Below are 56,862 nucleotides of genomic sequence, written 5' to 3' on the forward strand. Positions count from 1 at the left end.
GAAATGGTTTGGTGCTGCACCTCCTGACCTGTCCGTGATCGCACGTGCCAAGTCCACCAACCTGGGTCCTAGCGGCGCAGACTACATCTACACCTACCTGCGTACGTTCTACCGTGACGCCTCCCGCCCAACCGGCTGGGATAACCTGGTTTTCCCAAGCGTGGGTATGCCTCACGCCATGTGGGAACGCCAAGGCGGCGTGACCTTGCACCGCACCACCGTGGCTGAAACCGCCAAGGATGACGGCAGCAAAGAATGGACCAAAACAGTAGCCAGCTACGATCCGGCCGGTTTCTCCTCCGTCAAGACAGAAGTGCTGGCTAACTACACTGGCCACGCCACTGACACAGTCAAGCTGGAGCCAGCCAACGCCAAGTTGGCAGCCAAGTACGACAGCGATGTCGCTGACCTGGCCAACTTCATGGACTGGATGGCTGAACCTGTTCAGTTGGAACGCAAGAAAATCGGCGTGGGCGTGATCCTGTTCCTGCTGCTGTTCTTTGTCGTTGCATGGCGACTCAATAGCGTTTTCTGGAAAGACATCAAGTAAAACGCTATGCTAGACGGGCAGGCTAAACTAGCCTGCCCGGCTTTTTATTGTTAAAACCCCTTGCAGGGTTTTAAATTCTGAGCCGTGAGGCTCTTGTTTTTATTTCTACGACTGGAATCTCCTACCATGATGGTGCTCTACTCTGGAACAACTTGCCCATTCTCACAACGCTGCCGTTTCGTGTTGTTTGAAAAAGGCATGGATTTCGAGATCCGCGACATCGACTTGTATAACAAGCCTGAAGATATCGCCGTCATGAACCCCTACGGACAGGTGCCTATCCTGGTAGAACGTGACCTGATCTTGTACGAATCGAACATCATCAATGAATACATTGATGAGCGCTTCCCTCATCCTCAGCTAATGCCTGCGGACCCCACCATGCGCGCCCGCACACGCTTGTTCCTGTACAACTTTGAAAAGGAACTGTTTGTGCACGTGGCTGCCCTGGAAGACCGCCGCAACGCCGACGCTAAAGCGCAAGAACTGGCCCGCCAGCAAATCCGCAACCACTTGTCGCAGTTGGCTCCGATCCTGCTCAAGAACAAGTACATGCTGGGCGAAGAGTTCTCCATGCTGGACGTGGCGATCGCTCCCCTGCTCTGGCGCCTGGACCACTACGGTATCGAACTGCCCAAGAGCGCTGCTCCTGTGCAAAAGTACGCCGAACGCGTGTTCTCGCGTCCTGCCTACATTGAGGCACTGACTCCTTCCGAAAAAGTCATGCGTCGCTAATCCATTATGCAAGAGACTTCGACCAAGCCTTACCTGCTACGCGCCCTGCACGAGTGGTGTTCCGATCACGGCTACACCCCTCATATTGTGGTGACGGTAGACGCCAACACGGTTGTTCCACGTGGCCATATTCAGGATGGTCAAATCACCCTGAATATCGGGCATCTGGCTACCAATGGCCTGATCCTGGGCAACGACTACATTGAATTCCAGGCCCGCTTTGGCGGCGTCACGGAAGACATTTTCGTGCCTGTAGCAGCGGTGTCCGCTATCTATGCGCGCGAAACAGGTGCTGGCATGGGTTTTGAAGTCGTGGAATCCGCGCCTTACGCAGAAGAGGACGCATCGGAAACAGCTCCTGAAGCCGTTCCAGAAACTCCTGCTACAAAGAAAGACGCTGACAAGATCTCGCACCTGAAGATCGTCAAGTAAGGCGCGTTCGACGCAGACAAAAATAGAGCCCCACATGGGGCTCTATTTTTTTTTAAGGATCAAACCCGGCCATACGCCCGAGCTTTAACTTCGGCTTCGGCTTCGGCTTCGGCTTCGGCTTCGGCTTCGGCTTCGGCTTCGGCTTCGGCTTCGGCTTCGGCTTCGGCAAATCAGTATCAGCGACCTAAGCTAGACCAGGGAATACTTAATCAGATAAACCCACTGAAAATATTTCCCAGCCCAGTCCCACCTAAGCCTGCACAGCATCTGCCTGATTACGGCGACGCCCTGCCGCTACACGCCACTCCAGCAAGCTCTTGAGCATCACAGAGACCATAGCGAATACCGCCAGCAGTGCAGCCGCTGTAAAGGCCGCAGCAGCCTTGTTGTCGTTGTTTAGTTGGTCAACCAGCAAAGACAAGGTCAAGGTCTGATTCATGATGGTGCCTGACACCACAGAAACCGCACCAAACTCACCAATCGCACGGGCATTGGTCAGCACCACGCCATATAGCAAGGCCCATTTGATATCTGGCAGCGTCACATGCCAAAAGATCTGCCAACCATTCGCACCCAGGCTCAAGGCAGCCGCCTGCGCGTCCGAGCCCTGTGCCTGCATGATCGGGATCAGAATCCGGGCCACATAAGGCGTCGTCACAAAGATGGTCACCATCAAAATGCCGGGCCAAGCAAACATGAGCTGGATATCACGCGCGCTTAACCACTGCCCCAGCGACGATTCCACGCCGTAGACCACCAGGTAACACAGGCCCGCCACCACCGGTGAGACTGCGTAAGGCAAGTCCACCAGGGTACTCAGCAGCCGACGACCACGGAACTGGTAATGCGTCAGGCACCAGGCCAGCAAAATGCCAAAGACCATGTTCAGAGGCACAGTCAGCACTGCCACGAACAGAGTCAGCCCGATGGCATGCAACATATAGTCTTCTTGCAGATTGCTCCACAAGGCAGGCAAACCATCGCCCAAGGCTTTGGAAAAAATCAGCAGCAAAGGCACGACCAGCAGGCCCAGCACCAGAACAATCCCCAGAGCCAGAATCAAACGGTCAGCCGTACTTTTAGGTGTTTTTCTCATGGTGCTCTCCGCTGCCAACCCAACAAGCGATTCTGCACCAACTGCAAGGTGAACAAGAGCAGCAAGGAGGCGATCAGAATCACCGAAGCAATCGCTGCCGCCGCCGGGTAGTTGAACTCTTGCAGACGCACAAAGATCATCAGAGACGACACTTCAGTTTTAAAGGGGATGTTGCCCGCAATCATGATGACCGCACCAAACTCGCCCAGGCTGCGGATAAAGGCCTGAGAGGCCCCCGTCACCAGAGCAGGTATCAAGGGCGGGAACACGACCTTGCTAAAGGTCTGCCAGCCACTGGCACCCAGTGTATGGGCGACTTCCTCGTATTCGGCACCCAGCTCTTCAATCACCGGCTGCACAATCCGCACAACAAAAGGCAGGCTGGTGAAGGTCATCGCCAGGACAATACCGGGGTACTGATAAGCCACTTTCCAGCCCTCCGGCAGAAACTGACCAAACCAACCACCGGGCACAAACAAGGTAGCCAAGGTCAAACCCGCCACAGAGGTCGGCAAGGCAAACGGCAAATCAACCAAAGCATCAATCAGACGACGCCCTGGAAACTCAAACCGCGTAATGATCCAGGCAATGATGAAACCCACCACACTGGCAATCACAGTGGAGTAGAAGGCAGCACTAATCGTGACCTGATAACTGCTGACTACACGCCGGTCTGTCACTGCGCGCCAATAATCGGCCAGGCTCATGTCACTGACGTACATGAACAGGGCCGACAAAGGCAGCAGCACAATGATGGACAGGTACAGGACGCTAAAGCCGAAGCTCAGCCCAAAACCTGGCATGACGGGGCGGCGAAGAAAGAAGATGGGCTTTAGCGCAGTCTTCGCCCCGGAATCCTGCGCCTCGCCCACAAGAGTACGACTCATGAATTACTTGGCCAGCAACTGGTCCAACACTCCATTAGCAGCAAAGTGACGGCTTTGAATGTCAGTCCAGGAACCCAGAACGTCGGTAGGATTGATCAGCTTGACCGGTGCGTATTTGGACTCAAATTCCTTGGCAACGGCAGGATCAGTCACACGGTAGTTGAAACCGGCCAGCAGACGCTGAATCTCGGGGGTGTATTGGAACTTCAGATATTCGGTCGCTTCCTTGCGAGTGCCTTTCTGATCGACTACGCGATCCACAACGGCCACAGGGAACTCTGCCAACACGCTAACAGGTGGCACCACCACTTGCAGCTCGCTACCCTTGAACTCTTCGCTGGCCGCAATATTGATCACTTCGGATTCAAAGGTCAGCAACACATCGCCCTGACCGTTCTGGGCAAATGCTACGGTTGCGCCACGACCACCCGTAGGGAAGCTCTCGACATTACCCAGCACCTTACCTACGAATTCTTTGATCTTGACCTCATCACCGCCGAAGGCTTCATTGGCATATAACCAGGAAGCCAGATAGGTGTAGCGGGCATTACCCGAGGTCTTGGGATTCGGGAACACCAGTTTCACATCGTCGCGCACCAGATCATCCCAGGATTTGATGTTCTTGGGGTTGCCCTTGCGCACCAGGAAAGCAATGGTGCTGTAGTAAGGTGAGCTGTTGTTCGGGAATTTGCTGGCCCAATCCTTGGCAACTGCACCGCGCTCAGCCAGGAATTCAATATCGGTGACCTGGTTGAAGGTGACGGTATCTACTTTCTTGCCCTGAATAATGTCCTGAGCCTGACGGGAGGTGCCAGCAAAAGACTGGTCAATCTTGATGTCTTCGCCCGTAGTGGCTTTCCAGTGTTCAACAAACTTGGGGTTGATCGCCGCAAAGGTCTCGCGCGCCACGTCAAACGAAGCATTCAGCAAAGAAACCTGGGCACTGGCAGTGCCACCCAGCAAAGACGCCAACAACAAGGCAGAGCCAACAACAGACTTCAATTTCATGGTGTTCCCCAGAGTTCCCGGACGCGGCCGTCGGAGCCCGTCACTGATGTTCAATCGCGTGCTATCTATATAAGCACAGCTTGGATAGATCAGATTATGGGTAGGGGAAAAGGCATTTAAAACGACATTTTCATCATGCTCTTATAACCAGAACCTATCTATTGGCTAGGCTGGCGTGGCGTGGGCCACAGCAATATTTTTCTGGTGATTGCTTCTTTGCAAAAAACCCGGCTATAATCGTCAATTCGCCGGCTTAGCTCAGTTGGTAGAGCAGCGCACTTGTAATGCGAAGGTCGAGGGTTCAACTCCTTTAGCCGGCACCACGAATAAAATAGAACGCCAAGCTTTCAAAAGCTTGGCGTTTTGTTTTTCTGCTGTCTGAAGCTTGCCTTTACTCCGGCGGGAACGCCTCATACTGAGGCAGCCCATCCCTAATGTCATGCCAGGGTGCTTTCGAGCCTACAAATACATGGCACGTCGGGCGCGCACCCGGATCATCATCCAATACACCTAAAGCCAAACCTAACTCCCCCGGCTTCTGATCAAATCTAGTCAAAATATTTGATCCACACTGAGAGCAAAACCCCCGATGCTCTCCTGGCGAGGATTCATAAAATCGCACCAGCTCCTGACCGCGACGCCAATGAAATTCCTTGGTCTTTACCTTGCCCCGCGCCCTGAACGCCGAACCATGAGACTTGCGACACATGCGGCAATGGCAATACAGCAGCTCCGTAATAGCGCCTTCAATCTCAAAGACTACTCCCTGGCAAAGACAGCTTCCTCTCATAAGCCACATCCCCAATCGACAAGATCATTTTTTCGGCGCTGATTTCAGCTTATGCCTGAGGTCCTACTCAGCAGAGGATACAAGACATTGGCGCAACTCAGCCGGACACGATGCCCCCAACAAAACCATCGTGCGCTCCAATTCCTGAGCCACCAGGCCAAGCACTTGTGCAACGCCCTGCTCTCCTGCCTGCGCCAATCCGTATGCCACAGCACGTCCTAGAAACGCCCCAGTCGCACCGTAGGCAATCGCTTTGGCTACATCCGACCCGCGCCGAAAGCCGCTGTCGATAAATACGGGCATCTGCGTTTTGACGACATCCATAATCTGCGGCAGCACGCTGATGGTGGACGGCGCACAATCCAGTTGTCGGCCACCGTGGTTGGAAACAATCAGCCCGTCCACGCCGTAGCGCAGAGCCTGACGCGCGTCTTCGGGATGAAGTATTCCTTTAATCAGCACAGGACCATCCCACTTGGAGCGCAGCCAGGAGACATCGTCCCACACCAGACTACGGTCCATGCTTCGCGCCAGCAGTGCCGCTTGTGCCTGGGCAGAGCTAGCGCCCTCTGTGGGCATCAGGTTGACGAACTGGGGCTGCCCGGCCAGCGCCTGTCGCCATAGCCAACGCGGTTGGGAAGCCATATCCATCAACAAGCGGGGACCGGGACGAAACGGCAATTTGAAGCCGTGGCGTATGTCTTTTTCTCTATACCCCCCCACGGGCACGTCTACAGTCAGGACCAAAGCCTCGAAACCGGCTTGGCGAGCGCGGTCCAGAATGGAATTGGCCATCCCCCTGTCCTGCATGACGTACAACTGCATCCAGCAAGGGCCTGCGCAGGCTTCGCGCACTTGCTCCAAAGGGCTATTGGAGGCTGTAGACAAGATGTACGGCAAGCCAGCCTTGCCTGCAGCGCGTGCAGCATGCAAATCCCCGCGAGGACGCACGACGTCGATCAGGCCAACGGGGGCTACGCCAAAAGGTGCTGACCATCGCCGCCCATAGACTTCTATCTCTGTGGAAAGCGCCGAGGTATCACGCAGACTGCGTGGCGCTAAAGTCAGTGCCTGCAAATCCGCTTGATTACGGGCCAGGCAAAGTTCGTCTTCCGCCCCGCCCGCAACATAGTCATAGACAAAGCGCGGCAGGCTGTTTTGGGCCGCTAACTGAAAATCCTGAATGCTGAGCCGCATGATGCAAGCTATCTCCACCTGATGCCGGGCGTTCAAGGCCCGATTCAATTTAATTGTTTAGGCATCAAGTATATGATTGAAATCGTTGCTCCATACAAAGAAAATGCGCCTATGCCAGGTACGCCCGAAGTGACGCTTGTACCAAAACCAGGGGATTTGAGAGATACACCAGACCTAGCTTGCTTACACCCGATCGTCACGGACTGATCATGCATACCACCAGACTTCAGATACCGTACGTAGCCACGATGAAAAAGCAGCGGTTCAAGCCGGAAGCTTGAGCCGCTGCCTGTTTCCTCACTCCGCTTTTACAGCTTCACCGGCGTCACCAGACTCCCCTCCGTCACGAAGCGTTCGACATTCCTCAGCACCAGCTCGCACATGGCGGCTCGGGTTTCGCGGGTTGCGCTACCTACATGGGGCAACACCACGACCCGCTCGTTGCTCAACAATTCGGCAGGTACTTCAGGTTCGTTCTCGAATACATCGAGCCCAGCACCGCCCAATTGTCCGTTTTCAAGCGCAGCAAGCAATGCTTTTTCATCCACGACGGAGCCGCGGGCGACGTTGACCAGGAAGCCGTTAGGCCCCAGGGCTTTCAGCACCTCTGCAGAAACCAGATGGAAGGTTTCCGGACTACCGGGACAAGCCACGATCAGGAAATCGCACCATTCTGCCAAAGCGCTCAGCGAAGGCTCATGCTTCCAGGGCAGCTCGGGTTTTGCACTACGTGTGTGATAGCGGATCTCCATATCAAAGCCAATCGCGCGCCGTGCAATAACCTGACCGACTCGGCCCATGCCCAGCATGCCCAGGCGCTTGCCGCTGACCCGGGTACTTGGCATGGTGGGGCCAACACGCGGCCAGTCTCCACGTCGAACATGACGGTCGGAAGCAGAAATGCCCCGCACGGCATCAATCAGCAAGCCCATAGCCAAATCAGCCACGCAGTCGTTCAGAACGTCGGGGGTATTGCTAAGCATCACCCCACGCGCACGGACTGCATCCAGGTCGATGGCATCGTAGCCAACGCCCAGGCTACAAATGGCTTTCAGGTTCGGCAATGCATCAATCAACGCCTTGTCTGCGCCCTGCGTGCCTGTAGTGATCAGCACGGTGAATTCGCCACCACGTTCGCGCAAGAAAGCCGCTTGGTCCGACGCATCGCTCAGAGTTTCGACCGGGCACAAGGCAGGCAGTTTGCCTGCCAGAGGAGGCGGTAAGGGGCAGGCTTGAAGAATTTTCTGGGTCATGGTCATGCCTTGCTGGTAAAGACGTCGAAATCCACTTGTTTCAGCAGCGCATTACTCTGGCGCACGACATGGCCTGCGGCGGAGGCTTTGCGGCGATAAGCCAACCAGCGAGGGTCTGCTTCCAGCGCATTACGGCGAGCCTCTCGGTCGGCCATGTCTTCGTACGCCCACAAATGCACCACTTGATTCAGCTCGCCCACTTCGGTGGTGTAGTAACCGTGGCAAGCGCCCAGATGCTCGATCTGGACTGCTCGCCCTTCTGTTGCGTACAAGGCCAGGAAGTCGCGTAGCAAGCCGGTCGGGATGGTATAGGTTCTTTGGTCGATAATCATATTGCGAATCCGTTTTTATCCAAGATATTTGGGCAAGAGCAGCGAGATAACCGGGAAGGCCAGAAGCACGGCCAGGCGGAATACGTCGGCCACCACAAAGGGGATAACACCGCGATACAGCGTGCTCATCTTCACATCAGGCAGCAGGCTTTTCAGGACCATCACGTTCATGCCCACGGGCGGTGTGATAAAGCTGATTTCCGTGACCACCACCACGATGATCCCGAACCAGATCAGGTCAAAACCCAGGTGCTGCACCAGCGGGTAGAAGATAGGCACAGTCAGCAAGACCATGGACATGCTCTCCAGCACACTGCCCAGCACGATGTAGATCGCGCAGATCAGCAGAATCACCACGATGGGACTCATGTCGAACTGCTGCACCCAGTCCTGCAAGTCGCCGGGCATGGAGGTGAAGTTGATGAAGCTGGAAAACAGCAAAGCCCCGATCAGCACCATGAACAGCATGCCCGTGGTACGAGCCGACTCCACTAGAACATTGGAGAGGATCTGCCAGGTCAGTCGGCCACGTAGCAGCGCAAACAGGAAGGCACCGCAAGCGCCGATCCCGGCTGCCTCGGTAGAGCTGAAGATCCCGCCATAGATACCGCCCATGACGATGATGAACAGCACCAGCACACCCCAGACATCCCGCAAGGCACGCAGACGCTCTTTCCAGCTCATGCGTTCACCAGGAGGCCCCGCATTAGGGTCACGCCAGATCGTCCAGCGCACCGCCAGCAGATAAAAAATGATGGCCAGCAGGCCCGGCAAAATACCGGCGGCAAACATCTTGCCTATGCTTTGTTCGGTCAGGATGGCATAGACCACCATGACGATAGAAGGCGGAATCAGAATGCCCAGCGTGCCACCCGCCGCAATCGAGCCGGAGGCCAGCGCACGGCTATAGCCCAGCCTGCGCATTTCCGGGTAAGCCACTTTGGACATGGTGGCTGCCGTCGCCAGACTGGAACCGCACACTGCACCAAAGCCGCCACAGGCCACCACGGTGGACATGGCCAGCCCACCTTTTCGGTGCCCCAGGAACGCATAGGCCGCGGCATACAGTTCTTTGGACAACTTGGCTTGAGTAATGAAATTACCCATCAAGATAAACAGCGGCAGTACCGACAACAGATACTGAAAACCGCTTTCACGCACGACCGCACCGGTCATGGCATAGGCAGAGGGCCAGTTACGCATGATGCCCACGCCAATGAACCCCACTAAAGCCATGGAAAATGCCACCGGCACGCGCAGGAAGATCAGGAGGAGCATGGCTGCAAAGCCAATGAGCGCTTCAGTCATTCTTTGCCTCTTCTTCCAGATGTGCCGTGTCTGTGCACAGGTCACGTCGAAGCTGACCCAACTCCACGATTGTGTTGACGAACAGCATGATGCTCATGAAATAAACAACCGGAGCCAGTGGCAGCCCCAGCAAGGTAGTCTGGTCGGCGTACTCGGCAGCCGACTCGGCTTGCGTCCAGCTAACCATTGCCAACAGGGCGCTGATCCCTGCCGCCAGCAAGTGGCTGGAGACATGAACGACACGGGCGCCCTTCTCTCCACCGGGGATAGGCACCAGATCAACCACCACGTGTTCGCGCTCCATCGTGGCAAACACAATGCCGCAGAAGATGACACCGACCATCAGTATTTCAGTCAGCTCCACGGCCCCCATGACCGATACGTTGAAAATGTAGCGCCCTAATACGTCAAGCAAAGTCAGCAAGGCCAAGGAGACCATGCATAACTCCGTCAGACGCCGAAGACCTGCTCTTAATAAAGAGAGAAGGGAGTTCATGATTTGTAGCTCCGGGACTGCTGGCGCACAGGGCGCACAGCAGGTTCAAGACAGTCTGGATGCGCTAATCAGTTACCGCTTTCCCGCGCTTTAAGGTCGGCACGGAACTCTGCCAATACAGCAGGCCCGTCTATGCCCTTGGCCTTGGCCGCATCCAGCCACGCCTGTTCAAATGACGCAGTACGCTCTTTGACGGCAGCGATCAGTTCTTCACTGGCGGGATGAAACTGCACATTGTGTTCCTCCAGAACTTTCATGGCCGCCACATCGGCGTCGCCCCAAGCCTTGCCACCCAAGCGTGCAATGTGCTCACCCGAAAGACTCATCAGAATCTCCCGGTCTTTTTCAGACAGGCGATCGAAGGCTGCCGGGTTCATGATGATGCCGTGCAGATCGGCATAAAGACCGCCGGGGAAAACCGTCGCGTGCTTGACCACCGTGTCCAGGCGGAACGAGGCAACAGACTCGGGCGGGAACAGGACTCCATCCACCACACCGGTACTCAAGAGTTCGTACGACTCCGAAGCTGGTTTCACAACCGCGTTGACCTTGAGCGCCTTGGACAAGTCAGCCTGCATGCCACCACCAATGCGCAGCTTCAGGCCATCAAAATCGGCAATGGTCTGCACCTCTTTCTGTGTCGTGTAGACACTGCCAGGGCCGTGACCATACAGGCCCAGCAACTTGATACCACGATGCTCTTTGGCATCTTGCAGGTACTTGCTGTAAATATCCCAGGCCGCCAGCGACGTGGACTCGGCGCTATTGCCGGAAAAAGGCAACATGGCGAACTTCATCAGATCGAAGTTGCCGGGGTAATAGGAGTAAGAAATAAAGGCCAGATCCACAATGCCATTGCGGACCGCATCCAGATGCCCGACCGGGTTGGTCACCGCTTTGGTCAGGAAGTTGATCTTGACGCGCCCTTCTGTGGCCTGCTCCACCTCTTTGGCCCAGGGCTTCATGAAGTTGGCCACCAGAATATGCGTTTGCGGAATCCAGGCAGAGAAAGTCAGCTCTACAGGCTTGTCCGCTTTTGCGGGGCCAGCCGCCACAGCCAGGCTGGTCAAGGCCATACCCAACAGGCGAGAAATCCATCGGTTCTTCATGGGGAAATCCTTTTTTGGTGGTAGATCGTTATAGGTATAGTTAAGTGGGCCACTCAGGAGACAAGGGCCTGTTCAATCAAGGTCGTCACATCGCCGTCATGATGCATACCCAATTGCGTGGCGATTGCCGTTGTCAAAGGCGGCCACTGGGCAAACTGCTGGTCAAACTGTGGGTTGGACTGGAAGCGCAAGCCCGCATCGGCCCCCAAGCCATAGCGGGATTTCGCTGCCTGAACCAGGTCTGCGACCTGGAGGCGCTGGGCGGGAAGGTTCCACACCCGCCCGGCAGGAAGCCGGGTTGTTTCAAGCCTTGCAGCCATCTGAAGATGCTGGATGCAAGCGGGTAAAGAAAGCAGCCAGATCCAGCCCTGAGGTCCGATGGGGCAATCGTAGGGACTGCCTGCGGCCAGGGCGTGAATCAAGGAACTGGCAAAGGAAGACAAGGCCGTTTCGGCTGTCATGGGTCTGGCGACCACGGTAGGAAGGCGAACCGAGCGACTGTCCAGAAACCCCCGGCGGCTGTAATCGGCCAGCAGCAGCTCCACCATCCGTTTCTGTGTGCCATAACTTAAGGTAGGTGCGACAGCGGTGTCGTCGTCCACTTGCTTGGGCAGCGGCGTACCAAAGACGCCGATACTGCTTGCATACACCACGACGGGGCACTGCCCTTGTTCGCGCAAGTGCTCCAACAAGCCTATCGTGCCGTCTATATTGACGCGCAGACCCAATGCGAAGTTTTCTTCGGCCAAGCGACTGGTCACCGAGGCCAGGTGAAAAACCGTATCTGGCGCAGGCGTCAGAACCTGCTCCAGGACGGCCTTGTCAGACAAGTCTCCACTGATGCAGCGCAGGCCGGGCGTGTGGTGATAGGGTTGATCTTCAAAGGCCAGATCAGTCAGCGTCAGGCTTTGAATTTCATTGGCGGCAAGACGTTTGGCCATCGCACAGGCTAATGCCTGGCCGATATAACCGTTGGCGCCGGTAATCAAGACATGGTTCATGGCTTACCTCCCGGCAGTCTGAAAGCAAGCCGCAGCATCAGGACGACGTGCCGTATTCAGCACCCCTCGATCCTGCAAAGGCTGGCACCAGGACAAGCCCTCTGCCGGTACGCCGCGAGGCTGATACTCGCAGCCCAACCAGCCGTCGTAACCCAAGGTGGGCAAGGCCGCTACGCCTTCCAGCAAACCATCCTGGCTCAGATCAGGCTCATAACGCCCATCCGCACCAGCAATCTGCACATACCCAATCCAGGGAGCGCAAGCTGCAACACTGGCAGGCACATCCAGGCTTTCCTTGACGCAGTGGTAGTAATCAAATTGCAGCCGCAGACGCGGGTTATTGAAATGCTTAAGCACCGCTATCGCCTGCTCGGGCAGGTGATAAAAATACCCCGCCATGTCGCTACGGTTCAGCGCTTCCAGCGTCAGCACCAGATCATCGGCTTCGGCCAAGGCCAGGGCATGTTCCAGATTATTGAGCAGTGTGGCCAGGCAATCCTCCTGCTCCAAACCGCTCACATACCCGGCCATCACATGGATGCGACGGCACCCTGCTGCCTGCGCCACCGCGCGAGCACGATCAAAGGCTTCCCGGAACTGCGGCTGTGCCTCAGGAATCGCCGCCCAGCCCAGCCTGCCCGTCCCCTCGCCGATAGGCGTATTGATCAGAGTCAGATCCAGCTTGGCAGCCTGAAGCTGTTTGGCATACCAAGCGGGAGGATAGTCATAGGGCAGCAAAATCTCGACGCCCTGAAAACCATCGGCCGCCGCTGCCTCAAAGCGTTCGCTCCAGTCCAGATGCCGATACAACCAACTGAGATTAGCGGATAGTTGCATGGGGCCGCCTGTCTTACGCGTCTATCTGGCTAAGGAAGGCGTCGCGCTGCTCAGGCAGAACCACGCTAACCACGGCAGAGACTTCGGCCTGCCCCAGACCCATGGCGCTGGCGACACGCAGCATTTGCTGCACGCTGGCCGCAACCGGCATAGGCGCGCCGCTCTGTTGAGCATTGGCGATCAGGGTGTCGACATCCTTGAGCATGGTGGACAGCGCACCGATGCTTTTTGCCTGCGCTTCTATCATGCGTGGGGCGAAGATCTGCAAAGGCTTGGAATCTGCCCAGCCGCCCGCCAGCGCGGGTGCCAGCTTGTCTACATTGATGTTATTGCGTTGGGCAAAACCAATCGCTTCAGCCAGCGCCGCAATCGAAGTGGCAACGATGGCCTGATTGCATAACTTGGTCGCCTGCCCGGCACCGGAGGGCCCCATATGCGTGATGTTGCCTGCATAGGCACGCATCGCCGCCTCGGCTTCTGGCATATGAGTTTCACTACCGCCTGCCATGATGGCCAGCGTACCGGCCTCCACACCAGGAATACCGCCGGAGACTGGGGCATCGATCCAGTCAGCCCCGCCGTTTTGCGCCAGACGAGCGGCCAGGCGACGCGTTGCTTCGGGATCGATGCTGGAATGATCCACCACCCATTTAAGCCCCACTGCCTGAGCAACCCCGTCATCACCAAAGACCACGGCCTCTGCCGCCTTGGCATCGAAAAGGCATAACAGAACGCCATCCGCGCCTTCAGCGGCCTCGCGTGGAGTACCCACAACCTGAGCACCCAAGGCCGCCAGCGGCTCCGCCTTTTCTCTGGAACGATTCCAGACCTTAACCTCGTGGCCCGCCTTGAGCAGACGCTGTACCATCGCAGCGCCCATCAGTCCTAAACCGCAAAAACCGAGTTTCATCTTATACGTCCTCAAGCTGTTCTTGCGGCCACTCGGCAGCGCCGGAATGGGTCACCGCCCCTTCATTGGTTGGTCCAACCAGGCGTGCGTATTTTTCCAAAGCACCGGCCAGACGGTCTCGCAGATAAGGCTTCCATTGCGCCCGGCGTACAGCCAGCTCTTCATCCGACACATGCAATTGCATGCTGCTTTGTGTGGCGTCGATGGTGATGCGATCACCGTCGCGCACCAGACCGATATTCCCGCCTGCCGCCGCTTCGGGGCTGGCATAGCCGATACACATGCCGCGTGTCGCACCCGAAAAACGGCCGTCAGTCAGCAGCGCTACTTTCTCGCCATTGCCATGACCATAGATCGCTGCGGTGACGCTTAACATTTCGCGCATGCCGGGGCCGCCTTTGGGGCCTTCGTTACGGATAATCAGTACGTCGCCAGCCTCATAGGCCTGCTTGGACACCACCGCCATACAGTCTTCTTCGGTTTCAAAAACGCGGGCGCGCCCGTCAAACACAAGAGACTTCAAGCCAGCAATCTTCAGCAAGGCGCCGTCAGGGCACAGATTGCCCTTCAACACGACCAGACCACCCGAAGCATGAATAGGCTGATCACTGCTGCGCACGATGCGGCCATCCACATCGGGGAAACTCTCCAGAGCCTCTGCCAGGGTTTCGCCCGTAATGGTCAGTGCATCGCCGTGCAAGTGGCCGCTTTTCAGCAGCGCCTTAAATACCACGGGCACCCCGCCGATCACATCCAGATCCCGTGCCAGATAGCGGCCACCGGGCTGCAAATCGGCAATCAATGGCGTGCGGTTGAACACCTCAGCCATATCGTCCGTAGTGAAACGAATGCCCACTTCGTGCGCAATGGCGGGAATATGCAGGGCCACGTTGGTCGATCCGCCGGTGGCGGCGACAGCCGCAGTGGCGTTTTCCAGACTCTTGCGTGTGATGAGATCGCGCGGCAGTGGACCACCGTTAGCCAGAATTTCCATTACACGTCGACCCGCACGGCGAGCCAGCGCATGACGTTGGCTGTATACCGCCGGGGTGGTCGAAGAACCCAGAAAGGACAGGCCCAAGGCCTCTGCCACCATACCCATGGTATTGGCCGTGAACTGACCCGGACAGGAGCCGACAGTCATGGCACAGGTACGTTCGATGCCGTGCAACTGTTCCAGTGAAATCGCGCCAGTCTGGTAGCGACCCACGCCTTCAATGGCGGTAAGCACCGTGTTCTCAGTACCGTCGGGCGAGTAGCCCGGCAACATGGAACCACCGTAAATGAAGACCGAGGGGACGTTGAGTCGCGCCATGGCCATCAGGGTGCCAGGCAGCGTCTTGTCGCAGCCGCCCAAACCGACCAAAGCGTCATAGGCATGGCCACGCACGGCTATTTCCATACTGTCGGCAATCATCTCGCGCGAGACCAGGCTCATGCGCATGCCAGCGTGGTTCATGGAGGTGCCGTCGGACACGGAAATCGTGTTCATCATGACGGGGACGCCGCCACCTTGAGCAACGCCCAGGCGCACGCTATCGGCTTGAGGACCCAGGGATTTGGAGCAGGGAGTGTTGTCTCCAGCGGTGCCAATGATGGCGACCATCGACTTGTCGAGATCGTCGTCGTCCAAGCCGGTAGCACGCAAAAAGGCTCGGTGTGGGGTGCGGGTCACGCCCTCGGTCACTGCTTTTGATCTATGTTTTTTTAGCATGGTCTTTGGTGGTGAGGAGTAGTTGAAAGGTCGATTTAATCGGCAAGATCCAGGCGGTCAAATACCCAGGAAACATCTTCCTGAATGTATTGACGTGCCTGGGTGAAATTCCCGGCGCGCAGTGCTTTTACGGTGGACTCATGCAACTGATCAGCGGAGTCCTTGTTATGCAGCAGCTCGCGGGTTTCACGCAGATAAGCGCCAGACTGCAGCCACAGGCTCTCGATCATGGCGAGCATGACGGGCGACTGGGCTGCCCCGTAAATCGTGAAATGAAAGATGCGGTTTTTCTCAAGGCTGCTGGCAACGCCTTTGGGCGTGCGGCGCTCTTGTGTGATTTCTCGTGCCAGCCCTTCAAGCTGATCCAGCAAGGCCGGGGTGAGATGAGGACCAGCCCACTCTGTGACGGTGCCTTCGATCAAAACGCGGGCGCGGCGAATATCGCTCAGGCAAGCTTTGGTGATCAGGGGAACTCGGGTGGTGCCGTTGGGCAAGGGCTCCAGGCCCTGCTGCGCCACCAGACGGCGGAGCGCTTCACGCACAGGCATCGTGCTGGTGCCCAGCGCATCCGCCAGGTACTGGATGCCAAGAACTTGGCCCGCACGGTACTCGCCATGCATCAACTTATTGCGTAAGGCTTGGTAGACCGCTTCGTTCACCGATTGCCGAACGATGGGTTGAAAAGCCTCAAGCGGAGCGCTTGTGCTGACAGCGTCTGAATGTTTCATTAAGTTCCGTCACAAAGTGAATTCGACCAAAGATTTGTGATTTTTGATCAATTCTAAGGACGGACTTCGCCAACAACAAATCAGAGCAAACCCTTAGCGCCTGCACTGGGGATACGCGGCTTGGCAGGCATTTTTGCCTATCCGCGCACCCCGATTAGTACGGCACCAAATCAAGCAATCGCGCCGCTTGCCGCCGGAATAGGCAGCTCATTCAGACCTTTGAATTCTTGCAAAGAAAAGCTGGTTTGAGCCTGCCGAACACCCGGCAAGCGATGCAATTTGCGCTGCAGCAGCTCGGAATAGCTATCAAGATCTTTGGCAACGACCATCAGCAAGAAATCGGCTGGACCGGCAATGCCATGGCACATCACCACCTCGGGAATATCGCGTACAGCCTCAACAAATTCCACCGAGCGCGCTTCGTTTTGAAAGTCCACACTGATGCTGACAAAGGCCACCACCCCATACCCCAAGCCGCGACGATCCAGCCTGGCCTGGTAGCCTGCAATCAGCCCGGATTCTTCCATGCGCCGAATTCGACGCCAGCAAGGCGACTGCGAAATGCCCACTTTTTGAGCCAGCTCGCTTGTTGTGAGCCGGGCATTTCGCTGCAGTTCAGCCAACAAGCTGCGGTCTACCTCATCCAGTTCTATTTGCATAAAAAAATCCATTTTTGGAAATTTAAAGAAAAAATTATGCGTCCATGAAAAACAGCTTGGCACAACTCCCTTAAATACATAAGATCAACGCATAAATTTAAGTGGGATTTGCTTAAGAAACCACAGACAAATCCCATCTTTGCCCTGGCAGCATCTACCCGGTTGACCCCACCCTGCCTGCCCATCATGGGCGGCAAACACAGCGCCCAGCGGCTATCCCCTGAAGCGCAAAAAATACTGGTGACATCAGGCAATATACGCATGCCAGGCTCTAACACACGATAATGTTCGGCATATCACAAACGCCATTATTAACGTACGGGAGACAGAATAAATGAATGCTTCCAAAGCATCGGCTGACCAAGGCGTCGGCGAGACAGAGCGCATTGTTTCGGAAGAAAAGGCGCAGTTAGATTTCAGCCAATCCATGAGCTATGGCGATTACCTGCACCTGGACGAGGTGCTGGGCGCCCAGCATCCACTATCGCCTGCCCATGACGAGATGTTGTTCATCATCCAGCACCAGACCAGCGAGCTCTGGATGAAGCTGATGCTGCACGAGCTGAACGCCGCTACCGCCTCCGTCGCCGCTGACCGCTACGCCGACAGCTTCAAAATGCTGGCGCGTGTCTCGCGCATCATGGAACAACTGGTCAGCGCCTGGACCGTCCTGTCCACAATGACCCCGCCGGAATACACCGCGATGCGGCCGTATCTGGCTAGCTCCAGTGGTTTCCAAAGCGCGCAGTATCGATGTATTGAGTTTGCCCTGGGCAACAAGAACGCCGCCATGCTCAAGCCCCATGCACACCGGCCCGACCTGCTGAGCCAAGTTGAGGCAGCCTACCGCGCCCCTTCGCTTTATGACGAGTCGCTACGTTTGCTGGCACGCCAAGGCTTTGATATTCCTGCAAATTACCTGGATCGTGACTGGACGCAGCCCTACGTCGCCAGCCCCGAAGTCGAAGCCGCATGGCTGCAGGTTTATCGTGACCCCTATGCTCACTGGGATCTGTACCAGCTTGGCGAGAAACTGACCGATATTGAGGACGCATTCCGTCTGTGGCGTTTCCGCCATGTCACTACGGTCGAACGCGTTATTGGCTTCAAACGTGGCACTGGCGGCACCGGTGGCGTCAGCTATCTGCGCAAGATGCTGGACGTTGTGCTGTTCCCCGAGATCTGGACAGTTCGGACCGCGCTGTGATGCACGCTCCCAAGGACTCACTGTCGGCCCAAGAACGAGAGCGTGAATACTCGCCAAGCTCCTGTATAGGCGGAAACTATGCGCCTTACATTGAGCAATACGCCACGCTCAGCGCAGCCGCTTTAAAAAGCGCCTCTCGGCATGTCGAGCTTGCCTATGGCAGCGCGGCAGCGCATAAGCTCGACCTCTTTTTACCGGAACGTGGTGACTCGGAATCCCTCCCGCCGCTGCTCCTGTTTATTCATGGCGGCTACTGGCAGGAGCTGTCCAAGGCCTCCTCTTTGTTCTCGGCCCCGGACTGCAACGAGGCGGGCATCGCCTTTGCCGCCATCGATTACACCCTGGCACCGCAAGCCTCTGTCCACGACATGGTGCTGGAATGCCGCAAGGCTCTACGCTGGCTGCATCAACACGGTGAAGAACTGGGCTTTGACCCGCAGCGCATCGTCGTTTCCGGCAGCTCTGCCGGGGCGCATCTGGCGGCCATGTGCTGCTTGCGTGGGTGGAAGGATGATGCGGACTTACCGGTAGGCGCGCCCGCCGCGGCAGTGCTGGTTTCAGGCATTTACGAGCTGCAAGCCCTGATTGGCACCAGCATCAATGAGGCACTGTCCCTGGACGTGGGGAGTGCACAGGCGATCAGCCCTCAACTGCTTGATCTGACGGGTTTTCCGCCCACCATCATCAGTTGGGGAGAAATCGAAACCTCGGAGTTCAAGCGCCAGAGCCAGGCTTTTGCCGATGCGCTGAACACACTCGGTGCCCAGTATCTGCCCCCCATCGAAATGCCAGCACGCAACCACTTCGATGTCATTCTTGACCAGGCTCGTCCCAACACCCGCTTGGGCGATGCCACGCACGCGCTCTTTGCGTCCTTGCCGGTCACCTCTACTCGGAGCAAGTGATGAAACAAGTTGTCGACGTCGGGCTGCCGCCCCTGAAGCAAGCGTTTTCCTGGGCAGTCAAAGCCAAAGGGGAAATGCTGTTCATGGTGAACGGGCCTGTGCGCCCGGACGGCAGCATCGATACGGGAAGCATCGAGCAGCAAGCTCGCCTGACTTTTGCCAATATGCAGCGGGCCACGCAAGCGGCGGGTGGCAGTCTGGAAAATGTCACCCAAGTGCTGATCTACATGACCGATGTTGCCGACATGGACATCATCGACAAGGTGTACAGGGAGTTTTTCTCCGCCCCCTTCCCCAACCGCGCCAGTGTTGGCGTTGCGGCCTTGGTGGAGCCGGGCATGAAACTGGAAGTTGTGGCCTACGCCATGATTCCTTGATGCTGCAAAAGGCGGGCACGCTGCAGGCAAAACCTGACATCACCCGCCTGATTACAGCGAGTCGAACGGGTCCTGCGTGCTTGGCAAGCCCGTGTCATCCCCCAGCACAAAGCGCGGGATGAATTGCAGCACATATTGCCGCATGGCTTCGACCAGACGCTGCGCATCGGGACGCAGTTCGCGAGATCGCAAGGACACCACGCCGACCATATACGGCACGTGAATATCAATCGGGCGCAGCACCACATTGGGCAGTGGCAGACCGTGGGCGGTGAAGGGGTCGATCAGCGACACACCCACACCCTGGCTGGCCAGCACCAAACCCTCCAACGAGGAGGCAACCTCGATATGACGAATCTCTTCCGGTGATTCCGGGCTGGCACGCAACAAGGCTGTAGCCAGGGTATGACGCAGGCGGTGGCGGTTCTGCACCGAGATCAAGGGTGTGCCTTGAATATCGCTCAGGCGCACCAGTTCCTGTTTCGCCAAAGGATGGTTGACGGACATGCCCAGCAGGCAGGGACTTTGCCCGGACCAGTGCAAGGTGCAGCCATCAATGTCCAGCGGCAGACTGGTCACCGCCAGATCTGCCCGCCCTTCGTCGATGGCTTGCACGACTTCTTCCGGTTTCACCGTATCAATAATCAGCTTTTGCTTGAAGGCTGGATCGTGCTGTTCCATGATGCCCAGGGCTTGCGGCAACAAGCCTATGGCCAGAGCATGGGTCGCCACGATACGCAGGGGCCGCAGGCCCCCACGGGCGATTTCCAGAGCACGGCTTTGCAGCACCTCCAGATTCATCAGCACAGGCCGGGCTTCCAGATAGAACTCGCGCCCTTGCTCGGTCAAGGTGACCTGCGGCCGAGTACGGGTAAACAATCTGAAACCCAGTTCCTGTTCCAACTCCTGGATCTGGCGGCTAACCACGGGCTGAGAGCGGTCCAGCAGTCGACCGGCAGCGGTAACGCTACCTGCGGACATCACCGCTGCAAAAGCTTCTAATTGGCGAATTTCCATGTCGTTCTATGTGAATGCCGCATTTATCAACATGGAATATTCTAATGCGGAATAGTTAGCCGGACTAGCGTTTGACACCGAAACATTGATCCAGCGTGGGGAAAGAGCCATCACGCACTTCAGACGCATATTGCGCGGCTGCTTGCGAGATCAGGGCACCCACATCGGCGTAGGGTTTGGCGAATTTGGGGATCTTGCCGTTGGTCAGGCCCAGAATGTCTTCTGTCACCAGTACTTGGCCATCACATGCGGGCGAAGCCCCAATGCCAATGGTAGGAATCGCAATGGTTTCGGTAATGCGACGGCCCAGCGACTCTGCCACCCCTTCCAGTACCACACCCCAGGCACCGGCCTGAGCATGTGCCACGGCATCATCCAACACGCGCTGTGCAGCGGCATCAGTCATGCCCTGGGCTTTGTAACCGCCCATGGTGTTGACGTACTGGGGCATCAAGCCCACGTGGGCCAGCACAGGCACGCCGCGTTCCACCAGGAAGCGGGTGGTTTCTGCCATGACCTGGCCACCTTCCAGCTTGACCGCTTGCGCGCCGCTGGCAGCCAACATGCGCGATGCATTGGCAAAGGCTTGCTGGGGTGATTCCTGATAGCTACCAAACGGCATATCCACGACAATACAAGCATGTTGAGTCGCACGCACCACGGCGGCAGCATGGGCAGCCATCATATCGACCGTAATGCTTAGGGTATCGGGCATTGCATAGCCCACCATAGCGGTCGAGTCGCCCACCAGAATCATGTCCAGGTGCTCGTCCAGCATACGTGCGATAGGCGCGATGTAGGCTGTTAACGAAGCAATTTTTTGTTTGCCCTTGCAGGCGATCAGGGCGGGAACGCTGACGCGAACCTGCGTGGTATGTACGCTCATACTTACTCCATCTGGAATCCCATAGAGCTAACGCTTATATGGGATTATGAATGATGCAGATTGCATCATCTTGAGAAAATATCCAGTCGGCGCCTCTATAATCGCCGCAGGACAAAAAACAATAAGCTAATTTCCTGCCTACGTACAAGCTTCACGTGTCCATCCCATGCGGATTCAGGTCCTTTTAAGGACATTTTCTTTGACACTGCCTGTACGCTAGAGCCCGATCGTTCCCAATGCACGGTGGTTTCAGCAGCCATGTCCTGGCTGTTTTGCCGTGCACTCAACCGAGGAGAGACCTATGTCGACTACCCCCCCAACAATCACCTTCCATGACGATAACCGTGCGCCACAACTGGGCATGGGCGTCTGGCAGGTACCTGCCGAGCAAACGGCCGATGTGGTGTGCAGTGGCATCGAAGCGGGCTACCGCCTGATCGATACCGCCGCCATCTATGGCAATGAAGCCGAGGTCGGCCAAGGGATTCGTCAGTCCAAGGTGCCACGCGAAGAGCTGTTTGTGACCACCAAGCTGTGGAACGACATGCATGGCCATGACAACGCCCGTGCAGGCTTTGAAGAAAGCATGGACAAGCTGCAACTGGATTATGTGGATCTGTACCTGATTCACTGGCCTGTGCCCAAGAACCGCCAGTACATCCAGACCTGGGAAACGCTGATCAATCTGCGCAATGAAGGCCGCGTGAAATCCATTGGTGTGTGCAACTTCCTGCCGCAGCATTTGCAAACCTTGCTGGATAAAACCGGCGTGCTGCCTGTGCTGAACCAGATTGAGCTGCACCCCGGCTTTCAGCAGGCAGAATCGCGCCACTACCATGAAGACCACGCTATCCAGACGCAAGCCTGGAGCCCATTGGGATTAGGCACGCTGTGGGACAACCCGGTACTGAACCAGATTGCCAAAGAGCATGGCCGTTCTGTGGCACAAATCATGCTGCGCTGGCAGATTCAACTGGGCAATATGGTGATTACCAAGTCCAACTCCGCCCAGCGTCAACGCGACAATCTGGACATTTTCAGCTTCGAGCTGAGCGAGCAGGATATGGCAGCCATTGCCCGCCTGGACCAGGCCGAAGGCCGTCTTGGCCCTGATCCAGAACTGTTCCGCCTGCCTAAAAGCACCGTCTAAGGCTAAGCCTTAGGGCGTACCCGACGCGCTGGCCCGGACAAAAAGGCAGCAAGAAGGGGCGCCAGGGCAAACAGCCACAGCAGAGCCTGCGCCGACTGGCGTGCGCCCTGCACCCCACCGGGGTCCACAAAGCCCGAGGCTGTCGTGATGATCCCCGCCAAGGCCGCGCCCAATGCCATCGTGAACAACTGCAAGGTGGTAATGGCGGCCGAGGCAATATTCTCCTGCCCCTTGGGCGCAGAATGAAACACCCGCGTCAGCAGATGCGGCCAGGCCAGACCAATCCCCACCCCGACGCCCAGCAAGGACAGATACAAGGCCCAGGAGTAATCCGTGCCTTCACTCAAGCCAACCCAGGGGATAAACACGCCCAAGGCCGCCAGCGACAAACCCGAGACCACTGGCCCAGCAATAATCAGCCTGTCACCGGTCTTCAAACTACGGCTGGAGCTGGTAATCGAACCCAAGGTCCAGCCACCGGACATCAAGGCAGTCAGATAGCCTGCTTTAAGAGGGCTCATGTGGTGGATGATCTGCAGGAAATAGGGAATGAAGATTTCCGTCGCGACCGCCACGCTGACCAGACCAATACCGGCATACAGGCTGCCCAATGCGGTGCTGATGGAGTACGTGCCTTGCGGAAACAGGCGGCTAGTGGACTTGCTGTCAGCACGCGCCATCAAATACACCAGCACAGCGCCCCCCACGACCCCGGCCAGATTAATCATCCAGGAGGTAGACAGGCTACCTGCCGACATGACCAGCACAGAGGCCGTCAACAACAAAACCTTGCCCAAGGTAGAACCGGATTTACGGGTTTCAGGGGCACGCGCATCGCGCAGTTGAGTCCAGACCAGAATAGCCAGCAAAGCCGCACACGGCAGGACACTCCAGAAAGCCAGACGCCACTGCCCCATCTGGGCGAAGATGCCGCCAATGGCCGGGCCGGACAAGGTCGCCACACCCCACATGCTGGAAACCAGGGCCATGACGCGCGGCCAGAGCCGCTCTTCAAATACCAGCCGGATAGAGGAATAGCTCAGACCCAGCAGCAAACCGCCCCCCAAACCTTGAATCGTGCGGGCAAACAGCAGGAAAGGCATGGATGGCGCGACCGCACACAAGGTCGTGCCTATGGCAAAAAACAGCAAGGAGATCAGAAAACTGTGTCGCAGGCCCAGTTTTTCCAGAACCTGGGGTGACAGGGCCGAACCCAGAATCGAGGCCACCACAAACAGCGTGGTGTTCCAGGCGTAGTACTCCAGCCCGCCGATGTCCTCCACCACAGAAGGCAGAATCGTGGTCGCCACGTACACGTTGATCGCATGGACCGCCACGCCCCCGGCTAATGCCAGTGAGCGCAAGCCATTACGGCCAGACAGTAATTCAGACCAAGACGCTTCTTGGGTAGTTTGCATTTTTTTCTTTTTCCAAGCAAAAAACCGGCAAGAATGCCGGCCCTTAAACACACAAGTGCGCCAGTCGCACAATGCCACTGGCGCACCTGCTGGCGTGTCACAGCATGCCTTAGCCCAAGCCGGGCTTAAGCCTTCAACAAGCCCCGCAAAACGTACTGCATGATACCGCCATGGCGGTAGTAATGCGCTTCACTAGGCGTATCGATTCGGACCAGGGCCTCGAATTCAATATCACCCGCACGCACTTTGACCTTCTCGGGGATTTTGTCCTGATTCAAGGCGGTAATGCCTTCAATATCAAAGACCTCATCCCCGGTCAGACCCAGGGTTTCAGCATTTTGACCGGCTGGGAACTGCAAAGGCATCACGCCCATGCCCAGCAAGTTGCTGCGGTGAATACGCTCGTAAGACTCGGCAATGACGGCACGTACACCCAGCAGCACCGTACCTTTGGCCGCCCAGTCACGCGAGGAACCCGAACCGTATTCCTTGCCCGCCAGAATCACCAGAGGAACACCGGCAGCCACGTAATTGCGCGAGGCGTCGTAAATGGTTGCCACCGGTGCGCCATCCTGCGTGAAGTCGCGTGTATAGCCGCCTTCCGTGCCCGGAGCCAGTTGGTTACGCAAACGCACGTTAGCAAACGTGCCGCGAATCATGACTTCATGGTTACCGCGACGCGAGCCATAGGAATTGAAATCCAGAGGCTTCACATCATGATCCATCAAGTAGGTGGCGGCAGGCGAGGTACGAGCGATAGAACCAGCAGGGCTGATGTGGTCAGTTGTGACCGAATCGCCCAGCTTGGCCAGTACACGCGCAGAGCGAATGTCCGTCACCGGGCTAGGATCACGCTTCAAATCGATGAAGTAAGGCGGCTTGCGCACGTAGGTGGAATCATCCTGCCACTCGAAACGATCCCCTTTGGGGGTGGGCAGGGAGCGCCAGCGCTCATCACCGGCAAACACGTCGGCGTAGCCATCGCGGTACATATCCGAGGCAATGGCCTTGCTGATCACATCCTGCACTTCCGCGGCAGACGGCCAGATGTCTTTCAGGTACACATCCTTGCCATCGCTACCCTGGCCCAAGGGCTCCTGGTACAGGTCGATATCCATCGTGCCTGCCAAGGCGTAGGCCACGACCAGCGGTGGCGACATCAGGTAGTTCATTTTCACTTCGGGGTGAATACGGCCCTCGAAGTTACGGTTACCGGACAAGGTGGAGACGACCGCCAGATCATTCTGGTTAATCGCCTGGCTGACTTCCGGAATCAGCGGGCCGGAGTTACCGATACATGTGGTGCAACCGTAGCCGACCAGATCAAAACCCAGCTTGTCCAGGAAAGGCGTCAGGCCAGCACGCTGGTAGTAGTCGGTGACCACGCGCGATCCGGGGGCCAGACTGGTTTTCACCCAAGGCTTGCGGCCCAGGCCCTTTTCTACCGCTTTTTTGGCCAGCAAACCCGCTGCCATCATGACGCTGGGGTTAGAGGTGTTGGTACACGAGGTAATGGCGGCAATCACCACCGAGCCGTGATCCAGTTCGCACTGGCTACCATCGGCCAAGGTGAATTTCACACCGGCCTTACGCGGTGCAGGTGGCTTGTGCGACGGTACATCTGAGGCGGGGAAGCTCTCTTCCAGGGCTTCGTCGTAGGTTGCCACATCGTCGCCCAACAAATCACGCACGGCAGTACGGAAAGCCGATTTGGACGAAGACAGCGCAATCCGGTCCTGAGGTCGCTTGGGGCCTGCAATGGAAGGTACAACGGTGGACAGATCCAGTTCCAGACGCTCGGAGTAGCGAGGCTCGTGCTGCGGATCGTGCCACAGGCCCTGGGCCTGGGCGTAGGCGCGCACCAGCTCGATCTGCTCTTTGCTACGACCGGTCAGTTCCATATATCGCAGAGTTTCCTCATCGATAGGGAACATGGAGATCGTGGAGCCATATTCGGGGCTCATATTGCCGATGGTGGCGCGATTGGCCAGAGGTACAGCACTGACGCCAGGGCCGTAGAACTCCACAAACTTACCGACCACGCCATGTTTGCGCAGCATATCGGTAATCGTCAGTACCAAGTCGGTCGCCGTCGTGCCCTCAGGCATCTGGCCCGTCAGCTTGAAACCCACCACACGGGGAATCAGCATGGAAATGGGTTGGCCCAGCATGGCCGCTTCGGCCTCGATCCCGCCTACGCCCCAGGCGACCACGCCCAGACCATTCACCATAGGCGTGTGCGAGTCCGTGCCCACACAGGTATCGGGGTAAGCTAACTGGCGGCCTTGCTCGTCGCGAGTAAAGACCACGCGGGCCAAGTGCTCCAGGTTCACCTGGTGAACAATACCCGTGCCCGGTGGCACGACCTTGAAGTTATCGAAGGCACTTTGGCCCCAGCGCAGAAACTGGTAGCGCTCCATATTGCGCTCGTATTCGATCTCCACGTTGCGTTCGAAGGAGCTGGGCTTGCCAAAATCGTCCACGATGACCGAGTGGTCGATAACCAGTTCGACCGGTGCCAAAGGATTGATTTTTTGAGGGTCGCCACCCAAAGCCTGCATGGCTTCGCGCATTGCGGCCAAGTCCACCACGGCTGGCACGCCGGTAAAGTCCTGCAAAACAACGCGTGCGGGGGTGAAGGCAATTTCGCGGTCTGGTTCGGCGGCTGGATTCCAGGCCGCCAGGGCACGGATATCGTCCGCCGTCACATCGCCGCCGTCTTCCGTGCGCAGCAAGTTTTCCAGCAGGATCTTCAAGCCATAGGGCAGGCTGGCAACATCCAGGCCATCTCCACGAACCGCATCCAACCGATAGTAGTCGTAGGACTGCCCGCCGACATCCAACTGGTGCAAAGCCTTAAAACTATCTACGCTTTTCATATCGGGATCTCCATGGAAAGGTGCTGGCCGATACCGTCCAATTTACCCAGCCAGCGAAACACATGTGGTAATTGTCTATTGGTCTAGACCATTTCACATCTTACACTCTGGGCTTGTCCCCTGCCCTGTGTAGCGTCCCTCCTGTGGCCTTACGTCACACCTACACAAACCCGGAAACATTCTTTACGTATAATGGTTTAGGTGCCTTCCACCCGTCTTTTTGCCTCATCGCCTCCTTTTCTTCGAGCACTCGCCCACCTCATGTTTTTTGTTGATCTGCGCCGGCTGATTCTCTTGTTGGCTACTGCCAGCAGTCTGCTGACCATGGGCTACACCTTGTATGGGGCCTATTCGGCGGAGCGTACCTTGCTAATTGAGCAGGCTCTGGAAAAGAACCGTGCCTACGCTCTGAAGCTGGCCAGCAGCACCGATGCCTTCATCGGAAACTTGCAGCAACAGCTCCGCTATAGCGCCAACGTGCTCTCCCGCTCGCTGTATCAGGGCGAACTTCTGTTAGGTGACGAAGTTCGACGCCTGAACGAACAAAACAACAGTTTCAACTCCGTCCTGATCCTGAACGCAGAAGGGCGCGTTCTGGCCAATGCCCCCCATCAGCTCAGCCTGATCGGCACCACGCTGCACGGGGAAGGCACGCAACTGGCCCTGAAAACCAGAGTGCCCGTCATCAGCCCGCCCTACCTGTCGGCAACCGGGCGTTTGTTGATCTTTATCTCGCACCCTATTTTTGATGCAGACGGCAACTACAAGGGTCTGGTCGGCGGCTCCATTTACCTGCACGAGCCCAATAGCCTGAATGCCTTGCTGGGCGAGCACTTTTACCGCGACGGCTCCTACATTTACGTCGTGGATGAGCACAAACGCCTGATTTTCCATAAAGATGTGGCCCGTATCGGCGAAGTCGTACACGGCAACCCGGCCATTGATGCCGTCAGCCAAGGCGAGAGCGATGCCCTGTCCCTGCGCAACGTGAAAGGTGTGGACATGCTGGCCGGTTTTGCCCCTAGCAATGATGTGAAATGGGGCGTGGTGGTCCAAAGCCCGACCAAAGTCGTGCTGGACGAGCTGACGGTCTTGTTAGGCAAGGTGCTGCGCAACTCGATCCCGTTTTTTCTGGCTGTGCAGATTCTGATCTGGATGTTAGCCATGCTGATCGCCAAACCCTTGCGCCAGTTGGCCCGCCAGGCTCCCCATCTGGATTCGGCCAATGCCAGCTCGCGCATCTCTCAGGTCCACGCCTGGTACTTTGAGTCCCGCCAGATCAAGCTGGCCATGCTGCTGGGTTTGAAACGCGTCAACCGCAAGATGGGCGCCATGAATGTGGAACGCAATACCGACCCCTTGACCGGACTGAACAACCGGCGCGGTATGGCGGCGGTGTTGCAGCAGTGGAAGGAAACGGACACGCCCTTTTCCGTACTGACGGTGGATATTGACCACTTCAAACATGTCAACGACACCTACGGGCATGATGTAGGCGATCTGGTCCTGAGCTTCCTGGCCGACACCATGCGTGCGTGTACTCGCGAGACCGATCTGATCTGTCGGGTCGGCGGTGAAGAATTCTGTATTTTCCTGCCCGATCAGGATATAGACCAGGCCCTGCAACTGGCCGAGCGTCTGCGTATCCTGATCAGCGAAACCAACAGTCCTGCCGGTTCGCCCATTACGATTTCAATCGGGCTGGCTCACTGGCCGGTTCATGGCCGCGAACACAGCACCGTTCTGAAACTGGCGGATGAAGCGCTGTACAAAGCCAAGCGCAACGGTCGCAATCGGGTTGAGCTCTGCGACCCTGGCGTCAATAATTCCGACATCAAAACCGCTTAAAGTCGGCGCAGAACCTTGATCCGCACATCCACCTGTACATCCAGGCTCGTCAATTGACGAGCCTGCTCCAGCCCCTGGGCGCTGGCGCGAAACAGGTGGGGAGTCATCAGGAGCAAATCAGCAATTTTTTCTTGTGAATCAAGGCTGATCTCACAACGAATACGCTCCGTCGCTTCCAGACTGAAACCGGTGGGAGCTTCCTGGACCTCATCCTTATCGGCTTTCAAGGTCGGATAAATAATGCGCCGCAACTCCAGCAAGTGATCCGGGCCCGCTTCCACCTGTACCCAGATACCGCCCGACTTCAGGGCTCGCAAAAACTCCTCGGGCACCGCAAAGCCAAACATGCACAGCAAGGCATCCAGAGAGCCATCCGGCACCGGCAATTGCGCATTGCTGCCCACCAGCCAACGTATCTCTGAGGAGCTGCGTGCCGCCGCCATCACCGCCCATTTAGAGATATCCAGGCCGATCAGTGCCAGTTGCCCGTCCTGATCTTGCTGACGCAAATAGCGCGGGTAATAGCCCTCGCCACAACCGGCATCCAGACAGGCATAAGGGGCTTCCCCTTCCAGCCCATCCATCAAAGCCCGCCAAACCCCGGCGGCAATTGGCTCGTACACACCCGATTCCAGATAGCGACGGCGCGCGGACACCATCTCTTTGCTATCGCCCGGGTCGCGCGAACGCTTGTTCTGTACAGGCAGCAAGTTGATATAGCCCTGGCTGGCAGTATCGAAGCAATGGCCGGACGGACAGCGCCAGCTAGGGGCCTGGAACACGAGCGGCAAGCCGTCCAGAGGACAGCACAGTTTCTCGAACAGGGGCGGGGAAAGGTCAGACATGAAGGAATCGCTCTACGGCCACCGTGGCCAAGGCGATAGTGTAGCGCCCCGGCTGATCTGTGCCGGGGCTACAGGTGAATTCAGGACTCGGTCGCAAAGGCCAGCGCGTCGCGCAGCAAGGCCTCGATCAGGGGCTGGATATTGCGGGCGGCCTCTTCTTTGTAATCAAAGGGCCACTGCTCTTCCATATAACAGCATTGCGCCATTTCCAACTGGACGGCATGAATGTTCTGCTCGGGACGTCCATAGTGGCGCGTAATGTAGCCGCCTTTGAAACGGCCATTCAAGACGCTGCTGTAGTCCTTGTTGGCCGATGCCGTTTTCATCAAACGATCGCTCAAGGCAGAATCACAGCTCGCACCGTTCGCCGTACCAAAGTTCAGATCCGGCAAACGGCCTTCAAAAAAGCGCGGCACGACCGAACGAATCGAGTGCGCATCCCACAGAACCACACGGCCATGCAGGGCCAGCAAGCGCATCAGTTCCTCTTCCAGCTTCTGGTGATACGGCAACCAGATCGTCTCGCGACGCTGGGCAATTTCACGTTCGTCCGGTTCCTGACCGGGCTGGTAAATGGGCTCGTCGCCAAAGGTGTCCAAAGGACAGAGACTGGTCACGCTTTGACCGGGGTACAGACTGGTGTTGTCCGGTGGACGATTCTGATCCACCACAAAACGCGAATGTGTCGCCACCAGCACGGACGCACCCAATTTCCGGGCGCATTCATACAAGCGGGGGATATGCCAATCCGTATCCGGCACCTGACGCGCGGACTCCGTAAAACGCGCCAGCAAATCCGATGGCACATAAGTGCCCGAATGAGGCATGGAAATCAGCAAAGGCGCAGTGCCCGGATAAAACTCAAAGGCAGCGGGAACGGTCATCAGCAAGCTCCAGTCTGTGTCAGCACATCATCAAGAAGGAATAGGATACAGATCTCCCCGGCGGTGCTGCCAGGCCGGAAGCGATTCGCGCATGCGTTGTACACGGGCAGGGTCCAGATCGGCGCAGACATAACCCGCATGATCAGGCATGCAAGCCAGCACTGTTCCCCAGGGATCAATAATCATGCTACGGCCCAGGCAAGGCATGGCGGGGCCAGGGCCACCGATCTGCGCGGCAGCCAGCACGTAGCACTGGTTTTCAATGGCACGGGCACGCAACAGGACTTCCCAATGGTCGCGGCCAGTATGCACATTGAAGGCAGCCGGCACCACCAGCACATTCGCGCCACGGGCGCGCAAGGTACGGAACAGCTCGGCAAAGCGCATGTCGTAGCAAATGCTCAGGCCCAGGTTCAAATCCCCGACTTGCACATTTTGCAGATGCTGACCGTGGCAGAAATCGTCGGATTCCCGATATTCCAGACCATTAACCACCGCATCGTACAAATGCACTTTGCGGTACTGCGCCACGATCTGCCCGTCGGGCGAAAACGTGACACTGGTGTTGCCCAGACGGTGATCATCAGGACGGCGCTCGTGCATGGAACCCAGATGAATCCAGGCTCCGGTGCGACGTGCCAGGCTGGCCATATGCTCGGTGACCAGACCTGGAATCGGCGTCGCATTTTGCTGCAACCATTCCGTGTCACCACGCACATCGCTGTATTCCGGGGTCACAATCAGTTGTGCCCCGTCTTTGGCGGCGGCCAACACCCAATGTTCTAGCTGATCCAGATTGGTCTGGCGGTCGCGGCCGCTATCCAGTTGAACCAGGGCAACACGTGTCGTAGACATACTTTTATCCTTTCGGACCGGCTCAGTACTGCAAGGCGCGGGCCGTTTCCAAGGCCAGACGGGACAAGACACCCGCCCCCTGGCCACCGTAAAGAGAAGTGCTGGTGCGGCCATCGGTAAAGCCATCGGCCATCACGGCCAGCACCACACTGCGCTCGCCCATCGTCAAGATACCGGCGTCGTGACGCAGGCCCGGCAAGGAGCCGGTCTTGTGAGCCAATTGAGCGATAGAAGGCAGAATTGCTGCAAAGTGACCGCGCTCGCGCTGGTCAGCCAGCATGTCCAGGCCCTGCTGACGCAGGTTCTCGGGCAAGGCAGGCGAGTGCAACAGGTACAGCAAGGTCGAGCAGGCATCCTGCGCTGTCGTCCAGTTATCTTTACCGGCTTCACGCGCCTTCATGTCCATCATGTGACGCTGCAAATCCGTATGCTGCAAACCGGCCTGGGCACTCCAGGCGTTGATGTTATCCATACCCAGCAAGTCGATCAGGGCATTGGTGGCGACGTTATCGCTCAGGATAATCATCAGCAAAGCCAGCTCGCGCAGGCTCAGGCTGGGCACGCCGGGCAGTTGGCTCAAAATGCCGGTGCCAGGCGTACGGTCACCCTCGGGCAGAGGGTAGACCGTATCCAGCGACAGCTTGCCCTGGGCCACTTGCTCCAGCAAACACAGCAGCATGGGCGTTTTGATCAGGCTGGCGGATGGCATGACGCGCTGCGCATGCCAATCAAACAAGGAGGTACCGTCGGTTGCGTAGACCGCCATAGAAATACGGGCGGACTCCTGACTCAACACAGGCTCAAGACGTTCTTGCAGGCGCTCGCGCACTAGCGGCGCATCCAATAACTCGCTTCCTAAGGTAAACATACCCACACTCCTTCAATACTTAGACCAAAATCAGGAACAGGCCGGCGAACATCAACAAGTTGATCGCCATGACCGCCCAGCCGTTATACAACATGTACTTGAGCTGAGTGGAGCGTGCCAGGCCCATCTGGCCAAACATATCTGAAGAAGGGAAAGGACCAAACCAGTCAATCTGCGAGCTACCCAGAATCACGGCAGCCGTCGCGGCGGGGCCCACACCGGCGGCCGCCAGCACAGGACCAAAAATCTTCGCGGTAAAGGTCATCTGCGCCACAGCCGCACCGGGGATATGGCCAACCACGTTAAAGGCCACGATCAACATGCACAGCACCGCGCCGCTGATACCGATCAGGTACGGTTGCACCGAATCCAGCAAGGCGTGATAGGCGTTCAGTTGATCCACCAGCACCAGCACCGGGTTGAACAGCCAGAACAGGAAGAAAATCCAGATCAGCTTGCCCGCACCGGCATACATGGCTTGCAGAATCTCACGTGGGTTCAGACCACCGGCCAGACCGGTCGTGGCACCCAGGGACACCATCACAATAATGGCGTAAGCAAAACCGGCTTTGGAAGCAATACCGATAGCGGCCAGACCCACAATGGTGATGCAGAACGCCCAGGCAGCACGTACCGCTTTAGGCGAGGCCTTGGCATTCACATCAAACGCAGCCGCGCCTTGCGAGGCTTCTTCGTACTGGAACTGATCTTTGGTGATCTTCTGAATACGGCCAGACATGAACCAGCCCGTCAGCAAGGTCGCCACCGCCATAGGCAGACCGGCAACCAGCAAGTACTCGGTGTAGCTCAAGCCTGTCAGACCCGTTACCGTCACCACGTTAGGGGTGAAGGGGCCCAGCACCAGACCAGCGGAACCGGCGCTTTGGAACAAGGCAGCCACCGCAGGGGGAGACAGACGCACCGCCGCGGCAATCGGGATCACCACAGCCGCAATAATGGCGTTACCGCCAGCCAGCGTACCCAGAGCGCCACAGATCAGGGTGGACGCCACCATGATGCCCAGACGCACACGCAGCGGATTGGACAAACCAATACGCTTCACAATGGCTCGCACCAATTGTTCCGCCGCACCGGTACGGGCAGCCACTTCGCCTACCCCGGCGCCCAGCACAATGATCAAACCCACTACGGCAATAAACGAGCCCAGGGACTCGGCCAGCAGTTTACCCATGGCAATGGGGGTGGTGCTGGTCATGATGGCGCCCAATACAATTGCACCAATCGTGGCCAGAACAATGTCCACACCCAACAGGGCGATAAGCGCAAACACCACTACCGGCGTCAAGCCCCACAGGGAGCTTTCACCCGGCATGTAAAAGTGGGTGTACAAGGCAATCGCCATGCCAATTAAAAACACCACCATGGCCGCATTGCGCTTGCCCGTTGGCATTTGTTGCTGAATGACACTCATGTCGTCTCCTTAACGATCCTTCTTGGCCAGCTTTCACAAGACTGGCCTGCATGTGATGCAATCACCCTGCCCTGGTTGACCACCCCAGACCACAGCGACTGTTTTTTTGTCCGACGCGCCGCTTAGAGCGGAATAATCGGCGCATCCAGGCTTTGTGCCTGAGCGGCAAAGGCGCGGTTAAGCACCTGTCCGGGCCGCTTTTCCGGGGCGACAGGGTGAACCTGCACACCATTCACAAACACGGTCTGCACACCTTGAGACGGTAAGGTGGGCTGCTCCCAGGTGGCGCAATCTTGCACCGTTTCGGGATTAAACACCACCAGATCCGCCCAGGCGCCGACCTGCAACACGCCGCGATTTTCCAGCCCGAAGACCGAGGCAGGCATGGCCGTCATTTTGGCCACAGCTTGCTCCAGCGACATCAGGCCATCTTCGCGTACGTACCGCCCTAAAATGCGCGTGAAGCTGCCCCACAAACGAGGGTGGGGGTGCGCATCCGCGGGCAATCCGTCCGAGCCCACCATGCAACATGGGTGGCTGAAAATGCGTTGGACTTCTTTTTCGTCCATCGCAAAGTAAATAGCGCCAGCAGGCAGCAAACGCCGTGCGGCTTTTTCCCGATCACACCCCCACTGCTCGGCAATGTCGGCCAGATACAGGCCATTGCATTCCGGGTGCGGCTCGGACCAGGTAATACGAATCTGCTCAATGGTGTGAGCACGCTCGGGGATCAGGATCGTGGAGCTGCCCGAATAGGGATAAATATCCAGAGTGGCCTGCACGCCATCGGCGCGAGCCTGATCAATATTGGCCAAGGTATGGGCGCTACGGCCCCAATTGGCGGGCATCATGCACTTGTGGTGCGATACCAAAGTGGCGCACTGTGTCTGACGGCCGACAGACAGCACTTCTTCTACCGATTCCTGAACCGTATCGCCTTCATTGCGAATGTGGCTGGTGTGCAAAGAGCCTTTGGAAGCGGCAACACGGGCCAGACCTTCCAGCTCGGCCTGCTCGGCCATGCAGCCAGGCTCGTAGGCCAGGCCGGTACTAAAGCCCACGGCACCGTCTTCCAGTGCCCGGGCCAACAAGGATTCCATCGCGGCTTGCTCAGTCTCGTTGGGCTGAGCCAAGGGGTCCTGCATCACAGCCATACGCAAGTTTGCGTGACCTACCAAGGCCGCCACATTAATCATGGGCTTCAGGTTGCGCACGGCCTGCACGTACTGCGCCATGTCATCAAACAGGGGCGAATCACCCAGCAAGGCCAAGGCAGCCGCCGAATTACCAGGCAAAGGAGCCGGGAACGCACTGACGCCGCAATTACCAACCACAACCGTCGTAATGCCCTGGCTGGTTTTCCAGTCCAGAACAGGCCGCTCAATGAACATCAAATCATCATGGCCGTGAGTATCAATAAAACCGGGAGCCACGACATGGCCGCTGGCGTCTACCGATTGATCGGCGTGCCAGGCGCTCAGGTCGCCCACGGCGACAATACGTCCCTCTCGAATACCCACATCACCACGCCAACGCGGGGTGGCCAAGCCATCAATAATCCAGCCATTGCTGATCTTGACGTCCAGCCTGCGGTCGTCTGTCTGCATCTACGTCTCCACTAACCCTCCCACAAAAAGGGGAGTTGACCGCATTATCCAAAGGTATTATTAATATGAAAAATTGTTTAAGTTAATTGATTAATCAGAAAATGATATGGACAGACTTCCCAAGCACATCACGCTCAAGCACCTGAACGCGTTTGTCGCGGTGGCCCAAGAGGCCAGTTTCACTCATGCTGCGCGTCGTCTTTTTCAAACACAGTCCTCGGTCACCGGCCTGATTCAGCAATTGGAAGTGGCCCTGAACACGACCTTGTTCAATCGCACCAGCCGACGCGTATCCCTGACGCCTATTGGCCTGGAGTTCCTGCCGCGCATCACCCGCCTGCTGGCGGACTTTGATGGGGCGATCAGCGACGTCATGCGCTATGGAGAACTGAAAAGCGGTCGGGTCAGTGTGGCCGCTGCGCCATCCGCGATTACGGACTTGATTGCACCGGCTGCCGCCAATTTCTCGCAGCAACATCCGGCGGTGCGGCTGTATTTACGGGATGACAACTCGGGCCGTATTCAACGCCAGATCGTGGCGGGCGAAATTGACTTTGGTCTGACCAGTCCCTGGGCGGATGTCCAAGGACTGGACAGTCAGCCGCTGCTGGAAGATCAGTTCGGTGTGCTCTATCGCAGCGACGACAAGCAGATCAAACCCGACGCGAATAACACGGTCAGTTGGTCTGCGCTGAATGAGCGCAAGCTGGTCGGTGTGGTGGATGAAACCGGGATTATGGCCGTGCTGCAGTCGCGTCCCGATCTGCCTATCGAAGCCTCGGCCCCTTTTTACGAAGCTTCCAGTACAACGTCTCAAGCCGCGCTGGTACAAAGTGGTCTGGCCATTGCCTTGCTGCCCGCCCTGGCCGCTCAACGGGTCTTGATGCCCGGCCTGACGTTTTCACTGCTGCAGGCTCCCACCCTTGTTCGTACCCTGTGCCTGATGTTCCATCAGGAACATGATTTGACCCCTGCTGCTGCCGCCCTGGTGGAAGAAGTACGAACCTACGTGAAAAAAGCACCTTTACCGCCGGGATGCCGCGCTCTGTAAGTATGTGCAAATGTCGTGGGAGGCGGCCTGCGGCTCAGTAACAATAAGGACTGCAAGTCGCGTCCCGTTTTTCTCGCGACTTGGCTCTGCCTGCTCGACCCTTTCAATTGATAGACGAACAGCAAAGCCGGACGTAGAATCGCCTCCAAGCCTCGCCTGATCAGAAAGTCGTCATGCCAGTGCTCCTCCTGGCCCAGATGACCCACAGGTCGAAACCTGCAGCTCATCGTCCTGCTCACCCGGAGAAGCCCTATGACGCAGTCCCCCGCGGCATCCAGCAACGCCAAGCCGCTCCACATTGACGACATCACCGTCGTAGACAACAGCAAACTCAAAAAAGCCGTTACCGCCGCTGCCCTGGGCAACGCCATGGAATGGTTTGACTTTGGTGTCTACGGTTTTGTGGCCGCTACCTTAGGTAAAGTCTTTTTTCCCGACGCTTCACCCGCTGTGCAAACCATCGCCGCCCTGGGGACCTTTTCCGTGCCCTTTCTGGTGCGGCCATTGGGCGGCGTGTTCTTCGGCCTGATGGGCGACAAATTCGGACGCCAGAAAGTGCTGTCCCTGACCATCATCATCATGGCCATCAGCACCTTCCTGATTGGTCTGATTCCGTCCTATCTGTCCATCGGCCTTTGGGCACCCATCTTGCTACTGCTGTGCAAACTGGCCCAAGGCTTTTCCGTAGGCGGGGAATACACCGGAGCAGCGGTCTTTGTGGCCGAATACGCCCCCGACCGGCAACGTGGTTTCCTGGGGAGCTGGCTGGACTTTGGCTCGATTGCAGGCTTTGTTTTAGGTGCTGGTCTGGTCGTGCTGTTGCAGACCTCGCTGACTGAAGAAACCTTCCAGGATTGGGGCTGGCGCATTCCCTTCCTGATCGCCGGTCCTCTGGGTATTTTGGGCTTGTACTTGCGTCATGCCGCCGAAGAAACGCCTGCCTTTACCGAGCAACTGGAAAAGATGGAGCAGGAAGACCGTGCCGCCCTGCAAGAGCGTCCCACTGTTTCCTTTCGCGAGATCTTCTCCAAGTACCGCAAAGCCCTGCTGATTTGTATTGGCATGGTGCTGGTCACCAATATCACCTACTACATGTTGCTGACCTATATGCCCACCTACCTGTCCAGCAGCCTGGGCTACGCAGAAGAGCATGGGGTGTTCATTATTGTGGTGGTGATGATAGGGATGCTGTTTGTGCAGCCTGTGGTGGGCTTTATCAGCGACAAGATAGGCCGCAAGCCCTTCCTGCTGGCCGGTAGTCTGGGTCTGCTGATTTTTGCCATTCCCGCTTTCCACTTTATTGGCAGCGACAGCAATGTGCAGATTTTCCTGGGCCTGCTGATTCTGGCCGTTTTGCTGAACTGCCTGACCGGGGTGATGGCCTCTACCCTACCCGCTCTGTTCCCGACCCGCCTGCGTTACAGCGCCCTGGCCGCTTCCTTTAACATCGCCATTATTGTGGCAGGCCTGACGCCTACCGTTGCCGCCTGGCTGGTGGAACGTACCGACAATCTGATGGTGCCCGCCTACTACCTGATGGCTGCCAGTGTTATTGGTCTGATTACTGCCTTGTTCCTGCCCGAAACGGCCAACCGTCCACTACGTGGCGACACGCCAACCGCCTCTAACCGCAAGGAAGCCAAAGAGCTGTTGCAACAAGCTTATGACCATATTGAGCAAAGCGTGCAGGATGTGGAAGAAGCCATTGCCAAGGCCGAGGAAGAACTGGAAGCCTTGAAGCAAAAACGCCAGCGTCTGGTGGACCGCCACCCCGAGCTGGATTAAAGGTACGTCTGAACGCAGGCAGTGTGCGATCTACTCAATCCATAATGCCAACGGTTCCTCTTCCCATCCTTTAACTCTCCACCTAAATACAAGCACATTAAAAACGGGCCTGAGCAAAACGCTCAGACCCGTTTTTTTGTCGCCGGGCCGCCCCAAGGCAAAAACTCCCCCTCGGGGGGCAGCAAGCCGAAGGCGTAGCGTGGGGGCTTTTTTTGTAGCCAGTATCCATCATTACTAAATAGAAGCTACCAACTAAAGGCTACGAACGATTCAACCCTTATCTACGCGGCATTAAACCGTCAAACCACCCGACACTTCCAGGGTTGTGCCATTGATGAAACTGGCTTCATCCGAGGCCAGAAACGCATACACATTGGCGATTTCTTCAGGCTTGCCCATGCGGCGCAACCAGCAATGATCGCGAAAGCCTTGCAGCACTTTTTCCGGGATGGTTTTCAGGATGTCGGTCTCGATAAAACCGGGACAGACGGCATTGACGCGAATCCCTTTGGGGCCCAATTCTCTGGCCCAGGTTTTGGTAAAACCGATGACACCAAACTTGCTGGCCGCGTAATTGGTTTGACCATAATTACCGTACAGGCCCACCACGCTGGAGGCATTCAGAATAGAACCGCTTTCCTGCTCCAGCATCACCGCGGCCACGGCCTGGGTGAAGTTGAAAACCGCTTTCAGGTTCACATCAATCACATCGTCAAATTGCTGCTCGGTCATGCGGACCAGCTTGGCGTCTTTGGTGATCCCGGCATTGTTCACCAGCACATCAATGCGGCCAAACTTTTGCTTCACATCCGCCACCATGGCATCAATCTGCGCACGGTCCGTGACATCCACGGTGTAGCCCACAGCGGTCACGCCATTGCCACTTAAAGACTGCGCTGCTTGATTGACGGCATCCGCATTACGATCACACAACACCACAATCGCCCCTTCCTGGGCAAACTTCCTGGCCGTTGCCAAACCAATACCCGCTGCCGATCCGGTAACAACCGCCACTTTATCTTTCAATCGCATTCCAGCTACCTTTTAAAAATCGCTCAACGCTGTCGTGCAAACACAGGTTTTTACAGCACCCAAACAGGCCATGGCCTGCAAACTCGTTCACACCAGCACACTGTTTTGTACTCCGATCACTGGCAGACCGCCAGTCAAGGTAGGCAAATTTCGTCCAAAAACAATGGCCCCAAAAGGGGCCATTCAGGCAGAGCATCAGAAGCACAATCAAGGTGAACAGCGGCCTTGCAGACCTCTCAAAAGAATCACTCCGAGTATCAAACAAAAACCCGCGTCATGGCAGGATCGGATACGCGCACGGGCACAGGATCAACACCCGCTCTGGTCCAAAAACAGAAGTCAGGCTGTTTCCCAAGGCAAATCGGGGGCCAGCAAAGGGTCGCCGTCATAGCCCTGCACCACACCAAAACGCTCATGGGCCGCACGCCAATCACCTTGTGCCCGGGTGATGACATCCTTGTTTTGACCAACAAAGTTCCACCACAGAACCAGCTCATCGGTATAAGGCTCGCCACCCAGCACAATGACTCGGCTGCCCGCGCTTAACTCCAGCGACAACTGCGTCAAGCCACGATCCACATAAGCCAGTTCATTGGCCTGAAACTGCTCGGTGCCAATGCCCACGGTGCCTTGCACCACAAGGAATCCATATTCAAACTCGGGCCTCAGATTCAGCGTAATCTGACCGGCCTTCACACTATTCAAATCCATGCCCACCAACGGCGAATACAGCTTGCTGGGTGCCTGCTGATCACCATAAGTACCCGCCAGCAAGGTGAACTCACATTCGCCTTCACGCCAACGCGGCAAGTCCGGATGATGGTCAAAAGCCGGTTCACAGGCGGCGTCCTTGGCAGGCAAGGCAATCCACAGTTGAACCGCATGCAGCTTGTCTTCGCCGGGCAAGGATTCTTCGGTATGGCTGATGCCACGTCCCGCCGTCATCAAATTCACCTGGCCGGGTTTGATCACCTGCACATGGCCCAAACTATCTCGGTGCAACACCTCGCCCTGAATCATCCAGGTAAAAGTCTGCAAACCAATATGCGGATGCGGCCCGACGCGAAGACCAGAGCCGGAAGTGAACACGGCTGGTCCGGCATGATCCAGAAAACACCAGGCTCCCACCGTACGTCGCTGCGAGGACGGCAAGATACGGCTAACCTGAATGCCCCCACCCACTTGTGCACTGCGTGAGGCCACGCGCTGGATCTGTTTGTCGCCATTTTGGTCTTCAGGACAATCAAAGGATACGGAGACTTCGGAACTGAGGGTGCTCATGGGTCAAACTCCAAAAATGCGTGTAGCAGGGGCATGGCTTAAGGCCAGCAAAAAGCGCTGCTCACCATCATGAGCAGCGCTGCGCCAAGGCGCTTACTTACCGGAAGTGAACTTGGTGTGGCTGTTGATCAGGTTGCGGTAGTCAGGGATGTGGTTGGAGAACAAAGCACCCAAACCTTCCACGTCGTTACGCCAGTCGCGGTGCAGCTCGCACGCCACGCCGAACCAGGTCATCAATTGCGCACCGGCGGCAGACATACGATCCCATGCCGAATGACGAGTGAACTCGTTAAACGTGCCGGAAGCATCGGTGACCACAAACACGTCAAAACCTTCTTCCAGAGCCGACAAGGCAGGGAAAGCCACGCACACTTCGGTTACCACGCCAGCAATAATCAACTGCTTCTTGCCCGTTGCTTTGATGGCTTTAACGAAGTCCTCGTTATCCCATGCGTTGATCTGGCCAGGGCGAGCAATGTAAGGAGCGTCCGGGAAGGTTTCTTTCAGCTCGGGAACCAAAGGGCCATTAGGACCTTCTTCAAAGCTGGTGGTCAGAATCGTGGGCAAGTTGAAGTACTTGGCCAGATCCGCCAGCGCCAGCACATTGTTCTTGAACTTGTCGGGATCAATATCGCGTACCAGAGACAGCAGCCCGGTTTGGTGATCTACCAGTAGTACAGCGGCTTGGTCTTTATCCAGTCGTTTGTAAGGCGTCGTCATCTCAGTTTTCCTTAACGGTGATTGAAAGAGGCGGGTGCAAAACTGCACCCGGTACAGCTGCAGCGCTGGGGGGTATTAGCGCTGCGAATCCAACTGTTCCTGGTTCTTGAGCACGTCCTGCGCTTTCATGTAGCTCTCGATCAACAGTTGGTAAGAGGGGAAAATCTTGGTGTAGACCTGGGCCCACTCCTGGGCATCCTCGCGGTTCCAGGTTTTTTGCAATTCGGAGGCCACCGCACCCACGTCGATAGGCACAATGCCGGCCTGAACCATACGAGCCATGGTGATTTCCTGGGCCATCTTGGAGTAGGTGCCCGAGGCATCAATCACCACGAAAACCTTATAGCCTTCGTAAACAGCGCTGATGGCAGGAAAAGCCATGCAGACGCTGGTGATCGTGCCCGCAATAATCAGTGTCTTGCGACCCGTGGCTTTAACCGCCGCCACAAAATCTTCGTTATCCCAGGCATTGATCTCGCCTTTGCGTGCCACGTACTGCGCATGGGGAGCATTCTGGTGAATCTCGGGAATCAGGGGGCCATTGGGGCCTTGTGGAACCGATGCCGTGGTGATCACAGGCAATTTGCTTAGCGTGGCGATTTTGGCCAGCGCGGCCGCGTGATCACGCAAGGTGGTCATGGGCATGTCTTTGACGGTCTGGAACAGGCCGCTCTGATGATCAATCAGCAGCATGACAGCGTCATCAGGATCGATTACTGGGGCGGCGCCGTTGAAGTTGGCAACATTGTTCGGAATAGTCATGCTGTTTCTCCTGGGGGGTGAGGAAGCAAGGGCTGCCGCGTTGCGCAGCCCTTGCCAACTTGCTTTACGAGGCCGGTGTGGGTGCCATGGCACCGAAGCGACCACTATTGAAGTCATCCATAGCCTGCAAGATCTCTTGCTTGCTATTCATGACAAAAGGACCGTGACCCACAATGGGCTCATCAATGGGCTGACCACTGATCAGCAGAACCACGGCATCGTTATTGGCCTCGACACTGAACTGGCTACCTGCCCGGTCCAGCACCACCAACTGCCCTTCACGTGCCACGCTTTGGCCATTGACCAGCACCGTGCCTTGCAGCACCACCAAAGCAGCGGTCCAGCCATCAGGGCTTTCCAGCTCAGCAATCCCACCCTGATTCAGACGCATGTCCCATACATTCATGGGAGTGAAGGTCTTGGCAGGGCCAGCGGCTCCGTCCTTTTCTCCAGCAATCACGCGCACCATGCCAGCGGCATCAGGCAGTGCGACCACAGGAATTTGCTGGTCGGTAATAGCCTGGTAGCCAGCAGGGGCTCCTTTGTCCTTGGCAGGCAGGTTGACCCACAGTTGCACCATCTCCAGCGTGCCGCCCGAACGGGCAAAAGCGTCAGAGTGGTACTCCTCGTGCAAGATGCCCGAACCGGCCGTCATCCACTGCACATCGCCGGGGCCAATGGTGCCGCCCTGACCGGTGGAGTCGTGATGCGACACTTCGCCCTTGTAGACGATAGTGACGGTCTCAAAACCCCGGTGTGGATGCTGACCGACACCGCGCTTGTGGTTGCTAGGTGCAAACTCGGCAGGCCCGGCGTAATCCATCAGCAGGAAGGGGCTCAACTGTTTTGCGTGTGTGTGGTACGAAAACAGGGAGCGAACGGGGAAGCCGTCGCCCACCCAGTGAGGACGGGGAGCGCTATAGATACCAAGAATTTTCTTCATGTCCATCTCCTTGTTTCAACATAAGAGACAGAATAAACTCGGGACGACAACACCAGTAGCCCCCTAAATCTGCCATCTCTGTTCCATTTATGGAACGATAAAAACGCCATGCAAGATTTAAACGACTTGTACTTCTATGTTCAGATTGTGGACCACGGTGGCTTCGCGCCAGCGGGCCGCGCCCTGGGGCTGCCCAAATCCACCTTGAGCCGCAGGCTGGCTGCACTGGAAGAACGCCTGGGGGTACGGCTGATCCAGCGCTCCACCCGACGTTTTACCGTCACTGAAATTGGCCAGACCTATTACGAGCACTGCAAAGCCATGCTGGTCGAGGCAGAAGCGGCTCAGGCCGCCATTGAGCTGACCCGCGCCGAACCACGTGGTGTCGTGCGCATCAGTTGCCCAATTACCTTACTGAACGCGCATGTCAGCAATATGTTGGCCGGTTTCATGGTCAGCTATCCGCATGTGACGGTGCAACTGGATGCCACCAACCGGCGAGTGGACCTGATTGGTGAGGCCCTGGACATTGCCATTCGCGTGCGACCACCGCCGCTGCAAGACAGCGATCTGGTGATGCGAGTTCTGTCTGACCGCAGCCAATGTCTGATTGCCAGCCCAGCGCTGATTGAACAGCATGGCATGCCCGGCTCGCCCGCTGATTTGGCGGACTACCCCAGCCTGGGACTGGGCCTGCCACAGCAAAGCCATACCTGGACCTTGTTCGGCCCGGACGGCGCACAAGCCCTGCTGCATCACACGCCCCGGCTGATTACCACCGATATGACAGCACTACGCGCTGCAGCGCTGGCTGGTGTAGGAGTAGTCCAATTACCCACCTTGGTGGTGTGCGATCAACTGGCCGAGGGTTCGCTGATCAAACTGATTCCCGACTGGTCGCCCCGACGCGAAATTATTCATGCGGTGTTTTCATCCCGCCGGGGGCAGATGCCCGCTGTGCGAGCGCTGCTGGATTATCTGGTTGAGCGCTATCAGGAAATGGACGAGGACTGATGGCTGGCCTTGCTGTTTCGCCGACGTTCCGGTGGCTGGGGACATGAAAGACGAATAAAAACGCCCTGCTTACGTAATTTCCCCCCAGCGCTTGGACCTTGATCCACGTGCTGGGGGGAAATGATGCAGGGCGTTCTTTCAGGCCGAATCAATCAGCCTGGAGCATCAAGCGCCGCCGTTGAAGTCGCGCACTTGCTTTTCAGCTTCTTCACGCGCAATACCGTAGCGCTCCTGGATTTTGCCGACCAGATATTCGGTATTGCCTTCCGCAACATCAATATCATCATTCGTCAGCTTGCCCCATTTGGCCTGGATTTTACCGGACAACTGCTTCCATTTACCTTTGATCGTATCTTCATTCATAGTCGTACTCCTGATTTAAAAGGAATTCAAAACATGGATTGAAACCAGATCATTTATTCCGGCTTTACTTTCAATCCCGACGAATCGACTTTCACAACACCTTTAACGCTTTCCGTTGCGGCAACTGCTTTCTTTTGTTCAATTTCGCTGGGCACGGTACCGGTCAATGTTGCAACACCGTTATTGGTCTCAACAGAGATATCCGTGCTCTTCAGATCCTTGGTGCTGGCCAGATCAGCCTTGATCTTGGTGGTGATCCAGGTATCGCTGACGGCTTCGCCGGTCGTGGCAGAGTGATCTTGATTGACACCGGCCTCATTGGCCATTGCGCCGCTTTGCAGACCGAAACTCAAGGCCGTAGCCATTAATACACTGGATAGGATGGCAGATTTTTTCATCGACTTTCTCCAATATCAGAAAAGGAAATTTTTAATTTAAAAATAACCTTGCCCCTGTTATTAAAAGGAGTCCACTTCAATCAACAAAGATTTCGTTGTTTTCAATGGATGAGTCCACCGTAACATTTACGATTTAGTCGGAAACTACAAAATGCTACGAGCGTTTTCCTGATACTAATTTTTTATTTATTTTTATAAGGCTCGTTTTTTACCCCAATCCGCATCACATTTTCAGAGCTGATTCAGACACCGCAGCACAAGCCTGCCAATATGGCGGCAACAGGCATGAGTACTGGGTTTCAGAAGATAGATGGGACAGACCATCAAGGTCTGTCAGGGCCTCTGGCAAGCCAGGAGATAGCGCGCCAAGTCGGTACGTACCCGCTAGGGGACAGTCCTGGCGCTCCAGATACATCAAGTAAAAATATAAGCAGGCTTCTTGACCAGTCTTACTCGTGCTCCACCGCAAGAGCACTTCCTTGAAGCTGACGGCCTTTGACGGACAAGGTGTAATCGCCCAGCTCAAAACCGTGTTTGCGGCACAAAGCCTCTACCGCCTAGGTGATTTGCCCGCAATGGTGCACGTCGAGATCCTACATACGCCGCAAAACGGTGTAAATAGTCGAGATCACAATGCAAAAACTGCGACGAATCAGACAGCGCTTGATCTGCTCATCCCCACAGCAGACACGATGTGGATGAAATCAAGCAAAAACGGGGCGAGACTTGACCTCCAAGCCTCGCCCCGTTTCACAAGGACACCCCATCAGCGCAGATGATGTACCTCCTGCGTTCCGTACACCTGCACCGGCAAACCAGCCTGACGCGCTTTAAGCTGCAAGGCCAAGTACTGCGAGTAATGACGCGACTGATGCAGATTCCCGCCGTGGAACCAGAGATTAGGCTGCTGAGTCGGCTTCCACATATTGCGTTGCTCGCCTTCCCACGGTCCTGGATCTTTAAGGGTCTCCGATCCCAGGCCCCAGCACTTGCCAACCCGGTCAGCCATTTCCTGACCCGCCAGATCGGCCACCCAACCGTTCATGGAGCCGTAGCCTGTGGCGTACACCACCAGATCAGCAGGCAGTTCGGTGCCGTCAGTCAGCACCACCGCGTCCTCGGTCAGATGACTGATATCGGTGCGCGACTTCAATTTGATGCTGCCGTCGATAATCAGCTCGCAAGCGCCTACGTCGATGTAATAACCGGAAGCACGGCGCAGATATTTCATGAATAAGCCGGAGCCATCATCACCCCAATCCAGCATGAAACCGGCTGCTTCCAATTTGCTGTAGAAATCTGCATCACGTTCGCGGATCTTGTCGTACACAGGGATCTGGAAGTCCGCCATGATGCGATACGGCAAGGAGGCAAACAGCAGGTCTGCCTTGCGTGTGGTGACGCCCGACGCCAAAGCACGCTCCGAGTACAAATCACCCAGACCGATCTCCATCAAGGAGTCGGATCGCACAATATGCGTGGACGAACGCTGCACCATCGTGACGTCCGCGCCCGCTTCCCAAAGGGCGGCGCAGATATCGTGAGCCGAGTTGTTGGCACCGATCACCACCACTTTCTTGCCCGCGTAGGCCTCCGGGCCAGGATGTTGTGAGGAGTGCTGTTGCTCGCCCTTGAACACATCCTGTCCCTTCATGGTGGGCACATTCGCCTTGCCAGACATGCCGGTCGCAAAGACCAGTTGTTGAGGCCGCAGGGTCATGGGTTTGCCATCGCGCTCAATCTCTACTTCCCAGGTCTGGCTGGCCTCGTCGTAGCGCACCTTCTTGCAAATAGTGCTGCTCCAATAGTTCAGCTCCATCACCTTGACGTACATTTCCAGCCAATCCCCGATCTTGTCCTTGGGTGCAAAGACCGGCCAATTGTCAGGAAACGGCATGTAAGGCAGGTGGTCGTACCAGACAGGGTCATGCAGACACAGCGACTTGTAGCGCTTGCGCCAGCTATCGCCGGGACGGGCATGCTGGTCAATGATCAGGCTAGGCACATTCAACTGCCGCAGGCGCGCACCCAGTGCAATACCACCCTGCCCACCACCGATCACCAGCACATAGGGCTGCTCCATAGTGCCCAGCTCCGCCTGCTCTTGCTGACGACGCTCCTGCCAGGTCTGGCGACCCCGCCGGATGCCATGCTCGGCCCCCATAGGGCGACGTACGCCCAAGGGCTCCTCATGGCCCTTCAGTTCGGACATGGTGGTCAGGAACGTCCAGATCTTCCCGTTCTTCAAACGGATGTGCCCATAGCCACGCGCTACATCGGTTTCAACACGAAACCAGCCTTCCACCAAGCCCTGCCCATCATCACTGACGGACTCGGCGCTATCGCGCTCAAACTTGGCGGAGCGAGCGGCCTGCTCTTGCTGCGTCAGCATGTCCCGTATCTGATCGCGCCCTTCCATGGTGCGCAGGTTCCAGGTGAACATGACCAGATCGCGCCAATAACTGTCCTCGGCAAACAAGGCGGCTGCATCGTCTGGGGCATTGCTGACAAGCGCATGAGTCAACTGTTCAAGAACCGTATCCAACTGTCGTGCAGACGGCTGCAGTTGCTGCTGTGTTGGCATGATTTGTCTCCATATCGTTTTAATGTTGCGCCGGACTTTTACTGTCCAGCTATGGAGTACATAGCAAACATCATGCCAAGCCGTGATGGCTTGTTTTAACGGGGTATCGCGGCTTTCTGGGCGACGAAACTGTGCCAGGTGTGGCACAGGTGGCGCATCAGGTGTCGCAGCCTGTGTCACCTACACTAGGCAACCTATGTGTCACACCCGCGCGTTTGATATGCCTGTGCAAGGTAGAACGGCTAATCCCGAGCTGCCGCGCTGCGGCACTGACATTGCCACCACATGCTTGCAAGGTCTGCTGCCAGGACAATTCCCCAGTCCTGCCCAGCATCGTCTTGCCAGGCAAACTGGCAGGACGCAAACCACGCAAGGTTTCTGGCAAATCGTGCACTTCCACACATGAGCCTTCGGCCAAGGCCAGAGCCAAGACCAGCGCATTATCCAGCTCACGCAGATTGCCCGGCCAGTCATACGCATGCAAGGCTTGCCAGGCTTCTGGAGACAGGCCCGGCACATCACCCTCTACCCAACGTCGACGCAGTATCTGCTGCACCAGCCATTCCACGTCCGTACGTTCACGCAAGGCAGGCAAGGTCAGAACCGCCGCATTCAGGCGATACAGCAAATCAGCACGAAAACGGCCTTGCTCAACCAGCGCCGTCAAATCATGGTGGCTGGCTGAAATCACCCGTATATCGACACGCTTGCCCGTGCGCGCACCCAAGGGCATCACTTCGGACTCGGCCAGCACGCGCAGCAGACGGCTCTGCAACGCCAGCGGCATGTCTCCTATCTCGTCCAGGAACAAGGTGCCGCCATCGGCCGCTTCAATCAAACCTGTGCGACCGCGTGCCGCACCCCCGGTATAGGTTCCGGCCAGATAACCAAACAGCTCGCTTTCAATCAGGCTTTCGGGCAAAGCAGCACAATTCAGCGCTACAAACTCCCCCCGACGGCCACTTGCCGCATGAATGGCACGCGCCAAATATTCCTTGCCCGATCCCGTCTCGCCCTGCAGCAGCACTGGCATTTCCCGCGTCGCCAGCCTTGCCGCCTTCAGCAACATGGACTGCATGGCGGCATCCGTTCCCGCCAAGCCGCGCAGCGCTTGTGGCAGCGCGGCATCCACCGCCGCCCCGTCCATCCCCACAGAACGGCTTGTTAAAACACGTCTGGGTTCAATGGCATGGGCAAACAGCACGCTGCCATCACGCGCCATCACCACCCGTTCCTGCGTCGGGCGATAACGCATCAGCGTCGGTAACTGATCAACTTCCAGATGCAGAAAACGCATCAGACTCTGCCCCAGCAAACCAGCGGGATTCCGCCAGTCCACCCCTGCCGCCCGCGCCAGAATACGCGCGCCGGTATGCGTCATGCCTTTGATGCGGCCGGAGCCATCAATCGCTATCGCCGCCTCGGGATCAATATCCAGAAACTCGGGCGATTGGGATAAACACAGAATCCATTCCTGACGATGGCAGGCCATCAAATTGGCCAGCTCAATACGCCGGGTCGCCGCATTGGCCAGGTGCAAGGCCAAACCTTGGCTGGCCTTGGCTTCCGGTGACTGCAGCAAAGACAAATCCAGCACCGCCGCCAGCTCGCCGTCATAGTGATAGATAGGCGCCGCCGTACACGACAAGGGCGCATGCATGTGGTCGAAATGGTCGCCCTGATGAATGGTCAAGGCCTCGCCCGTATGCAGACACGTCCCTACCGCGCACGTACCCGCCCGTTCTTCAGACCATTCCGAGCCCATATAAAGCCCCGCCTGCCGCAGCGCATCCCGCTGGCCATCAGAGCCCAGAAAATCAACGGTTACACCCTTGTTGTCAGACAGCAAAAGGACGTAGTTAAGCCCCGATACCTGCTGATAAAGGCGTTCCAGCCCGGAGCGCGCAATATTGATCAGGGCCTCGGACTGCTGACGATGCTCGCGCAACTGGGAGTCCGGCACGATGTAGGCCTCGCAGGCCTGGGCAGGATCAAGACGGTGATGCTCGATACACCGCCGCCAGCTATGAATGACAGCCTGATCGCGCCGTGACAGGTTTCCCTGCCAAACAGCCGTAATCTCCTGAACATGTGCCACATGTGAAGACTGCATATCTGCGCTCATCCCGAAAACAGGCCACCCCCGGACGGGCGCGGCCTATCTTCCAGTGTGCCGCCACGCTTAGGTGCCGTACATGGAGGTTTTCCTTGAGATGCGGTGCAGCAAATCAACTGCTTTGCGGCATTTCTCCATCAGCTAACCGACGATTGATATCTGCCAGCACTTCAGGCAAATCCACAATGGTGTCGATCAGATAATGTGGGCGTGAATCACTGAACATGGCTCCAATCCGTTCGCGCTCCTGTTGCAGCTTGTCGGCTGGCAACTGCTTGAACTGCTCGTAGGTCAAACCCAGGGCATTGCCCGAACACGTCAGTGCCACTGTCCACATCCCGGCACTACGTCCTTCAACAATACCCGGCCACGTGTCGTCCACTTTGACGCAAGCCGCCACGTCCGATACGCCCAGCTCAATCACATTGGCCAGGGACTGGGCAGGATAAGGCCGCCCGTTAGGCACTTCATCCGTTGCCACGACACAGTCCGCCATATAACCATTTCTAGCAGCCAATTCGACTACTTTATCCATGACCACCTTGGGGTAGCCCGAGCAGGAGCCCACTTTCACACCCGTGCTTTTCAGATTGGAAATGACTTCCAGCGCTCCCGGAATCAAGGCCGAGTGCTCTGCAATTTTCTCTATCTGCAAGGGCATGAAGCGCTCATAGATGGCGGTGACATCTTCGTCTGTGGGCGTACGGCCAAACTGTTGCTTATAGCGTTCAGCAATCTCGGGCACATTGCACAAAGTACGGATGTGATCCCACTTGCCCATGCCCATCGGACCACGCGCCTCTTCCAGGGAAACCTGTACTCCAAACTCGCCAAAAGCCTCGACAAAAATCTGTGTCGGCGCGAAAGAGCCAAAATCCACTACTGTGCCAGCCCAATCAAAAATCACGGCCTGTATCTGTTGCACTTGCTGATAAGACATAGTCGTTCTCCAAACCCTTAACTGGATATCGTTGATAAAAAACTAACTGCTAGCTTCAAAACCAATAAACAGATCATTAATAAGCGGACGGTCTTTTCTTAAATTCAGACAGCACAGGTAGTAATCGATGAAAAAGGGATGATCCTCAAAGGTGATGGCACGAGTACCCGGAATATCCACATACTCCGGTGCAGACACAAAACCGATCCCGGCCCCTTTCATGATGGCGTGCACAATGGCCTCCCGACTATTGAGTTCCATCACACAATTAAGACTGATCTGATGCTGCTGGCAGCCGTCCTCCACGGTTTGCCGGGTGCGAGAGCCTGTTTCCCGCAAGATCACCGGTTCCTGATTCAATTGCTGCAGCGGCACCTGCTCCTGTGAGTACCAGGGATGACCCTCCGGCACAACGGCTACCACGGGGTAACGCTGATACAAACGCGTGTGCAAACTGGGATCAGCCTTGGGATGCGCCAGCAACACCACATCCACATCAAAGTCGTACAGCTTTTCCAATACCTTTGACGCTGAAGAAAAATAGGTCTTAAGTTCAATATCAGGCTTGCTCTTGCCCAGTTTGAAGACCATATCCATCGCAATAGGTGGCGATACCGCGCCTATGCGCAACAAGCCTGATTTGCGTTGTTTGAAACTTTCCAGCAACTGAACCGCCTCTTCTTCCAAATCAAACAAAGGCTTGGTAATTTCATAAAGTTGCTGGCCCGCAGCACTCAGTTCCAACTGATTGCCGGAGCGATAAAAAAGCTCCACATCAAAGCGCTGCTCCAGCGCCCTGACCTGTTCACTGACGGTAGGCTGTCCAATGCTGAGATACCGAGCGGCCGACGTGAACCCGCCTGTAAAAGCCACGGCATAAAAAGATCTCAACCATTTGTGATAGTGGTGCATGGACAGCCCTTGTTTAGTTAACGACGGATAAAGAGTGCCACCAGCGCGCTACATGAGCATGCAATCAGGACGATTACAAAGATCAAGGAGGTATCGCCAGTCGAATCCAGCACACTACCAATCATTGGCTCGGCCAGGCCAGCAAACAAGTAAGAAGAAAAATTCATCACGCCGGTTGCCGTACCCGAACGCTTGGCACCGACCAGATCCGGGCACAAAGCCCAGAAACTCGTTGCAGGCCCATACACAAAGAAGCCGCACAGAAACAGGGCCAACAATCCCACGGAGCTGTGTACAGGCAAGGTCCACATCCACAGACTGGTCAATGCCCCCAGGCCCGTATACAGCATGATGGCCAGATAACGCTTGGAGCCAAACAAACGGTCTGACAGCCAGCCATTGCTCAATGCCCCCACCGCCATGCCCACAGGCAGTGCGATCGTGATCCATTTAGGATCAATCAGGCCATCGCCCGACTTCCAGTCCACACCCAGAAAATGCACGGGCACCCACACAATCAAGCCATAACGAGCCGCATTCTGAAAACCAAGAGACAGAGCAGCGATCAAAAGGCGCTTGTTTTTCAGGACCGCCTTGTAGCGCTGCCAAGAGGTTTCCGTCTCGCCCTCCAGCGCCTTGGAAGCATCATCAGAATTGGCAACACCTGTATCGGCCAAAGGTTCAAACCCCATGTCCTCAGGCCGCTCACGAGCCACCAGATAAAACACAATCCCGCCCAGAAGCATCAACAAGACAGGCAGGCGAAAAATCCAGCGCCAATCCAGATGCATGACATCAATCACCACGATGGACGTCACATAAGACAAGACGGAGGCGCAACCGGCGGCAAACACATACAAGCCATAGGCACGGCCCCGCTCGGAAACACCCCACCAGTTGGAAATCAAACGACTACCGGGTGCCCAGCCCAGCGCCTGAAAGTAGCCATTGGCCGCCCATGGAAACAGCAAGCTGTAAAAACCCGTTGCGAAACTGGCAATCCAGTTGGCACCGCAAGACAGCACCGCGCCCGCCGTCATAATGCGACGGCCACCATACTTGTCAGCCAGATTGCCATTGATGGCCTGCCCCACTGCATAGGCCCACAACAAGGCGGCAGATACCCAGCCCAATGCCGCACTGCTGAAGCCAAACTCTTCTTTCAGTCCTGGAATGGCAAACCCGAAGGTCTGTCGCCCCGTGTAGAAAAACAAATAGCAAAACATCGCCGCCAGCAGCATGCGCCACTGCGCTTTACGGAACGACGAACCCCTTGCCCGGGCCACCCCGGGCAGGCTTGTTGCTTGACTCATAATCAGCTCCTTTCATCCCCCTTATGCACCAACCGTGCAGGGGCAGGGGATGCTCTTTTTTGCTGTTTCCAAAAGGCGGGGACTATCCTCTCTACCTTTCTGCTTTTTTGTCTCTTGCTTCTTGTTTCTTGTTGTTGACCGCTGCGTTCACGCCGCGATGAAATTCTTCCCGCGCGCACCTTGAAGGGCGTAAGCAATCATGGCCTCTTGCTCCTGAGCCTGAACACCGTAGTCCTGAAACTCGGTTTTGACCCCGACGCTGAGCAGAAACGCGCGCAGGTTTTCCTGGGCCTGAATACGATCCGGGCCAAACAGTTTTTCAAAAACCTGATCACGCGATGGCTCACAGCCCCAGGCCAAACCCAACACATAGGGCAAGGTAAACGAGCAAGCAATGCCATGCGGCAAGCCATGACGCAAAGTCATTTCATAGGAAATGGAATGAGCCAGAGCTGTTTTGGTATTGGAAAACGCCATGCCCGCTTTCAAAGCGGCCAAGGCCATTTTGGAGCGCAGAGTTATATTGCCCAGGTCTTTTTGCAGCAAAGGTAAATAGACCAGAATGTCCTCAATTGCCGATATCGCGAACGTATCCGAAATCGGGTTGGCATTGACGTTCCAGATAGACTCCAAAGCATGTGACAAGGCATCCAACCCTGTTGATACCGTCACTTTCTCCGGCACCGTCAACATCAGTTCCGGATCGATAATCGCAACAGATGGCCAGGTTTGCTCCAAATGCAAAGAGTATTTTTTCTGGGCCTGCTGGTCCCAAATCGTGGCCCAAGGCGTAACTTCACTGCCTGTACCTGCCGTCGTAGGCACTGCAATCAATGACTTGGTAGCGACGGGCGTGAACGCCTTACCCGTAGCCAACAACTCCAGTAACTCCTGAAAGCTTCCTGTCTGGGTGCCGACAATCAAGGCTTTCGCCGTATCAATCGCACTGCCCCCACCCACAGCCAGCACAATGTCACTGTCTCCCGCCTGCTGCCAGAAGGTCTCGTACACATCCTTCAAATAACTGACGTCAGGATTGGGCTGCACGTCCTCCACGATGTGAATCAGGCTGTCTCCCAGCAAGGTTTGAATATGGGCAATCAAGCCCAATGCCCGTGCTTCCGGGAAGGTCACCAGCGTTACTTTCTTATTGGCTGCCAATCCGGAAATCTCTTTCAGACTGCCCGGCCCGAAGCAGGTCCGAACCGGATTTGAAAACTGCTTTGTCATAGTTTGCCTCCTCATTATTGAGATTCATCGTAGAGGGGCGCACTAGGGCGGACAAATCGATTAATCAGTAGTCACCATCGATAAAACCAATAGCTGCTTACGGGCCATAAACCGCCCACCTGTGAGAGCGTACCGCCGACAAGCACAAGCAAGTCGCAGCCTGCCTGAACAGAGCTGCCGCTCTGGCGCTGTGTATTTACGGACACAATTAGACAGGGATTCGTATATAAGAATGAGAATTATTGCTAATATGAGCCCTTCCCTGTTCCTACGCCTTGTCTCATTGTCATGTCCCGCCCACCGCCATTTCTCAAAGGCTGGCTCGCTCACTACAGCGGGTTGATCGGGACATGGGCCAAGAGAAATTCATTATCCTGCGATGCGGAAGATGCGGCCCAGGAATCGGCGCTGCAGTTTCTGAGCAAAGGCTCCGAAGCGGTTCTGAACCCCAAGGCCTACTTGATACGTTCAGCGCATAATCGCCTAATTAATGAGGTCAAACGGCAGTCCCGCGCCAATCTGGTGTCGTTGGAAGAGCTGGCAGAGGACGATCACCCTTTATTGGCAGATCCGGAAGCTCATCTGCATGTCTGCGATCTGGCCCGTGCCCTGGAAAATGCCCTGGCCCAGCTACCGCTGAAAAAGCGCCAGGTCTTTATTTACCATCGGCTGGAAGGCTATACCCACGCTGAAATCGCCCAAAAAATGGGGCTGGCTCTCAATACTGTCGAACGGTATGTGATCGATGCCACCCGTCATATTCGTAGCCAATTGCACAGCTTTTGCCCTCCCGATTCCGGGCTCATCGAGAAGGCTGGCAAGCCTATAATCCCATGAGATTATTTGGCGCCCCCTTGTCGGACTTTGATCCCGTGAAAGACCCCCACCTTCCTCCCACCGAGCAAGATCCCTGCGATGCAGCGTCGTTCTGGCTCGCACGTGAAAAATCGGGAAGCATGGATGAAGCCGAACGCCAGCAACTGCAAGCCTGGCTGAACGCCAGCCCGGAGCACCTGCTGGAATACAAACGAGCCCAAGGGATCTGGAATGCCATCAGCCTGGTCTCCAGCGAGCGTTTACGCAAACTGGCGCAGGAACCCGCCCCTCCCAGCCCCGGTTTTCTGCAACGCCGTGGTCTGTTGATTGGGGCTGGTGCCGCCTGCACTGCTGCTATTAGCGGCGGCGTAGCCTTGTCCTGGTTTCATCAGGGCGAAGCGCTTTATGAGCAGAAATTTGCCACTCGTCAGGGCGAGCGCGAGCAAGTCTCTTTACCCGATGGCTCCATCATTGAGCTGAATACCGCCACAGCCTTGCACGTGCAGTTGTTTGAACATAGCCGTGTCGTCACCCTGAGCGCCGGGGAAGCCTCTTTCACTGTTGCCAGCGATACGCAGCGCCCCTTTCTGGTGGATGCGGGCGACACCTCTGTACGCGTGACGGGGACTCGTTTTGGTGTGCGTCGTGACGAGGCGCAAGTACGAGTCGTGGTGGAATCAGGCTCGGTCCAAGTCAAACACGGTCCCTGGTGGAGTCGCAGCACTGCTGCACTGACCGCCAAGCAAGGTGTCAGCGCCCAGGCAGATAAGGATCTGATGAGGATGGGTGACAGCGATGTCGCCTCCCTGATGGCCTGGACGCAAGGTCGATTGCTGTTTAGCGATACACCTTTGAGCGAGGCTATCAGCGAGATCAACCGCTACGCCCCCAAGCCTGTCCGTACCAACCGCCAGGAACTGCAAGGGCTGCATATTGCCGGTGCATTCAGCACCGATGACACAGCCGGGTTTCTGGAGTTGCTACCCGAGATTGTTCCGGTAACGGTCAGCTATTTGCGAGACGGAACGCCTGTGGTGGCGCGGCGTAGATAAGGCTCAAAGCCAAAAAGAAACAATTAGTTTCAAATTCGATCCGGATTGTTATCCGGTTTTGGTTCGCTTGCTTTGTCTTTATCCATAAGAGGCTGTTTTTTATCCGCAAGCCCACGCTCTTGTCTGGGCGTGTGCGGTCAGGAAACGCCAGCAACCCAACCGGAACCCTCGCTCAGTGAACCAGACCCGACCAGGCCGCCGCCGCGCTGCGTGCAGCAAGACCCTTTTTTCTTTCTCGATAAGCTGCCTGACTGCGGCGGTGTTCTTGGGGCTAGGTGCAACACCGGCCCAGGCTCAAAGCACGGCCATCTCCATCAGCATTCCTGCTCAACCCCTGAGCCAAGCGCTGCTTGAGCTGGCCAATCGTTACTCCCTGGATCTGGCCTACTCCCCCGAGATCGTCAAAGGGCTTTACGCCCCCGCCGTTTCCGGCAGCCTGACTGCCGACCAGGCCTTGGGCCAACTGCTGGCCAATACCAATATCCGCTATCAGCGCCGTGGCAAGAATGTGTCCCTGACGGCCCTGGCCCCAAACGCAGATAGCCAGGTCACACAACTGGCCCCTCTGACCGTCGTCGCTTCCAGCAATGGTCTGACACCGACCTACGCCGGGGGCCAAATCGCCACCGGCAGCCGCGTAGGAATGCTGGGTAACAAAGACTTCATGGAAACGCCCTTCAGCACCAAGGCGTACACCCGCGAAGCGATTGAGAACACCCAGTCGGGCAATTTACTAAGGGTGATTTCCGACTCTGACCCTTCTGTGTCCACCACAGGCAGCGATTACGATTTGAGTAATTACGCCTCGGTGCATATCCGTGGTTTCAACACCGCCGGTCTGGAAGACCTGGGCATTAATGGCTTGTACGGCCTGGCCTCCTACGGCAACCGCAGTCTGGGCGACTTCTCGGAACGCGTAGAGATTTTCAAGGGCCCCTCCGCCCTGCTCAACGGCATGATGCCCAGCGGCAGCGTCGCCGGAACCGTGAACACCGTCACGAAACGCGCCACCGACGAGGACCTTAACCGGGTCGGTATCGGCTACGAAAGCGACTCCATCTACTCCGGCAAAGTGGACTTTGGTCGCCGCTTTGGGGCCGACAAGGAATGGGGGGTACGCATCAATGCCACCAAGCGCAAAGGCGAGACCGCCGTCAAAGACAAGAAGCTGGATAACGAAGCCGTAGGCTTGGGTCTGGACTATCGCGGCACCAATCTGCGCGTGGGCTTTGACTGGATTCACAACGAAGAAAATACGGATGGTGTCTCGGCGCAAATCACCTCCAGACTGGCTGCTGTCCCCGCGCCCCCGACGCATGACAAGCTGATC

General features: G+C 56.6%; 53 protein-coding genes and 1 tRNA gene (2 of these 54 cut by a window edge). 15 read left to right on the forward strand and 39 right to left on the reverse strand.

The annotated features are described in order from the left end of the window. The 3 genes from JYG33_RS12100 to JYG33_RS12110 form a co-directional block, all read left to right on the forward strand. Positions 1–550, forward strand: the 3' portion of a protein-coding gene (locus tag JYG33_RS12100; RefSeq protein WP_207872477.1) for a cytochrome c1. It extends 305 nt beyond the left edge of the window; 550 of the gene's 855 nt are visible here — the last part of the coding sequence; its start codon lies off the left edge, out of view; the stop codon is at positions 548–550. Positions 551–676: 126 nt separating this feature from the next. Further along, positions 677–1,285, forward strand: coding sequence for a glutathione S-transferase N-terminal domain-containing protein (locus tag JYG33_RS12105; RefSeq protein ID WP_009455466.1), 609 nt, complete (start codon positions 677–679; stop codon positions 1,283–1,285). A 6-nt stretch (positions 1,286–1,291) separates the two neighbouring features. Further along, positions 1,292–1,717 (forward strand): ClpXP protease specificity-enhancing factor, encoded by a 426-nt coding sequence (locus tag JYG33_RS12110; RefSeq protein ID WP_207872478.1) that lies wholly within the window; start codon positions 1,292–1,294, stop codon positions 1,715–1,717. Between the two features lie 250 nt (positions 1,718–1,967). Here the strand turns inward: JYG33_RS12110 and cysW are convergent, their stop codons facing one another. The 3 genes from cysW to cysP are packed head-to-tail and all read right to left on the reverse strand — an operon-like array spanning position 1,968 to position 4,708. Continuing rightward, the gene (gene cysW / locus JYG33_RS12115; RefSeq protein WP_207872479.1) at positions 1,968–2,813 is read right to left on the reverse strand and encodes a sulfate ABC transporter permease subunit CysW; all 846 of its coding nucleotides are present in this window, start codon (positions 2,811–2,813) and stop codon (positions 1,968–1,970) included. Further along, positions 2,810–3,700, reverse strand: a complete 891-nt coding sequence (gene cysT, locus JYG33_RS12120; protein ID WP_207872480.1) for a sulfate ABC transporter permease subunit CysT — start codon at positions 3,698–3,700, stop codon at positions 2,810–2,812. The genes cysW and cysT overlap by 4 nt, the downstream gene beginning before the upstream one ends. A gap of 3 nt (positions 3,701–3,703) precedes the next feature. Continuing rightward, on the reverse strand, positions 3,704–4,708 hold the full coding sequence (gene cysP / locus JYG33_RS12125) for a thiosulfate ABC transporter substrate-binding protein CysP (RefSeq protein WP_207872481.1): 1,005 nt from the start codon (positions 4,706–4,708) through the stop codon (positions 3,704–3,706). A 247-nt stretch (positions 4,709–4,955) separates the two neighbouring features. Between cysP and JYG33_RS12130 the strand changes: the two genes are divergently transcribed. Further along, a tRNA-Thr gene (locus JYG33_RS12130) sits at positions 4,956–5,031 on the forward strand. A gap of 68 nt (positions 5,032–5,099) precedes the next feature. Here JYG33_RS12130 and JYG33_RS12135 read toward each other — a convergent pair. The 13 genes from JYG33_RS12135 to JYG33_RS12195 form a co-directional block, all read right to left on the reverse strand. Then, positions 5,100–5,498, reverse strand: coding sequence for a GFA family protein (locus JYG33_RS12135; protein ID WP_207872482.1), 399 nt, complete (start codon positions 5,496–5,498; stop codon positions 5,100–5,102). A 63-nt stretch (positions 5,499–5,561) separates the two neighbouring features. Beyond that, positions 5,562–6,695: an alpha-hydroxy acid oxidase gene (locus JYG33_RS12140; protein ID WP_207872483.1), complete on the reverse strand. Its 1,134-nt coding sequence runs from the start codon at positions 6,693–6,695 to the stop codon at positions 5,562–5,564. A 308-nt stretch (positions 6,696–7,003) separates the two neighbouring features. Further along, positions 7,004–7,954, reverse strand: a complete 951-nt coding sequence (locus tag JYG33_RS12145) for a 2-hydroxyacid dehydrogenase (protein ID WP_207872484.1) — start codon at positions 7,952–7,954, stop codon at positions 7,004–7,006. Beyond that, complete coding sequence (locus tag JYG33_RS12150; RefSeq protein ID WP_207872485.1) at positions 7,951–8,280, reverse strand: NIPSNAP family protein; 330 nt, start codon at positions 8,278–8,280, stop codon at positions 7,951–7,953. Before JYG33_RS12150 ends, JYG33_RS12145 begins: the two co-directional genes overlap by 4 nt. A 15-nt stretch (positions 8,281–8,295) precedes the next feature. Then, entirely contained in the window at positions 8,296–9,588 is a 1,293-nt protein-coding gene (locus tag JYG33_RS12155) for a TRAP transporter large permease (RefSeq protein WP_207872486.1), read from the reverse strand. Beyond that, positions 9,581–10,084: a TRAP transporter small permease gene (locus JYG33_RS12160; protein WP_243430167.1), complete on the reverse strand. Its 504-nt coding sequence runs from the start codon at positions 10,082–10,084 to the stop codon at positions 9,581–9,583. The genes JYG33_RS12155 and JYG33_RS12160 overlap by 8 nt, the downstream gene beginning before the upstream one ends. Positions 10,085–10,152: 68 nt before the next feature. Then, complete coding sequence (locus JYG33_RS12165; RefSeq protein WP_207872487.1) at positions 10,153–11,193, reverse strand: TRAP transporter substrate-binding protein; 1,041 nt, start codon at positions 11,191–11,193, stop codon at positions 10,153–10,155. A 53-nt stretch (positions 11,194–11,246) separates the two neighbouring features. Next, positions 11,247–12,194, reverse strand: coding sequence for an NAD-dependent epimerase/dehydratase family protein (locus tag JYG33_RS12170; RefSeq protein WP_207872488.1), 948 nt, complete (start codon positions 12,192–12,194; stop codon positions 11,247–11,249). Between the two features lie 3 nt (positions 12,195–12,197). Continuing rightward, the gene (locus JYG33_RS12175) at positions 12,198–13,031 is read right to left on the reverse strand and encodes a TIM barrel protein (protein WP_207872489.1); all 834 of its coding nucleotides are present in this window, start codon (positions 13,029–13,031) and stop codon (positions 12,198–12,200) included. 13 nt (positions 13,032–13,044) lie between these two features. Next, entirely contained in the window at positions 13,045–13,941 is an 897-nt protein-coding gene (locus tag JYG33_RS12180; protein ID WP_207872490.1) for an NAD(P)-dependent oxidoreductase, read from the reverse strand. Between the two features lies 1 nt (position 13,942). Beyond that, positions 13,943–15,655, reverse strand: coding sequence for a dihydroxy-acid dehydratase (gene ilvD, locus JYG33_RS12185; protein WP_207872491.1), 1,713 nt, complete (start codon positions 15,653–15,655; stop codon positions 13,943–13,945). Positions 15,656–15,690: 35 nt separating this feature from the next. Beyond that, a complete protein-coding gene (locus tag JYG33_RS12190; protein WP_207872492.1) occupies positions 15,691–16,383 on the reverse strand; it encodes a GntR family transcriptional regulator in 693 nt (230 codons plus the stop codon). 170 nt (positions 16,384–16,553) lie between these two features. Further along, a complete protein-coding gene (locus JYG33_RS12195; RefSeq protein ID WP_207872493.1) occupies positions 16,554–17,042 on the reverse strand; it encodes an Lrp/AsnC family transcriptional regulator in 489 nt (162 codons plus the stop codon). Positions 17,043–17,376: 334 nt separating this feature from the next. Here JYG33_RS12195 and kynA point away from each other — a divergent pair, with 334 nt between their 5' ends. The 3 genes from kynA to JYG33_RS12210 are packed head-to-tail and all read left to right on the forward strand — an operon-like array spanning position 17,377 to position 19,531. Then, the gene (gene kynA / locus JYG33_RS12200; RefSeq protein ID WP_207872494.1) at positions 17,377–18,249 is read left to right on the forward strand and encodes a tryptophan 2,3-dioxygenase; all 873 of its coding nucleotides are present in this window, start codon (positions 17,377–17,379) and stop codon (positions 18,247–18,249) included. Continuing rightward, positions 18,249–19,154, forward strand: coding sequence for an alpha/beta hydrolase (locus JYG33_RS12205; protein WP_207872495.1), 906 nt, complete (start codon positions 18,249–18,251; stop codon positions 19,152–19,154). The genes kynA and JYG33_RS12205 overlap by 1 nt, the downstream gene beginning before the upstream one ends. After that, positions 19,154–19,531, forward strand: coding sequence for a RidA family protein (locus tag JYG33_RS12210; RefSeq protein WP_045929449.1), 378 nt, complete (start codon positions 19,154–19,156; stop codon positions 19,529–19,531). Before JYG33_RS12205 ends, JYG33_RS12210 begins: the two co-directional genes overlap by 1 nt. A 51-nt stretch (positions 19,532–19,582) precedes the next feature. Here JYG33_RS12210 and JYG33_RS12215 read toward each other — a convergent pair whose 3' ends face one another. Together JYG33_RS12215 and panB are read right to left on the reverse strand one after the other, a co-directional pair. Further along, positions 19,583–20,512, reverse strand: coding sequence for a LysR substrate-binding domain-containing protein (locus tag JYG33_RS12215; protein ID WP_243430168.1), 930 nt, complete (start codon positions 20,510–20,512; stop codon positions 19,583–19,585). 100 nt (positions 20,513–20,612) lie between these two features. Continuing rightward, on the reverse strand, positions 20,613–21,434 hold the full coding sequence (gene panB, locus JYG33_RS12220) for a 3-methyl-2-oxobutanoate hydroxymethyltransferase (RefSeq protein ID WP_207872497.1): 822 nt from the start codon (positions 21,432–21,434) through the stop codon (positions 20,613–20,615). 301 nt (positions 21,435–21,735) lie between these two features. Here panB and JYG33_RS12225 point away from each other — a divergent pair, with 301 nt between their 5' ends. Next, positions 21,736–22,584, forward strand: coding sequence for an aldo/keto reductase (locus JYG33_RS12225; protein WP_207872498.1), 849 nt, complete (start codon positions 21,736–21,738; stop codon positions 22,582–22,584). A 2-nt stretch (positions 22,585–22,586) separates the two neighbouring features. Here JYG33_RS12225 and JYG33_RS12230 read toward each other — a convergent pair whose 3' ends face one another. Together JYG33_RS12230 and acnA are read right to left on the reverse strand one after the other, a co-directional pair. Further along, a complete protein-coding gene (locus tag JYG33_RS12230; protein WP_207872499.1) occupies positions 22,587–24,002 on the reverse strand; it encodes an MFS transporter in 1,416 nt (471 codons plus the stop codon). A gap of 125 nt (positions 24,003–24,127) precedes the next feature. After that, complete coding sequence (gene acnA / locus JYG33_RS12235; protein ID WP_207872500.1) at positions 24,128–26,881, reverse strand: aconitate hydratase AcnA; 2,754 nt, start codon at positions 26,879–26,881, stop codon at positions 24,128–24,130. Between the two features lie 261 nt (positions 26,882–27,142). On the opposite strand from acnA, the gene JYG33_RS12240 reads away from it, so the two are divergent. Further along, complete coding sequence (locus JYG33_RS12240) at positions 27,143–28,729, forward strand: sensor domain-containing diguanylate cyclase (RefSeq protein ID WP_243430169.1); 1,587 nt, start codon at positions 27,143–27,145, stop codon at positions 28,727–28,729. On the opposite strand, the gene JYG33_RS12245 is transcribed toward JYG33_RS12240, so the two are convergent. From JYG33_RS12245 to JYG33_RS12270, 6 genes are all read right to left on the reverse strand, one after another. Continuing rightward, complete coding sequence (locus JYG33_RS12245) at positions 28,726–29,574, reverse strand: putative RNA methyltransferase (protein WP_207872501.1); 849 nt, start codon at positions 29,572–29,574, stop codon at positions 28,726–28,728. The genes JYG33_RS12240 and JYG33_RS12245 overlap by 4 nt on opposite strands. A gap of 80 nt (positions 29,575–29,654) precedes the next feature. Next, complete coding sequence (gene hutG / locus JYG33_RS12250; RefSeq protein ID WP_207872502.1) at positions 29,655–30,458, reverse strand: N-formylglutamate deformylase; 804 nt, start codon at positions 30,456–30,458, stop codon at positions 29,655–29,657. Between the two features lie 30 nt (positions 30,459–30,488). Continuing rightward, positions 30,489–31,313 carry a carbon-nitrogen hydrolase family protein gene (locus JYG33_RS12255; protein ID WP_207872503.1) on the reverse strand — a complete coding sequence of 275 codons (825 nt, stop codon included), beginning with the start codon at positions 31,311–31,313 and terminating at the stop codon, positions 30,489–30,491. Positions 31,314–31,335: 22 nt separating this feature from the next. Then, positions 31,336–32,181 carry a serine hydrolase gene (locus tag JYG33_RS12260; protein WP_207872504.1) on the reverse strand — a complete coding sequence of 282 codons (846 nt, stop codon included), beginning with the start codon at positions 32,179–32,181 and terminating at the stop codon, positions 31,336–31,338. A 19-nt stretch (positions 32,182–32,200) separates the two neighbouring features. Continuing rightward, positions 32,201–33,613 (reverse strand): gluconate:proton symporter, encoded by a 1,413-nt coding sequence (locus JYG33_RS12265; RefSeq protein ID WP_207872505.1) that lies wholly within the window; start codon positions 33,611–33,613, stop codon positions 32,201–32,203. A 122-nt stretch (positions 33,614–33,735) separates the two neighbouring features. Further along, positions 33,736–35,220, reverse strand: coding sequence for a D-aminoacylase (locus tag JYG33_RS12270; protein ID WP_207872506.1), 1,485 nt, complete (start codon positions 35,218–35,220; stop codon positions 33,736–33,738). A 106-nt stretch (positions 35,221–35,326) separates the two neighbouring features. On the opposite strand from JYG33_RS12270, the gene JYG33_RS12275 reads away from it, so the two are divergent. Beyond that, positions 35,327–36,271 carry a LysR family transcriptional regulator gene (locus JYG33_RS12275; protein WP_207872507.1) on the forward strand — a complete coding sequence of 315 codons (945 nt, stop codon included), beginning with the start codon at positions 35,327–35,329 and terminating at the stop codon, positions 36,269–36,271. 252 nt (positions 36,272–36,523) lie between these two features. Then, entirely contained in the window at positions 36,524–38,056 is a 1,533-nt protein-coding gene (proP, locus tag JYG33_RS12280; RefSeq protein ID WP_207872508.1) for a glycine betaine/L-proline transporter ProP, read from the forward strand. 291 nt (positions 38,057–38,347) lie between these two features. Here proP and fabG read toward each other — a convergent pair whose 3' ends face one another. The 5 genes from fabG to JYG33_RS12305 form a co-directional block, all read right to left on the reverse strand. Further along, positions 38,348–39,088, reverse strand: coding sequence for a 3-oxoacyl-ACP reductase FabG (gene fabG / locus JYG33_RS12285; protein ID WP_125277169.1), 741 nt, complete (start codon positions 39,086–39,088; stop codon positions 38,348–38,350). A gap of 339 nt (positions 39,089–39,427) precedes the next feature. Beyond that, positions 39,428–40,369, reverse strand: a complete 942-nt coding sequence (locus JYG33_RS12290; protein WP_207872509.1) for a pirin family protein — start codon at positions 40,367–40,369, stop codon at positions 39,428–39,430. A 93-nt stretch (positions 40,370–40,462) separates the two neighbouring features. After that, positions 40,463–41,089 (reverse strand): isochorismate family cysteine hydrolase YcaC, encoded by a 627-nt coding sequence (gene ycaC, locus JYG33_RS12295; protein ID WP_207872510.1) that lies wholly within the window; start codon positions 41,087–41,089, stop codon positions 40,463–40,465. A 75-nt stretch (positions 41,090–41,164) separates the two neighbouring features. Then, positions 41,165–41,851, reverse strand: coding sequence for a hydrolase (locus JYG33_RS12300; protein WP_207872511.1), 687 nt, complete (start codon positions 41,849–41,851; stop codon positions 41,165–41,167). A gap of 64 nt (positions 41,852–41,915) precedes the next feature. Then, a complete protein-coding gene (locus JYG33_RS12305) occupies positions 41,916–42,794 on the reverse strand; it encodes a pirin family protein (RefSeq protein ID WP_207872512.1) in 879 nt (292 codons plus the stop codon). 108 nt (positions 42,795–42,902) lie between these two features. Here JYG33_RS12305 and JYG33_RS12310 point away from each other — a divergent pair, with 108 nt between their 5' ends. Next, the gene (locus tag JYG33_RS12310; RefSeq protein WP_207872513.1) at positions 42,903–43,808 is read left to right on the forward strand and encodes a LysR family transcriptional regulator; all 906 of its coding nucleotides are present in this window, start codon (positions 42,903–42,905) and stop codon (positions 43,806–43,808) included. A gap of 165 nt (positions 43,809–43,973) precedes the next feature. On the opposite strand, the gene JYG33_RS12315 is transcribed toward JYG33_RS12310, so the two are convergent. The 8 genes from JYG33_RS12315 to psrA all read right to left on the reverse strand — a co-directional run bounded on the left by JYG33_RS12315 (position 43,974) and on the right by psrA (position 53,664). Continuing rightward, positions 43,974–44,171 (reverse strand): CsbD family protein, encoded by a 198-nt coding sequence (locus JYG33_RS12315; protein ID WP_009456875.1) that lies wholly within the window; start codon positions 44,169–44,171, stop codon positions 43,974–43,976. 53 nt (positions 44,172–44,224) lie between these two features. Next, on the reverse strand, positions 44,225–44,569 hold the full coding sequence (locus JYG33_RS12320) for a BON domain-containing protein (RefSeq protein ID WP_207872514.1): 345 nt from the start codon (positions 44,567–44,569) through the stop codon (positions 44,225–44,227). A gap of 766 nt (positions 44,570–45,335) precedes the next feature. After that, positions 45,336–47,153: an NAD(P)/FAD-dependent oxidoreductase gene (locus tag JYG33_RS12325; RefSeq protein ID WP_207872515.1), complete on the reverse strand. Its 1,818-nt coding sequence runs from the start codon at positions 47,151–47,153 to the stop codon at positions 45,336–45,338. 157 nt (positions 47,154–47,310) lie between these two features. Continuing rightward, a complete protein-coding gene (locus JYG33_RS12330; protein ID WP_207872516.1) occupies positions 47,311–49,266 on the reverse strand; it encodes a sigma-54-dependent Fis family transcriptional regulator in 1,956 nt (651 codons plus the stop codon). A gap of 115 nt (positions 49,267–49,381) precedes the next feature. After that, positions 49,382–50,209, reverse strand: coding sequence for a phosphonoacetaldehyde hydrolase (gene phnX, locus JYG33_RS12335; RefSeq protein WP_207872517.1), 828 nt, complete (start codon positions 50,207–50,209; stop codon positions 49,382–49,384). Positions 50,210–50,251: 42 nt separating this feature from the next. Next, positions 50,252–51,121: a LysR substrate-binding domain-containing protein gene (locus tag JYG33_RS12340; protein ID WP_207872518.1), complete on the reverse strand. Its 870-nt coding sequence runs from the start codon at positions 51,119–51,121 to the stop codon at positions 50,252–50,254. Positions 51,122–51,138: 17 nt separating this feature from the next. After that, entirely contained in the window at positions 51,139–52,434 is a 1,296-nt protein-coding gene (locus JYG33_RS12345; protein ID WP_207872519.1) for an MFS transporter, read from the reverse strand. Between the two features lie 147 nt (positions 52,435–52,581). Further along, positions 52,582–53,664, reverse strand: a complete 1,083-nt coding sequence (psrA, locus tag JYG33_RS12350; protein ID WP_207872520.1) for an iron-containing alcohol dehydrogenase PsrA — start codon at positions 53,662–53,664, stop codon at positions 52,582–52,584. A gap of 288 nt (positions 53,665–53,952) precedes the next feature. Between psrA and JYG33_RS12355 the strand changes: the two genes are divergently transcribed. The 3 genes from JYG33_RS12355 to JYG33_RS12365 all read left to right on the forward strand — a co-directional run. Beyond that, on the forward strand, positions 53,953–54,501 hold the full coding sequence (locus tag JYG33_RS12355; protein WP_207872521.1) for an RNA polymerase sigma factor: 549 nt from the start codon (positions 53,953–53,955) through the stop codon (positions 54,499–54,501). Continuing rightward, complete coding sequence (locus JYG33_RS12360; protein WP_207872522.1) at positions 54,498–55,532, forward strand: FecR family protein; 1,035 nt, start codon at positions 54,498–54,500, stop codon at positions 55,530–55,532. The genes JYG33_RS12355 and JYG33_RS12360 overlap by 4 nt, the downstream gene beginning before the upstream one ends. A gap of 265 nt (positions 55,533–55,797) precedes the next feature. Next, positions 55,798–56,862, forward strand: partial view of a TonB-dependent receptor gene (locus JYG33_RS12365; protein WP_207872523.1) — the start only. The gene runs 1,278 nt beyond the window's last position; the window shows 1,065 of its 2,343 coding nt (coding positions 1–1,065); its start codon is at positions 55,798–55,800; its stop codon lies beyond the right edge, outside the window.

It is taken from the genome of Alcaligenes sp. SORT26, from assembly GCF_017377875.1.
GTDB lineage: Bacteria > Pseudomonadota > Gammaproteobacteria > Burkholderiales > Burkholderiaceae_B > Alcaligenes > Alcaligenes parafaecalis.

Excerpts from the sequence above, each read along its gene's own strand:
- JYG33_RS12175 (WP_207872489.1), bottom strand. The coding sequence starts at position 13,031 with ATGCAACTATCCGCTAATCTCAGTTGGTTGTATCGGCATCTGGACTGG.
- JYG33_RS12225 (WP_207872498.1), top strand. The coding sequence starts at position 21,736 with ATGTCGACTACCCCCCCAACAATCACCTTCCATGACGATAACCGTGCG.
- JYG33_RS12190 (WP_207872492.1), bottom strand. The coding sequence starts at position 16,383 with ATGAAACATTCAGACGCTGTCAGCACAAGCGCTCCGCTTGAGGCTTTT.
- JYG33_RS12245 (WP_207872501.1), bottom strand. The coding sequence starts at position 29,574 with ATGTCTGACCTTTCCCCGCCCCTGTTCGAGAAACTGTGCTGTCCTCTG.
- JYG33_RS12260 (WP_207872504.1), bottom strand. The coding sequence starts at position 32,181 with ATGTTTACCTTAGGAAGCGAGTTATTGGATGCGCCGCTAGTGCGCGAG.
- JYG33_RS12215 (WP_243430168.1), bottom strand. The coding sequence starts at position 20,512 with ATGTCCGCAGGTAGCGTTACCGCTGCCGGTCGACTGCTGGACCGCTCT.
- JYG33_RS12165 (WP_207872487.1), bottom strand. The coding sequence starts at position 11,193 with ATGAAGAACCGATGGATTTCTCGCCTGTTGGGTATGGCCTTGACCAGC.
- JYG33_RS12210 (WP_045929449.1), top strand. The coding sequence starts at position 19,154 with ATGAAACAAGTTGTCGACGTCGGGCTGCCGCCCCTGAAGCAAGCGTTT.
- JYG33_RS12265 (WP_207872505.1), bottom strand. The coding sequence starts at position 33,613 with ATGAGTGTCATTCAGCAACAAATGCCAACGGGCAAGCGCAATGCGGCC.
- JYG33_RS12170 (WP_207872488.1), bottom strand. The coding sequence starts at position 12,194 with ATGAACCATGTCTTGATTACCGGCGCCAACGGTTATATCGGCCAGGCA.
- hutG (WP_207872502.1), bottom strand. The coding sequence starts at position 30,458 with ATGACCGTTCCCGCTGCCTTTGAGTTTTATCCGGGCACTGCGCCTTTG.
- JYG33_RS12300 (WP_207872511.1), bottom strand. The coding sequence starts at position 41,851 with ATGACTATTCCGAACAATGTTGCCAACTTCAACGGCGCCGCCCCAGTA.
- JYG33_RS12355 (WP_207872521.1), top strand. The coding sequence starts at position 53,953 with ATGTCCCGCCCACCGCCATTTCTCAAAGGCTGGCTCGCTCACTACAGC.
- JYG33_RS12110 (WP_207872478.1), top strand. The coding sequence starts at position 1,292 with ATGCAAGAGACTTCGACCAAGCCTTACCTGCTACGCGCCCTGCACGAG.
- JYG33_RS12240 (WP_243430169.1), top strand. The coding sequence starts at position 27,143 with ATGTTTTTTGTTGATCTGCGCCGGCTGATTCTCTTGTTGGCTACTGCC.
- JYG33_RS12360 (WP_207872522.1), top strand. The coding sequence starts at position 54,498 with ATGAGATTATTTGGCGCCCCCTTGTCGGACTTTGATCCCGTGAAAGAC.
- cysP (WP_207872481.1), bottom strand. The coding sequence starts at position 4,708 with ATGAAATTGAAGTCTGTTGTTGGCTCTGCCTTGTTGTTGGCGTCTTTG.
- JYG33_RS12275 (WP_207872507.1), top strand. The coding sequence starts at position 35,327 with ATGGACAGACTTCCCAAGCACATCACGCTCAAGCACCTGAACGCGTTT.
- JYG33_RS12305 (WP_207872512.1), bottom strand. The coding sequence starts at position 42,794 with ATGAAGAAAATTCTTGGTATCTATAGCGCTCCCCGTCCTCACTGGGTG.
- JYG33_RS12145 (WP_207872484.1), bottom strand. The coding sequence starts at position 7,954 with ATGACCATGACCCAGAAAATTCTTCAAGCCTGCCCCTTACCGCCTCCT.
- JYG33_RS12330 (WP_207872516.1), bottom strand. The coding sequence starts at position 49,266 with ATGCAGTCTTCACATGTGGCACATGTTCAGGAGATTACGGCTGTTTGG.
- fabG (WP_125277169.1), bottom strand. The coding sequence starts at position 39,088 with ATGCGATTGAAAGATAAAGTGGCGGTTGTTACCGGATCGGCAGCGGGT.
- JYG33_RS12320 (WP_207872514.1), bottom strand. The coding sequence starts at position 44,569 with ATGAAAAAATCTGCCATCCTATCCAGTGTATTAATGGCTACGGCCTTG.
- JYG33_RS12290 (WP_207872509.1), bottom strand. The coding sequence starts at position 40,369 with ATGAGCACCCTCAGTTCCGAAGTCTCCGTATCCTTTGATTGTCCTGAA.
- JYG33_RS12270 (WP_207872506.1), bottom strand. The coding sequence starts at position 35,220 with ATGCAGACAGACGACCGCAGGCTGGACGTCAAGATCAGCAATGGCTGG.
- JYG33_RS12195 (WP_207872493.1), bottom strand. The coding sequence starts at position 17,042 with ATGCAAATAGAACTGGATGAGGTAGACCGCAGCTTGTTGGCTGAACTG.
- proP (WP_207872508.1), top strand. The coding sequence starts at position 36,524 with ATGACGCAGTCCCCCGCGGCATCCAGCAACGCCAAGCCGCTCCACATT.
- JYG33_RS12105 (WP_009455466.1), top strand. The coding sequence starts at position 677 with ATGATGGTGCTCTACTCTGGAACAACTTGCCCATTCTCACAACGCTGC.
- JYG33_RS12230 (WP_207872499.1), bottom strand. The coding sequence starts at position 24,002 with ATGCAAACTACCCAAGAAGCGTCTTGGTCTGAATTACTGTCTGGCCGT.
- JYG33_RS12255 (WP_207872503.1), bottom strand. The coding sequence starts at position 31,313 with ATGTCTACGACACGTGTTGCCCTGGTTCAACTGGATAGCGGCCGCGAC.
- ycaC (WP_207872510.1), bottom strand. The coding sequence starts at position 41,089 with ATGACGACGCCTTACAAACGACTGGATAAAGACCAAGCCGCTGTACTA.
- JYG33_RS12150 (WP_207872485.1), bottom strand. The coding sequence starts at position 8,280 with ATGATTATCGACCAAAGAACCTATACCATCCCGACCGGCTTGCTACGC.
- ilvD (WP_207872491.1), bottom strand. The coding sequence starts at position 15,655 with ATGCTAAAAAAACATAGATCAAAAGCAGTGACCGAGGGCGTGACCCGC.
- JYG33_RS12140 (WP_207872483.1), bottom strand. The coding sequence starts at position 6,695 with ATGCGGCTCAGCATTCAGGATTTTCAGTTAGCGGCCCAAAACAGCCTG.
- JYG33_RS12155 (WP_207872486.1), bottom strand. The coding sequence starts at position 9,588 with ATGACTGAAGCGCTCATTGGCTTTGCAGCCATGCTCCTCCTGATCTTC.
- panB (WP_207872497.1), bottom strand. The coding sequence starts at position 21,434 with ATGAGCGTACATACCACGCAGGTTCGCGTCAGCGTTCCCGCCCTGATC.
- JYG33_RS12325 (WP_207872515.1), bottom strand. The coding sequence starts at position 47,153 with ATGCCAACACAGCAGCAACTGCAGCCGTCTGCACGACAGTTGGATACG.
- phnX (WP_207872517.1), bottom strand. The coding sequence starts at position 50,209 with ATGTCTTATCAGCAAGTGCAACAGATACAGGCCGTGATTTTTGATTGG.
- JYG33_RS12340 (WP_207872518.1), bottom strand. The coding sequence starts at position 51,121 with ATGCACCACTATCACAAATGGTTGAGATCTTTTTATGCCGTGGCTTTT.
- JYG33_RS12315 (WP_009456875.1), bottom strand. The coding sequence starts at position 44,171 with ATGAATGAAGATACGATCAAAGGTAAATGGAAGCAGTTGTCCGGTAAA.
- JYG33_RS12135 (WP_207872482.1), bottom strand. The coding sequence starts at position 5,498 with ATGAGAGGAAGCTGTCTTTGCCAGGGAGTAGTCTTTGAGATTGAAGGC.
- acnA (WP_207872500.1), bottom strand. The coding sequence starts at position 26,881 with ATGAAAAGCGTAGATAGTTTTAAGGCTTTGCACCAGTTGGATGTCGGC.
- psrA (WP_207872520.1), bottom strand. The coding sequence starts at position 53,664 with ATGACAAAGCAGTTTTCAAATCCGGTTCGGACCTGCTTCGGGCCGGGC.
- JYG33_RS12160 (WP_243430167.1), bottom strand. The coding sequence starts at position 10,084 with ATGAACTCCCTTCTCTCTTTATTAAGAGCAGGTCTTCGGCGTCTGACG.
- JYG33_RS12310 (WP_207872513.1), top strand. The coding sequence starts at position 42,903 with ATGCAAGATTTAAACGACTTGTACTTCTATGTTCAGATTGTGGACCAC.
- JYG33_RS12345 (WP_207872519.1), bottom strand. The coding sequence starts at position 52,434 with ATGAGTCAAGCAACAAGCCTGCCCGGGGTGGCCCGGGCAAGGGGTTCG.
- kynA (WP_207872494.1), top strand. The coding sequence starts at position 17,377 with ATGAATGCTTCCAAAGCATCGGCTGACCAAGGCGTCGGCGAGACAGAG.
- JYG33_RS12180 (WP_207872490.1), bottom strand. The coding sequence starts at position 13,941 with ATGAAACTCGGTTTTTGCGGTTTAGGACTGATGGGCGCTGCGATGGTA.
- JYG33_RS12205 (WP_207872495.1), top strand. The coding sequence starts at position 18,249 with ATGCACGCTCCCAAGGACTCACTGTCGGCCCAAGAACGAGAGCGTGAA.
- cysT (WP_207872480.1), bottom strand. The coding sequence starts at position 3,700 with ATGAGTCGTACTCTTGTGGGCGAGGCGCAGGATTCCGGGGCGAAGACT.
- cysW (WP_207872479.1), bottom strand. The coding sequence starts at position 2,813 with ATGAGAAAAACACCTAAAAGTACGGCTGACCGTTTGATTCTGGCTCTG.